General features: G+C 64.8%; 57 protein-coding genes (1 of these 57 cut by a window edge). 35 read left to right on the forward strand and 22 right to left on the reverse strand.

Annotated features, from left to right (window positions below):
• From VL52_RS11435 to VL52_RS11455, 5 genes are all read left to right on the forward strand, one after another.
• A partial coding sequence (locus tag VL52_RS11435; protein WP_046157154.1) for a chemotaxis protein CheA occupies positions 1-1278 on the forward strand: 1278 nt, incomplete at its 5' end.
• A gap of 16 nt (positions 1279-1294) precedes the next feature.
• The gene (locus VL52_RS11440) at positions 1295-2518 is read left to right on the forward strand and encodes an EAL and HDOD domain-containing protein (protein ID WP_046157155.1); all 1224 of its coding nucleotides are present in this window, start codon (positions 1295-1297) and stop codon (positions 2516-2518) included.
• A gap of 31 nt (positions 2519-2549) precedes the next feature.
• On the forward strand, positions 2550-3221 hold the full coding sequence (tsaB, locus tag VL52_RS11445; protein ID WP_046157156.1) for a tRNA (adenosine(37)-N6)-threonylcarbamoyltransferase complex dimerization subunit type 1 TsaB: 672 nt from the start codon (positions 2550-2552) through the stop codon (positions 3219-3221).
• Positions 3218-3661: a ribosomal protein S18-alanine N-acetyltransferase gene (gene rimI, locus VL52_RS11450; protein ID WP_046157157.1), complete on the forward strand. Its 444-nt coding sequence runs from the start codon at positions 3218-3220 to the stop codon at positions 3659-3661. Before tsaB ends, rimI begins: the two co-directional genes overlap by 4 nt.
• The gene (locus VL52_RS11455) at positions 3658-4539 is read left to right on the forward strand and encodes a uracil-DNA glycosylase (RefSeq protein ID WP_046157158.1); all 882 of its coding nucleotides are present in this window, start codon (positions 3658-3660) and stop codon (positions 4537-4539) included. Before rimI ends, VL52_RS11455 begins: the two co-directional genes overlap by 4 nt.
• A 142-nt stretch (positions 4540-4681) precedes the next feature.
• Here the strand turns inward: VL52_RS11455 and rpmG are convergent, their stop codons facing one another.
• Together rpmG and rpmB are read right to left on the reverse strand one after the other, a co-directional pair.
• A complete protein-coding gene (gene rpmG / locus VL52_RS11460) occupies positions 4682-4837 on the reverse strand; it encodes a 50S ribosomal protein L33 (protein ID WP_017506994.1) in 156 nt (51 codons plus the stop codon).
• A 34-nt stretch (positions 4838-4871) separates the two neighbouring features.
• Positions 4872-5105: a 50S ribosomal protein L28 gene (gene rpmB, locus VL52_RS11465; RefSeq protein ID WP_011137003.1), complete on the reverse strand. Its 234-nt coding sequence runs from the start codon at positions 5103-5105 to the stop codon at positions 4872-4874.
• A 282-nt stretch (positions 5106-5387) separates the two neighbouring features.
• Between rpmB and pyrG the strand changes: the two genes are divergently transcribed.
• From pyrG to VL52_RS11485, 4 genes are all read left to right on the forward strand, one after another.
• Entirely contained in the window at positions 5388-7028 is a 1641-nt protein-coding gene (pyrG, locus tag VL52_RS11470) for a CTP synthase (protein WP_046157159.1), read from the forward strand.
• 156 nt (positions 7029-7184) lie between these two features.
• Positions 7185-8468: a phosphopyruvate hydratase gene (gene eno, locus VL52_RS11475; RefSeq protein WP_021477761.1), complete on the forward strand. Its 1284-nt coding sequence runs from the start codon at positions 7185-7187 to the stop codon at positions 8466-8468.
• 4 nt (positions 8469-8472) lie between these two features.
• Positions 8473-8775 carry a cell division protein FtsB gene (gene ftsB / locus VL52_RS11480; protein WP_046157160.1) on the forward strand — a complete coding sequence of 101 codons (303 nt, stop codon included), beginning with the start codon at positions 8473-8475 and terminating at the stop codon, positions 8773-8775.
• A gap of 63 nt (positions 8776-8838) precedes the next feature.
• Positions 8839-10614, forward strand: a complete 1776-nt coding sequence (locus tag VL52_RS11485) for a GGDEF domain-containing protein (RefSeq protein ID WP_046157161.1) — start codon at positions 8839-8841, stop codon at positions 10612-10614.
• Positions 10615-10680: 66 nt separating this feature from the next.
• Here the strand turns inward: VL52_RS11485 and VL52_RS11490 are convergent, their stop codons facing one another.
• Positions 10681-10983 (reverse strand): RnfH family protein, encoded by a 303-nt coding sequence (locus tag VL52_RS11490; RefSeq protein ID WP_046157162.1) that lies wholly within the window; start codon positions 10981-10983, stop codon positions 10681-10683.
• Positions 10976-11413 (reverse strand): type II toxin-antitoxin system RatA family toxin, encoded by a 438-nt coding sequence (locus VL52_RS11495; RefSeq protein WP_046157216.1) that lies wholly within the window; start codon positions 11411-11413, stop codon positions 10976-10978. The genes VL52_RS11490 and VL52_RS11495 overlap by 8 nt, the downstream gene beginning before the upstream one ends.
• 177 nt (positions 11414-11590) lie before the next feature.
• Between VL52_RS11495 and smpB the strand changes: the two genes are divergently transcribed.
• The 6 genes from smpB (at position 11591) to VL52_RS23285 (ending at position 18139) form a co-directional block, all read left to right on the forward strand.
• Complete coding sequence (smpB, locus tag VL52_RS11500; RefSeq protein WP_268750400.1) at positions 11591-12067, forward strand: SsrA-binding protein SmpB; 477 nt, start codon at positions 11591-11593, stop codon at positions 12065-12067.
• The gene (locus tag VL52_RS11505) at positions 12064-12417 is read left to right on the forward strand and encodes a hypothetical protein (protein ID WP_046157163.1); all 354 of its coding nucleotides are present in this window, start codon (positions 12064-12066) and stop codon (positions 12415-12417) included. Before smpB ends, VL52_RS11505 begins: the two co-directional genes overlap by 4 nt.
• Positions 12418-12480: 63 nt before the next feature.
• Positions 12481-14064 carry a glutamine-hydrolyzing GMP synthase gene (gene guaA / locus VL52_RS11510; protein ID WP_144408783.1) on the forward strand — a complete coding sequence of 528 codons (1584 nt, stop codon included), beginning with the start codon at positions 12481-12483 and terminating at the stop codon, positions 14062-14064.
• Between the two features lie 302 nt (positions 14065-14366).
• A complete protein-coding gene (locus VL52_RS11515) occupies positions 14367-15824 on the forward strand; it encodes a 3-hydroxybutyrate oligomer hydrolase family protein (protein WP_046157165.1) in 1458 nt (485 codons plus the stop codon).
• An 87-nt stretch (positions 15825-15911) separates the two neighbouring features.
• Positions 15912-16829, forward strand: a complete 918-nt coding sequence (locus tag VL52_RS11520) for a TIGR02285 family protein (protein WP_046157166.1) — start codon at positions 15912-15914, stop codon at positions 16827-16829.
• A gap of 2 nt (positions 16830-16831) precedes the next feature.
• Entirely contained in the window at positions 16832-18139 is a 1308-nt protein-coding gene (locus tag VL52_RS23285) for a sensor domain-containing diguanylate cyclase (protein ID WP_082113721.1), read from the forward strand.
• 269 nt (positions 18140-18408) lie between these two features.
• Here the strand turns inward: VL52_RS23285 and VL52_RS11530 are convergent, their stop codons facing one another.
• The gene (locus VL52_RS11530) at positions 18409-19908 is read right to left on the reverse strand and encodes an MFS transporter (protein WP_046157167.1); all 1500 of its coding nucleotides are present in this window, start codon (positions 19906-19908) and stop codon (positions 18409-18411) included.
• A gap of 139 nt (positions 19909-20047) precedes the next feature.
• On the opposite strand from VL52_RS11530, the gene VL52_RS11535 reads away from it, so the two are divergent.
• The 5 genes from VL52_RS11535 to VL52_RS11555 all read left to right on the forward strand — a co-directional run bounded on the left by VL52_RS11535 (position 20048) and on the right by VL52_RS11555 (position 23533).
• Positions 20048-20947, forward strand: coding sequence for a LysR family transcriptional regulator (locus VL52_RS11535; protein ID WP_235429281.1), 900 nt, complete (start codon positions 20048-20050; stop codon positions 20945-20947).
• Between the two features lie 175 nt (positions 20948-21122).
• On the forward strand, positions 21123-22427 hold the full coding sequence (locus VL52_RS11540; protein ID WP_046157168.1) for an MFS transporter: 1305 nt from the start codon (positions 21123-21125) through the stop codon (positions 22425-22427).
• A gap of 127 nt (positions 22428-22554) precedes the next feature.
• Positions 22555-22869 (forward strand): ElaB/YgaM/YqjD family protein, encoded by a 315-nt coding sequence (locus tag VL52_RS11545; protein WP_046157169.1) that lies wholly within the window; start codon positions 22555-22557, stop codon positions 22867-22869.
• 5 nt (positions 22870-22874) lie between these two features.
• Complete coding sequence (locus VL52_RS11550) at positions 22875-23267, forward strand: phage holin family protein (RefSeq protein ID WP_046157170.1); 393 nt, start codon at positions 22875-22877, stop codon at positions 23265-23267.
• Positions 23264-23533 carry a hypothetical protein gene (locus VL52_RS11555; RefSeq protein ID WP_046157171.1) on the forward strand — a complete coding sequence of 90 codons (270 nt, stop codon included), beginning with the start codon at positions 23264-23266 and terminating at the stop codon, positions 23531-23533. Before VL52_RS11550 ends, VL52_RS11555 begins: the two co-directional genes overlap by 4 nt.
• Positions 23534-23552: 19 nt before the next feature.
• Here VL52_RS11555 and VL52_RS11560 read toward each other — a convergent pair whose 3' ends face one another.
• Positions 23553-24578: a hypothetical protein gene (locus VL52_RS11560; RefSeq protein WP_144410222.1), complete on the reverse strand. Its 1026-nt coding sequence runs from the start codon at positions 24576-24578 to the stop codon at positions 23553-23555.
• Between the two features lie 200 nt (positions 24579-24778).
• Between VL52_RS11560 and tadA the strand changes: the two genes are divergently transcribed.
• Genes tadA through VL52_RS11575 form a run of 3 tightly spaced genes read left to right on the forward strand, consistent with a single transcriptional unit; the run spans position 24779 to position 26551 of the window.
• Positions 24779-25513, forward strand: a complete 735-nt coding sequence (tadA, locus tag VL52_RS11565; protein ID WP_046157173.1) for a tRNA adenosine(34) deaminase TadA — start codon at positions 24779-24781, stop codon at positions 25511-25513.
• A 1-nt stretch (position 25514) separates the two neighbouring features.
• On the forward strand, positions 25515-26138 hold the full coding sequence (locus tag VL52_RS11570) for a L,D-transpeptidase (RefSeq protein ID WP_046157174.1): 624 nt from the start codon (positions 25515-25517) through the stop codon (positions 26136-26138).
• Positions 26138-26551: a DUF2721 domain-containing protein gene (locus VL52_RS11575; protein WP_046157175.1), complete on the forward strand. Its 414-nt coding sequence runs from the start codon at positions 26138-26140 to the stop codon at positions 26549-26551. Before VL52_RS11570 ends, VL52_RS11575 begins: the two co-directional genes overlap by 1 nt.
• Before the next feature lie 62 nt (positions 26552-26613).
• Here VL52_RS11575 and VL52_RS11580 read toward each other — a convergent pair whose 3' ends face one another.
• From VL52_RS11580 to VL52_RS11600, 5 genes are all read right to left on the reverse strand, one after another.
• Positions 26614-27384, reverse strand: coding sequence for a class I SAM-dependent methyltransferase (locus tag VL52_RS11580; protein WP_046157176.1), 771 nt, complete (start codon positions 27382-27384; stop codon positions 26614-26616).
• Between the two features lie 226 nt (positions 27385-27610).
• Positions 27611-29137, reverse strand: coding sequence for a fumarate hydratase (locus VL52_RS11585; protein WP_046157177.1), 1527 nt, complete (start codon positions 29135-29137; stop codon positions 27611-27613).
• 233 nt (positions 29138-29370) lie between these two features.
• Complete coding sequence (locus VL52_RS11590) at positions 29371-30099, reverse strand: MgtC/SapB family protein (protein ID WP_021477736.1); 729 nt, start codon at positions 30097-30099, stop codon at positions 29371-29373.
• Positions 30100-30236: 137 nt separating this feature from the next.
• Positions 30237-31883 carry an NRAMP family divalent metal transporter gene (locus tag VL52_RS11595; protein WP_144410223.1) on the reverse strand — a complete coding sequence of 549 codons (1647 nt, stop codon included), beginning with the start codon at positions 31881-31883 and terminating at the stop codon, positions 30237-30239.
• A 565-nt stretch (positions 31884-32448) separates the two neighbouring features.
• Positions 32449-33345: a DMT family transporter gene (locus VL52_RS11600; RefSeq protein WP_046157179.1), complete on the reverse strand. Its 897-nt coding sequence runs from the start codon at positions 33343-33345 to the stop codon at positions 32449-32451.
• 96 nt (positions 33346-33441) lie between these two features.
• Here VL52_RS11600 and VL52_RS11605 point away from each other — a divergent pair, with 96 nt between their 5' ends.
• The gene (locus VL52_RS11605) at positions 33442-34266 is read left to right on the forward strand and encodes an AraC family transcriptional regulator (RefSeq protein WP_046157180.1); all 825 of its coding nucleotides are present in this window, start codon (positions 33442-33444) and stop codon (positions 34264-34266) included.
• Here VL52_RS11605 and VL52_RS11610 read toward each other — a convergent pair.
• Both VL52_RS11610 and VL52_RS11615 read right to left on the reverse strand, forming a co-directional pair.
• Positions 34256-35671 (reverse strand): cryptochrome/photolyase family protein, encoded by a 1416-nt coding sequence (locus VL52_RS11610; protein ID WP_046157181.1) that lies wholly within the window; start codon positions 35669-35671, stop codon positions 34256-34258. The two genes, VL52_RS11605 and VL52_RS11610, sit on opposite strands and share 11 nt — an antisense overlap.
• Positions 35668-36615 (reverse strand): LysR family transcriptional regulator, encoded by a 948-nt coding sequence (locus VL52_RS11615; RefSeq protein WP_046157182.1) that lies wholly within the window; start codon positions 36613-36615, stop codon positions 35668-35670. Before VL52_RS11615 ends, VL52_RS11610 begins: the two co-directional genes overlap by 4 nt.
• 121 nt (positions 36616-36736) lie before the next feature.
• Between VL52_RS11615 and VL52_RS11620 the strand changes: the two genes are divergently transcribed.
• Together VL52_RS11620 and VL52_RS11625 are read left to right on the forward strand one after the other, a co-directional pair.
• Positions 36737-37207: a DMT family transporter gene (locus VL52_RS11620; protein ID WP_046157183.1), complete on the forward strand. Its 471-nt coding sequence runs from the start codon at positions 36737-36739 to the stop codon at positions 37205-37207.
• 2 nt (positions 37208-37209) lie between these two features.
• Positions 37210-37662 carry a DMT family transporter gene (locus VL52_RS11625; RefSeq protein WP_046157184.1) on the forward strand — a complete coding sequence of 151 codons (453 nt, stop codon included), beginning with the start codon at positions 37210-37212 and terminating at the stop codon, positions 37660-37662.
• A gap of 11 nt (positions 37663-37673) precedes the next feature.
• Here the strand turns inward: VL52_RS11625 and VL52_RS11630 are convergent, their stop codons facing one another.
• Positions 37674-38015, reverse strand: a complete 342-nt coding sequence (locus tag VL52_RS11630; RefSeq protein ID WP_046157185.1) for a YnfA family protein — start codon at positions 38013-38015, stop codon at positions 37674-37676.
• Positions 38016-38136: 121 nt separating this feature from the next.
• On the opposite strand from VL52_RS11630, the gene VL52_RS11635 reads away from it, so the two are divergent.
• Positions 38137-38517: a VOC family protein gene (locus VL52_RS11635; RefSeq protein WP_046157186.1), complete on the forward strand. Its 381-nt coding sequence runs from the start codon at positions 38137-38139 to the stop codon at positions 38515-38517.
• Between the two features lie 150 nt (positions 38518-38667).
• Here VL52_RS11635 and VL52_RS11640 read toward each other — a convergent pair whose 3' ends face one another.
• From VL52_RS11640 to VL52_RS11650, 3 genes are all read right to left on the reverse strand, one after another.
• A complete protein-coding gene (locus VL52_RS11640; RefSeq protein ID WP_046157187.1) occupies positions 38668-39105 on the reverse strand; it encodes an RrF2 family transcriptional regulator in 438 nt (145 codons plus the stop codon).
• 54 nt (positions 39106-39159) lie between these two features.
• A complete protein-coding gene (gene hmpA / locus VL52_RS11645; protein ID WP_046157188.1) occupies positions 39160-40374 on the reverse strand; it encodes an NO-inducible flavohemoprotein in 1215 nt (404 codons plus the stop codon).
• A 143-nt stretch (positions 40375-40517) separates the two neighbouring features.
• Positions 40518-41150, reverse strand: coding sequence for a lytic polysaccharide monooxygenase auxiliary activity family 9 protein (locus VL52_RS11650; protein WP_046157189.1), 633 nt, complete (start codon positions 41148-41150; stop codon positions 40518-40520).
• 301 nt (positions 41151-41451) lie between these two features.
• On the opposite strand from VL52_RS11650, the gene VL52_RS11655 reads away from it, so the two are divergent.
• The 3 genes from VL52_RS11655 to VL52_RS11665 all read left to right on the forward strand — a co-directional run bounded on the left by VL52_RS11655 (position 41452) and on the right by VL52_RS11665 (position 45037).
• The gene (locus VL52_RS11655) at positions 41452-44076 is read left to right on the forward strand and encodes a glycoside hydrolase family 15 protein (protein WP_046157190.1); all 2625 of its coding nucleotides are present in this window, start codon (positions 41452-41454) and stop codon (positions 44074-44076) included.
• Positions 44073-44399 (forward strand): hypothetical protein, encoded by a 327-nt coding sequence (locus VL52_RS11660; RefSeq protein ID WP_200895997.1) that lies wholly within the window; start codon positions 44073-44075, stop codon positions 44397-44399. The genes VL52_RS11655 and VL52_RS11660 overlap by 4 nt, the downstream gene beginning before the upstream one ends.
• Positions 44400-44509: 110 nt before the next feature.
• A complete protein-coding gene (locus tag VL52_RS11665) occupies positions 44510-45037 on the forward strand; it encodes a GNAT family N-acetyltransferase (protein WP_046157191.1) in 528 nt (175 codons plus the stop codon).
• 380 nt (positions 45038-45417) lie between these two features.
• Here VL52_RS11665 and VL52_RS11670 read toward each other — a convergent pair whose 3' ends face one another.
• Entirely contained in the window at positions 45418-47685 is a 2268-nt protein-coding gene (locus VL52_RS11670; RefSeq protein ID WP_046157192.1) for a nitric-oxide reductase large subunit, read from the reverse strand.
• 185 nt (positions 47686-47870) lie between these two features.
• On the reverse strand, positions 47871-48968 hold the full coding sequence (locus VL52_RS11675; protein ID WP_046157193.1) for a nickel/cobalt efflux transporter: 1098 nt from the start codon (positions 48966-48968) through the stop codon (positions 47871-47873).
• Positions 48969-49084: 116 nt separating this feature from the next.
• Between VL52_RS11675 and VL52_RS11680 the strand changes: the two genes are divergently transcribed.
• Positions 49085-49357 (forward strand): metal/formaldehyde-sensitive transcriptional repressor, encoded by a 273-nt coding sequence (locus VL52_RS11680; protein WP_046157194.1) that lies wholly within the window; start codon positions 49085-49087, stop codon positions 49355-49357.
• A gap of 18 nt (positions 49358-49375) precedes the next feature.
• Here VL52_RS11680 and VL52_RS11685 read toward each other — a convergent pair whose 3' ends face one another.
• Both VL52_RS11685 and VL52_RS11690 read right to left on the reverse strand, forming a co-directional pair.
• Positions 49376-49693, reverse strand: a complete 318-nt coding sequence (locus VL52_RS11685) for a cupredoxin domain-containing protein (protein WP_046157195.1) — start codon at positions 49691-49693, stop codon at positions 49376-49378.
• A gap of 14 nt (positions 49694-49707) precedes the next feature.
• Positions 49708-50664, reverse strand: coding sequence for a metallophosphoesterase family protein (locus VL52_RS11690; protein ID WP_046157196.1), 957 nt, complete (start codon positions 50662-50664; stop codon positions 49708-49710).
• 197 nt (positions 50665-50861) lie between these two features.
• Between VL52_RS11690 and VL52_RS11695 the strand changes: the two genes are divergently transcribed.
• From VL52_RS11695 to VL52_RS11705, 3 genes are all read left to right on the forward strand, one after another.
• The gene (locus VL52_RS11695) at positions 50862-51479 is read left to right on the forward strand and encodes a TetR/AcrR family transcriptional regulator (protein WP_021477715.1); all 618 of its coding nucleotides are present in this window, start codon (positions 50862-50864) and stop codon (positions 51477-51479) included.
• An 85-nt stretch (positions 51480-51564) separates the two neighbouring features.
• Complete coding sequence (locus tag VL52_RS11700) at positions 51565-52305, forward strand: NADPH-dependent oxidoreductase (protein WP_046157197.1); 741 nt, start codon at positions 51565-51567, stop codon at positions 52303-52305.
• Positions 52306-52333: 28 nt separating this feature from the next.
• Positions 52334-53428 (forward strand): alkene reductase, encoded by a 1095-nt coding sequence (locus tag VL52_RS11705; protein ID WP_046157198.1) that lies wholly within the window; start codon positions 52334-52336, stop codon positions 53426-53428.
• A 45-nt stretch (positions 53429-53473) separates the two neighbouring features.
• Here the strand turns inward: VL52_RS11705 and VL52_RS11710 are convergent, their stop codons facing one another.
• Complete coding sequence (locus tag VL52_RS11710; RefSeq protein ID WP_200895998.1) at positions 53474-54121, reverse strand: TetR/AcrR family transcriptional regulator; 648 nt, start codon at positions 54119-54121, stop codon at positions 53474-53476.
• Between the two features lie 71 nt (positions 54122-54192).
• Between VL52_RS11710 and VL52_RS11715 the strand changes: the two genes are divergently transcribed.
• Positions 54193-55408: the 5' portion of an amidase gene (locus VL52_RS11715; protein WP_046157199.1), read on the forward strand. It continues 239 nt past the right edge of the window; 1216 of the gene's 1455 nt are visible here — the first part of the coding sequence; its start codon is at positions 54193-54195; its stop codon lies beyond the right edge, outside the window.

The raw sequence follows: 55408 nt of genomic DNA on the forward strand, positions 1-55408 counted from the left end.
CCGGTCGCAAAGCCCGCGCCCAAGCCTGCACCCGCCAAGTCAGGCGGCGCTCCCGCAGCCAGCGGCCCGCAGGAAAACACCATCCGCATCGACACCGTGCGTCTGGACATGGTGTTGAACCTGTCCGGCGAAATCGGCCTGACCAAAAACCGCCTGACCACGCTGCGCACTGAAATTCTGCAAGGCAACCGCGACACCAACACGCTGCGCTCTCTGGATGAAGCGATAAGTCAGTTGGACCTGCTGGTCGGAGACCTGCAAAACGCGGTGATGAAAACCCGCATGCAGCCGATCGGCCGCTTGTTCCAGAAATACCCGCGCTTGGCGCGCGATCTGGCTCGCCAATTGGGCAAGGAAGTGGAACTGGTATTGTCCGGCGAGGAGACCGAGCTCGACAAGACCATGATCGAAGACCTGAATGATCCGCTGGTCCACTTGGTCCGCAATGCGGTCGATCACGGCATCGAGTCCCCCGAGGAGCGCATCGCCGCCGGCAAAAAGCCTCAGGCCCTGGTTCAGCTGACCGCGGAGCAAGTGGGCGATCACATCCTGATCGAGATCACCGACGACGGCAAGGGCATGAACCCGGACGCATTGCGCCGCAAGGCGATCGAGAAGGGGCTGATCGATCAGGAAACGGCCAACTCCCTCGACGAGAAGCAATGCCTGCAGTTGATCTTCCTGCCCGGCTTCTCCACCAAGGACCAGATTTCCAGCGTGTCCGGCCGCGGCGTCGGCATGGACGTGGTGCGCACCAACATCCAGAAGCTGAACGGCCGGATCGACATCAGCTCGGCGGCGGGCGAAGGCACCCGCATCAGCATCTCGCTGCCGCTGACTTTGGCCATCTTGCCCGTACTGGTGGTCCGCGCTTGCAACCAGCCGTTCGCCGTGCCGCTGGCGATGGTTCGCGAAATCATCACCATCGACGGCAGCGCGATTCAGGAAGTGTCGGGCAAGCCCACCATCGTGGTGCGCGACGAAATCCTGCCGTTGAAAACGCTGGCAAGCCTGCTGAGCTGGGAACCCACCCAGAAACCTTACTTCGGCGTGCTGATGCAGTCCGCGGAAAAATCCTTCATTCTGGCAATCGACTCTTTTGTCGGCCGTGACGACGTGGTGATCAAGCCGTTGCAAAATATCCGCCCGAAAGGCGTGGCCGGCGCCACCCTGTCCGGCGACGGCTCAGTCGTGCTGGTGCTCGACATGGAAGATCTTCTCGCCTCCAGCGAGAGCAACAATACCCAGGCGCGGACGACGGATATGATTGCCACCTAAAACACAGGGTGCAGTGATGACCACCAACACCGCCTTCATCGGAAGGCAGCCGGTACTGAACCGCAACCAGCAGCTCATAGGTTATGAGCTGCTTTTTCGTCCCAACGGGGATGCGGTCGGAGTCGGCCGCCACACAGAGCTTCAGGCCGACACCGACGTGCTGGTCAACACGCTCAACAATATGGGAACCAGCTGGCTGATCGGCAACAAGCTGGCCTTCATCAACGTCGGCGAAACCATGCTCAACAGCGACTTTCTGGAGCTGCTGCCGCCTCGCCGCATCATCCTGGATCTGTCGCCCCGCATCGTGCCCAGCAACGAGCTGCTGTCCCGCGCGCGCCATCTGCGCTCAATGGGTTTCGGCATCGCGCTGGACGACTTCAGCTTCGAGTCCCCAGCCGCGGCCTTTCTGGAACTCGCCAACTACGTCAAGCTGGATATTCAGAGCCAGGACACCACCCGCTTCCAGATGCTGGCTGCGCGATTGCGCAGCTATCCGCTGATCCGCATCGCCGAACGGGTGGAAACCCACGCCCAGTTCCATCTGTGCAAGGAACTGGGCATGGACGGCTTTCAGGGCTATTATTTCGCCCGGCCCGAAACGCTGGCGGCGAAGGTGATTCATCCGGCCTTCAGCAACACGCTGGAGCTGCTGAACCTGCTGCGCATAGACGCCGACATCCGCGACATCGAGCAGGTGCTCAAACGCGACGTCGCCCTATCCTACAAGCTGCTGCGCTACGTCAACTCCGCCGCCGCCGGCCTCAACACCACGATCAGCTCCTTCTCCCATGCCGTGACCGTTCTGGGTTACCAGAAACTCTACCGCTGGCTGACCCTGCTGCTGGTGACCGCATCCGACGACAACAACGCCCCGCCAGCCCTGCAAAAGACCGCCATCACCCGCGGCCGCTTCATGGAGCTGCTGGGCGCGGAGCTGGGCGAGCGCCACGACGTCAACGACAATCTATTCATCGTCGGCCTGTTCAGCCTGCTGGACGTGCTGTTCGACATGCCGATGGACAAGATCATCGAACACCTGCAGCTTCCGCCTCAAGTCATGGACGCCCTGCTTCACGAGCGCGGCGCGATCAGCCTCTACCTGAAGCTGGCCCGCGCCTGCGAGGACGGGGAAATGGACGGGGTGCCGCAATTATGCGACCAATTGGGCCTGTCCAGCGAACAACTGAACCAGGCGCACATCTCCGCGCTCGCCTGGGTCGAGGAACTGGGCTTATAATTCCCAGCCTTGCAAGGTCGCATCAAGCCCAATGAAACTGTTAGCCCTAGACACCTCCACCACCTATCTTTCCTTGGCGCTGAGCCTGGAAACGGAAACGCTGGTCTTCCATGAATGCGTCGCGCAAAAGCACGCCGAGCGCACGCTGCCGGAGGTGTCGCGCCTGCTCGCAGAAGCCGGCATCGCGTTGTCGTCGCTGGACGGCATCGTATTCGGACAGGGTCCGGGCTCGTTCACCGGCCTGCGCATCGCCTGCGGCGTCGCCCAGGGCCTGGCCTACTCCGCCGACCTGCCCGTCACCGCCATCCCCACGCTGGACAACCTGGCCTGGCAGGCCGGCGATGGACTGGTTCAGGTCTGTTTCGACGCCCGCATGCAGCAAGTCTACAGCGCGCTATACCGCGTCGGACCTGACTGGGAAAGGCTTAGCCCGATCGCGGTCGTCTCACCTGAAGAGGTGTCGCTGCCAGAAGCCGCCACCATGCTTGCCGGCGACGGCTTCGACAGCTACCCCCAGCTGCTGGCCGACGCCCGGGAACGCCTGCCGCTGTCGCTCCACCCCCGCCCTCATGCCGCCGCCTATATCCGGCTAGCGGAAAGCGGCCGCTATCCCGCGCGCCATCCGCGCGAGGCGGAGCTGCTCTACGTGCGCAACAAGGTGGCGCTGACCTCGATTGAACAACAGCAGGCGCGCAGCCGATGAGCTCGGTCCGCCTCTTCCACCCCACCGATCCGCAGCAACTGGCCAGCCTGGAACAACAGGCGACGCAACATCCCTGGCGAGTCGGGCAGTACCGTGACAGCCTGGCCGCCGGCTATCCCTGCTACGGCCTGTTCGGCGACGACGGCTCGCTGATGGGCTTCGCGCTGATCATGCGCGTGCTGGACGAGGCGGAAATTCTCAATATCGTCATCGCCAAAGAACATCAAAGCCAAGGTTTCGGGCTGCAGCTGATGCAATCCATGCTGCATAACCTACGCGACGATTGCTGCCACAGACTGTTCCTGGAAGTGCGGGAAAGCAATGCGCCGGCCCGCAAGCTCTACCAGCGCTGCGGCTTCCGCCAGTGCGGGCTGCGCAAGAACTACTACCCCGTCAGCGGCGGCCGCGAGCACGCGATCCTGATGGAGGCGTCGCTATGAGCCGCGCCAGCCTGCGGCAACAGGAAATGGGCCTGGGCCCGGCCTGGCAACCCCGCGCCGGTTGGTTCGAGCAGCACCCGGCGCAACTGCTGCGCCAGTCGCCGCAAACAGACGCAGCATTCACTGAGCTGCCCGCCTTGGCCATCTCACCCCCCCCGTCCGAATCCCTTTTCGTCCATGACGCAAAACTGACCGCGCCGCCGGAAGCGCAACAGATCGCAGCGCAGGCTCCCGAGCCGGCGCCCATCACCCCGGAGCCCGTCGAGCCAACGCCAACGGCAGAGCCGCTGCGCGCCGAGGTTGGCGCCGAGCTCGCCCCGGTAGACTGGCCTCTGCTGCAACGCAAGGTGGCCGATTGCCACGACTGCCGCTTGTGCGAAACCCGCACCCAGACGGTATTCGGCCGCGGCAATCCCCAGGCGCGCTGGATGCTGATAGGCGAAGCGCCGGGTGAAAACGAAGATCGGCAAGGCCAGCCCTTTGTCGGCCGCGCCGGCCAGCTGCTGGACAATATGCTGTCCGCCGCCGGGCTGGAGCGGGATCAGGATGTCTATATCGCCAACGTGCTCAAGTGCCGCCCGCCGGGCAATCGCAATCCGGCCCCGGACGAAATCGCCGCCTGCAACGGCTACCTGCTGCAACAGATTCGCCATATCCAGCCGACCCTGATCATCGCACTGGGCCGCTTCGCCGCCCAGACGCTGCTGGAAACCGAAGACTCCATCGGCCGGCTGCGCGGCAAGGTGCATCGCTACCAGGGCGTGCCGCTGGTGGTCAGCTACCACCCCGCCTACCTGCTCCGCAACCAGCCGGACAAGGCCAAGGCCTGGCAGGACCTGCTGCTGGCGAGGAAAATCTTCCGTCAGGCCGAATCCTGACAAAACCCGCTGCCCAATGAAAAAAGCCAGTCGCATGACTGGCTTTTTTTTTCGCGCACTGCCGGCAAAACCGCCGGCCGGACAAACAAAAAACCCTTCTCCGTGCACCAGAGAAGGGCTCTTTACCAACCAGAAAACCAGCTTATTTCAGCTTGGTTTCCTTGTACAGAACGTGCTTGCGGGCAACGGGATCAAACTTCTTGATCTCCATCTTTTCCGGCATGGTGCGCTTGTTCTTGGTGGTGGTGTAGAAGTGGCCGGTACCAGCAGTGGATTCCAGCTTGATCTTATCGCGCATGATGTATACCTCAGTGCTTTATCTGGTTGACCGCTTAGATCTCGCCGCGAGCGCGCAGATCAGCCAGCACTACATCAATGCCCACCTTGTCGATGGTACGCAGTGCAGCGTTGGATACGCGCAGGCGCACCCAGCGGTTTTCGCTTTCCACCCAGAACTTGCGATATTGCAGGTTCGGCAGGAAACGACGTTTAGTCTTGTTATTGGCGTGGGAAACATTGTTCCCGGTCATCGGACGCTTGCCGGTGACTTTGCAAACACGCGCCATGGTTAAACTCCCAAAACCGGTAAAAGCTGGCTTTATAACATATAAAAAGCCAGTAATTCAAGCGGAACGAGCACCCGACGCTTTGACGGGCGCTCTCTCAATTAATGAAACAGTCGGCGGGCATTGTAACGGATTCGCCACAGCCACGCGAGCTTTATCGCCGGGTGTCTATAGTGAGTGTTGCATTCTGCGCCGGCCAAGGGTGGCAACAAGATGCAGCAAGTGATTCAACTTCGTTCGATTTCAGGGTAAAATCCCGGATTCCCACAGAGCCGTAATCTCATGACCAAGTACATCTTCGTAACCGGTGGCGTGGTGTCCTCCCTGGGCAAGGGCATTGCCGCTGCGTCCATCGCCGCGATCCTCGAATCCCGCGGGCTGAAAGTCACCATGCTGAAGCTCGACCCCTACATCAATGTCGACCCGGGCACCATGAGCCCCTTCCAGCACGGCGAAGTGTTCGTCACCGAAGACGGCGCGGAAACCGACCTCGACCTCGGCCACTACGAACGCTTCATCCACGCCAAGATGAAGAAGAGCAACAACTTCACCACCGGCCAGGTGTACGAATCGGTCATTACCAAGGAACGCCGCGGCGACTACCTGGGCGGCACAGTCCAGGTGATCCCGCACATCACCGACGAAATCAAGCTGAAGATGGGCGAAGGCGCGGCTGACGCCGACGTCGCCATCGTCGAGATCGGCGGCACCGTGGGCGATATCGAATCGCTGCCCTTCCTGGAAGCCATCCGCCAGATGCGCTCCAACCACGGCCGCAAGAACACGCTGTACGTGCACCTGTCCTACGTGCCCTACATCGCCACCGCCGGCGAGATCAAGACCAAACCGACCCAGCACTCGGTGAAGGAGCTGCGCGAGATCGGCATTCAGCCGGACATCCTGCTGTGCCGGATGGACCGCGAGCTGCCGGAAGACGAAAAGCGCAAGATCGCGCTGTTCTGCAACGTCGAAGAGAACGCGGTGATCGGCTGCTACGATTCCGACTCCATCTACAAGGTGCCGGGCATGCTGCATGCCCAGGGCATCGACGACATCATCGCCGAACAGCTGCAACTGGACCTGCCCAAGGCCGACCTGTCCGCCTGGAACGACATCATCGACGCGATCGAGAAGCCGGACCACGCGATCAAGATCGCGATGGTGGGCAAGTACGTCGATCTGACCGAGTCGTACAAGTCGCTGACCGAAGCGCTGAAGCACGCCGGCATCCACACCCGCACCAAGGTCGACATCATCTACGTCGACTCGGAAGAGATCGAGCGCGACGGCGCCGAATCGCTGCGCGACATGGACGCCATCCTGGTGCCGGGAGGCTTCGGCAAGCGCGGCGTGGAAGGCAAGATCAAGGCGGTGAAATTCGCCCGCGAGAACGACATCCCCTACCTCGGCATCTGCCTGGGCATGCAGATCGCGCTGATTGAATACGCGCGCGACGTGGCCGGCATGGCCGGCGCCAACTCCACCGAGTTCGACCTCGACACCAACTTCCCGGTGGTGGCGCTGATCGACGAGTGGGTGAACCACGACGGCAAGATCGAAAAACGCGACGAGAACTCCAATATGGGCGGCACCATGCGCCTGGGCGGCCAGCAATGCGATCTGGTTCCCGGCTCGCTGGCCGCGCGCGTGTACGGCGACGCCGAGATCACCGAGCGCCACCGCCATCGCTACGAAGTCAACAACTACTACATCCAGCGCCTGGAACAGGCTGGCCTGACCATCAGCGGCCGCTCCGCCGGCCATGAAAAGCTGGTCGAGACCATCGAGCTGGCCGGTCACCGCTGGTTCTTCGCCTGTCAGTTCCACCCGGAATTCACCTCCACTCCGCGTGACGGCCACCCGCTGTTCATCGCCTACGTGAAGGCCGCGCTGGCGCACCAGGCCGACAAGCAAGCCAGCTGATCGGCGATTGCTGACCACGCTCAATGCGCAGGGCGAGCGTGCGCGGCACAATCCCAAGCTGAGCGCTCGCTGTAATACACAGCTGGTAATGTCCGCCCGATCCGTCGGGCGGGCCGCCCTCTGCAAGTTCAACTGAAAGCTATGAAGGGAAAGACAATGAGTTCGATCGTTGACGTGGTAGCTCGCGAAATCCTGGACTCCCGCGGCAATCCGACCGTGGAAGCGGACGTGCTGCTGGAATCCGGCGTCATGGGCCGCGCGGCGGTGCCGTCCGGCGCCTCCACCGGCACCCGGGAAGCCCTGGAACTGCGCGATGGCGACAAAAGCCGCTACCTGGGCAAGGGCGTGCTGAAGGCCGTTGACAACATCAACACCGAGATTTGCGAAGCCATCATCGGCCTGGACGCCTCCGACCAGACCTTCATCGACAAAACCCTGATCGAACTCGACGGCACCGAGACCAAGTCCCGCCTCGGCGCAAACGCCATGCTGGCCGTCTCGATGGCCGTGGCCCGCGCCGCCGCCGAAGACGCCGGCCTGCCGCTGTACCGCTACCTGGGCGGCGCCGGCCCGATGGCGCTGCCGGTGCCGATGATGAATGTCATCAACGGCGGCGAACACGCCAACAACACCCTGGATATCCAGGAATTCATGATCATTCCGGTCGGCGCGCAAACCTTCCGCGAAGCGCTGCGCATGGGCGCCGAGATCTTCCATCACCTGAAGAAGATCTGCGACCGCCACGGCTACGCCACCACCGTGGGCGACGAAGGCGGCTTCGCGCCCAACCTGGAAAGCCACGAAGACGCGATCAAGCTGATCCTGGAAGCCGTCGACGCGGCAGGCTACGTGGCCGGCCAGGACGTGATGATCGCGCTGGACTGCGCCGCTTCGGAATTCTTCCGCGACGGCAAGTACCACCTGACCGCCGAAAAACTGTCGCTGAGCTCGGAAGAGTTCGCCGACTACCTGGAAAACCTGGCCGACAAGTACCCGATCATCTCGATCGAAGACGGCATGGCGGAACAGGACTGGGCAGGCTGGAAGCTGCTGACCGAACGCTTGGGCCAGACAGTGCAGATCGTCGGCGACGACGTATTCGTCACCAATCCCAAAATCCTGGCAGACGGCATCGCCAAGGGCGTAGCCAACTCGCTGCTGGTGAAGGTCAACCAGATCGGCACATTGTCGGAAACCCTGAAAGCAGTTGATCTGGCCAAGCGTTCCCGCTATACCTGCGTTATGAGCCACCGCTCCGGCGAAACCGAGGACAGCACCATTGCCGACCTCGCGGTCGCCACCAACTGCATGCAGATCAAGACCGGCTCGCTGTCGCGCTCGGACCGCATGGCCAAGTACAACCAACTGCTGCGCATCGAGGAAGAACTGGGCGACGCCGCCCACTACCCCGGCCGTGCCGCTTTCTACCATTTGAAGTAATTGCATGCGCTGGCTGACCGTGACCCTGGTAACCGTGATCCTCGCCCTGCAATGGCCGCTCTGGTTCGGCAAGGGCAGTTGGCTCAGGGTCTGGCAGCTGGACAAGCAGCTGCAGGAACAGCGGGCGACCACCCAAAAGCTGGTCGCCCGCAACGCCGCCCTGGATGCAGAAGTGCGCGATCTGAAACAAGGCAGTGACGCGATCGAAGAAAGAGCTAGGAACGAACTTGGCATGATTCGCAACGGCGAGGTGTTTTTCCAGTTGCTGGATCCCAGCAAGTCCTCCTCTGCGGCGAACCGTCGATAACGCACACCCACCCACTGACGACCGATGATGGCAGGCCGCCTTAAAAGCACCAAGGTTTGGGCAATGACGACACAGAATCCCATCGAAGTGGCAAGAGAAACCCTGAAGCAGCTGTCCATGCGCAAGCTGCTTCCGACACCTGAAAACTTCGAGCGGGTCTACCATGAGTTGACGCAAACCCCTATCGGGCGCGACAACAAACTGGCGGTGCTGCTGTTGCGGGCCCTGGAAACGCTGCCCCAGGACAATGTCCAGGCCAAGGTCACCATGACCCGCTTGCGCCAGGTGCTGGATGAAAACCGCTGGGAGCAAGCCCCCCAGCTGATCATCGACTTCCTGCGCGGCATTTTCTCGGCCCAGCAACTGACGCAAAGCTGGGGCCAACTGATCCAGACCCTGGTAAAGAGCTGGGATCTGCGCCAGCCCGACCTCCCGCAGCATCACAAACAAAGCACGCTGGAGCGGGTGCTGATCAATTACGGCAACCAGCCCGAAGAGCTCAACCAGAAGCTGGTCGCCCTGCTGCAAAACTGGAACGCGGCGCCGTCCAGCCGCACCCTCCCCCCTCCCGATCCTCTGCCCGCGCTGGACGCCGACGACCAGCAGTCCGCCGAGACGGCAAGCAGCTGGCAGGCATGGCAGCGCACGCTGTCCTTCGCGCTCAAGCATGGCCTGGAGCCGCGGCTGGCCGATTACCCCGACCTGGTGGACGGCCTGGAAGCGCTGCTGCAGGAACTGGACGGCATCGCCGACGATGCCAGCTTGAACGTGTTCATGCCCAAGCTCAGGGCGTTCATGATCAAGCTGGAGCTCCAATCCCAGCAGGAGGGGCGCCTGGCCACCGGCCTCGCCAATCTGCTCAAGCTGATGCTGGACAATGTCGCCGAGCTGAACCGCTCCGACGAGTACCTGCTCGGCCAAGTCAGCTCGCTGCAGGAAATCCTGTCTCACGAGCCGCTGTCGATGCAGCAGATCTACCAGCTGGAAACCAGCTTGAAAGAGGTGATCCGCAAGCAGGGCATGCTGAAGACCTCGCTGGACGAAGCCGCCAGCTCGCTGCGCGCGCTTCTGGACCGCTTCGTCAGCCGGCTGGCGATGATGACCGACAGCACCGACGAATTCCACGGCAAGATCCAGGCGCACAGCGAAAAGTTGAAGCAGATGCCTGGCGTCGACGAGTTGAGCGGCATCATAGGCTCGCTGATGGAAGACACCTCCATCATGCAGCTGGACCTGACCCGCTCCCGCGACGAGCTGGTTTCCGCCAAAGAACAGGTGGAAGCGGCCGAGCAACGCATCAGCGAGCTGGAAACCGCGCTGGAAGCCGCCAGCGCCAAAGTGAAGGAAGACCAGCTGACCGGCGCCTACAACCGCCGAGGCCTGGCCGAATACTTCCAGCGCGAGATCGGCCGCGCCGAACGCACTGCCGCGCCGCTGTCGGTCGCGCTGATCGACGTCGACAACTTCAAGCAGTTGAACGACCGCTACGGCCACCTGGCCGGCGACGACGCGCTGAAATACCTGGTGGACACGATCAAGCTCACCTTGCGCCCGGCCGACATCGTCGCCCGCTTCGGCGGCGAGGAGTTCGTGATCCTGATGCCGGACACACCGGAAACCGAAGCGGTGCAAGCCGTGCAACGGCTGCAGCGCGAGCTGACCAAAACCTTCTTTCTGGCCAACAACGACAAGCTCTTGATCACCTTCAGCGCCGGCGTCGCGCGCTGGCATCTGGGCGAGCAGGAAGCCGACGTGCTGGAGCGCGCCGACCACGCGATGTACCAGGCCAAGATCAACGGCAAGAACCGCGTCTGCTCAGCCGAAGACATGCCAGGCTGAGCCGCGCTTCCTCAATAAAAAAGGATGGCCTCCAGGCCATCCTTTTTTTGCTCCCATCCGCCAGGCTCAACCGCCCTTCTTCATCGTCTTGCCCGCCTCGGCGCGCCGCCTGCGCACTTCCTTGGGATCGGCCTGCAACGGTCGGTAGACCTCCACCCGGTCATGATCGCGCAGAAGCGCGTCCGACTTGACCGCCTTGCCGAACACGCCCAGCTTCAAAGCCGCCTCGTCCAGCTCCGGGCACGACGCCAGAATGCCGGATGCGCGCACCGCGTCCAGCGCGGCAGCTCCGGCCGGCAGGCTCACCTCGACCAGCCACTGCCGATCCGGCCTGGCATAGGCCACCTCCACGCTCAACCCCTCAGTCATCGCCGTATTTCCTGTCCGCTTCCTTGATGAAAGCATCCACCAGCGAGCCGGAAATGTGGCCAAACACCGGCCCGATCAACTTTTCCAGAATGCGGCTGGAGAATTGGTAACGCAGGCTGAATTCTATCTTGCAGCCGAAATCGCCCAGCTGCTTGAAATGCCACAAGCCCTCCAGCAACTCGAACGGCCCCTCCACCAATTCCATCCGGATCGATTCGTTCTCCACGTTGTGGTTGCGAGTGGTGAAATGTTGGCGCACCTTCAGATAATCGATGTGCAGGCTGGCCACCACCTGGCCGCCGTCGCGCGACAGCACCTCGGTCTTGCCGCACCAGGGCAGGAAGCGGCTGTAGTGTTCGATATCGTCCACCAGCGCGTACATCTGCGCCGGCGTATGCGCCACCAGGACGCTCTTTTCGACAAGCTGCATCGGCAAAAACCCGGCGCGGCCGGGGTCTCGAAACTGACAATCAAGCCGCAATTCTAGCAAAAAGCGCCTGCCGCCGCCCGTCCGGGCTTCACGGCGCGCCCGCGGCCAAGTCCTTTCACATCAAGCCACTGAAAAGACACGATTTTGGTTGCGGCCCGGCTTCTGATACAATGCCGGATTCAAAGGAACCCGCCACACATGAGCATCATCCAGAACCGCAAGGCTTTCCACGACTACTTCATCGAGGAAAAACTCGAGGCCGGGCTTGTGCTGGAAGGGTGGGAAGTCAAGGCCATCCGCGCCGGCCGCGTCCAGTTGAAGGAAAGCTACGTCGACTGGAAAAACGGCGCCTTCTGGCTGATCGGCTGCCACATCACTCCGCTGCAATCCGCCTCCACCCACGTCAACCCGGACCCGGTGCGTCCGCGCAAGCTGCTGATGTCGCAAGAACAGATCAACCGCTTCATCGGCAAGGTGGAACGCGCCGGCTACACCATGATGGCGCTGGATCTGCACTACGCCAAAGGCAATGTGAAGGCCGAAGTCGGCCTCGCCAAGGGCAAGAAGCTGCACGACAAGCGCGACACCGAAAAAGACCGCGAATGGCAGCGCGAAAAACAGCGCGTGATGAAGAACCAGCGAGGCGCGGCATGATGAAGCGCGGCGCCGCCCTGCCCATCGCCCTGATCTGCGTCGGCAGCGTATGGCTGCTGAAAAGCACCGCCCTGCTGCCCAACACCTCCACCCTGCTCGCCCTGCTGCTGTTCGCGGCGGGCGTGTTGCTGTTCGCGCTTGACGGCTTCAACAAGTCCACGCTGGTCACCAGCCCGATGCTGGCCTACGCCGGCGCCAGCGTCTACGCGATAGACCAGCTTGGCCTGCGCGCCACCCACTTCGTGGCGCTGGGCATGGTGCTGATGGGCGTGTTGCTGCTGGCCGCCCGCAGCGACCGCGTGCCGGAGCGCTCGGAACCGCCGCGCCGGCTGCCTCCCAGCGAAGACTGAAACCACGGAATTATTTTTAGCATTGACGATAATGGCCTTAACGGCCTGCATTACTTTTCAAGGATAGGCATGGACAAGATCCTCATTCTCGACTTCGGCTCCCAGGTCACCCAGTTGATCGCCCGCCGCGTACGCGAAGCTCACGTTTACTGTGAGCTTCATTCTTTCGACATGCCCATCGAAGAGATCAAGGCCTTCGCGCCCAAGGCCATCATCCTGTCCGGCGGCCCGAACTCGGTGTACGAGTCCGACTACCAGGCCGATCCCAAATTGTTCGAGCTGGGCGTGCCGGTGCTGGGCATCTGTTACGGCATGCAGTTCATGGCCCAGACCCTGGGCGGCAAGGTGGAAAGCGGCGACAAGCGCGAGTTCGGCTACGCCCAGATCAAGGCGCGCCACCACTCCAAGCTGCTGGAAGGCCTGCAGGACCAGATCGACGACGCCGGCAACGGCTTCCTCGACGTGTGGATGAGCCACGGCGACAAGGTGACCGCGCTGCCGGCCGGCTTCCAGGTGATCGCCGAAACCCCGTCCTGCCCGTACGCGGCGATGGCGGATGAGACCCGCGGCTTCTACGGCGTGCAGTTCCACCCGGAAGTCACCCACACCAAGCGCGGCACCGAGATGATCCACCGCTTCGTGCTGCATGTGGCCGGCTGCAAACCCAGCTGGACCATGCCCAACTACATCGATGAAGCGGTGAAGAAGATTCGCGAGCAAGTCGGCGACGAAGAAGTGATCCTCGGCCTGTCCGGCGGCGTGGACTCCTCCGTGGCCGCCGCGCTGATCCACCGCGCCATCGGCGACCAGTTGACCTGCGTCTTCGTCGACCACGGCCTGCTGCGCCTGAACGAAGGCAAGATGGTGATGGAAATGTTCGCCCAGAACCTGGGCGTCAAAGTGGTGCACGTGCAGGCCGAAGCCGACTTCATGGCCAAGCTGGCCGGCGAGTCCGACCCGGAGAAGAAGCGCAAGATCATCGGCGCCGAATTCATCGAAGTCTTCGACCGCGAATCCGGCAAGCTGACCAACGCCAAGTGGCTGGCCCAGGGCACCATCTACCCGGACGTGATCGAATCGGCCGGCGCCAAGACCAAAAAGGCGCACACCATCAAGAGCCACCACAATGTGGGCGGCCTGCCGGAAGACATGAACCTCAAGCTGCTGGAGCCGCTGCGCGAGCTGTTCAAGGACGAAGTTCGCCAGCTGGGCGTGGCGCTCGGCCTGCCGCACGACATGGTCTACCGCCACCCGTTCCCGGGTCCGGGCCTGGGCGTGCGCATCCTTGGCGAAGTGAAGAAGGAATACGCCGACCTGCTGCGCCAGGCCGACGCCATATTCATCGAAGAGCTGCGCAACACCGTGGACGAGAAGACCGGCAAGAACTGGTACGAGCTGACCAGCCAGGCCTTCGCCGTGTTCCTGCCGGTGAAGTCCGTCGGCGTGATGGGCGACGGCCGCACTTACGATTACGTCGTCGCGCTGCGCGCCGTGGTGACCAGCGACTTCATGACCGCCCACTGGGCCGAGCTGCCGTACAGCCTGCTGGGCCGCGCGTCCAACCGCATCATCAACGAAGTGCGCGGCATCAACCGCGTGGTCTACGATGTGAGCGGCAAGCCGCCGGCGACCATTGAGTGGGAATGATCTGACGTCTGGCTCCTACAGGCGCCAAAAAACACACAAGCCCGCATGATTGCGGGCTTTTTTGCTTTTCCGTTTGGCAACATCTGAATCGTCCCCACTTCTCCAGACACGCTTGAGTCGGGGGTGGACTGCGACTTGCTCATGACGGCTCCTTGCAGGGCCTGGCGCAAGGCTCTTGAGGTATCTAGGAAAGGACAAACGATTCAGTTATTCTGCATCACCAATGGCATTGCGTGCCTGTGGGGTTGCCGAGCGATTACGGCCAAGCCGGCTACTGAAACATCAAACCAAGGAAACGAGTCATGTGGAAATCGACGGCCGCCGCCCTTGCCCTGCTGATCCTCGCTGGCGCGGCCACTGCCGGCACGCAGCGTTCCTGCGAACGCCTGCTCCGGAAATTGGACTCGCAACTCGCCGACGCCAGTTGCATCGAAAGCCCCGATCTTACAACCCGCAACCCCAACACCACGCCGGCCGATGACTCGCTGCCTGGCCTGCCCCATTTGGCGTTCATGCCGCAGGCCGACCGCGCCATACTCGTGGCGGATGCCGCCAGCAGGCCGCCAATCAAGAAGGTAGTCCCCGGCCTGCAGATTCAGGCCCGCTTCGCCAAGGATCCGCTGGGGCAGGCGCGCTTCCTGCTGCGCCTGCCCCAGAACTGGAACGGCCGCCTCGTCGTTGCCGGCGCTTCCGGCGCCCGCAGCGAATTCAACGGCGACTTCGTCTGGAGCGATTACGTGCTGCAGAAAGGCTATGCCTATGCGTCGCAAAACAAGGGCGTGCTCAGCGCGCGCGAGAGCACGGCGGCAGATCCGCTGGCCTGCCGAACCGGGTCTCCGGACAAGCCAAGCTATGTCCATTACTACGATGACGATCCTGGCCAGGCTTTCACCCGCTGGCGCGACTTCATGGTGATGGCCTCTGACCTGGCGCGCCGCGGCGTAGAGGCGCAGTATGGCCGCAAGCCGCGCTATACCTATGCAGTCGGCACCTCGAACGGCGGCTATCAGGTGCGCCGCGCGATCGAAACCGCGCCGGAATACTTCGACGGCGGCGTGGATTGGGCAGGCACTTTCGCCGATTCCCGCGGGCCGAACCTGCTGACTGGCTTGCCCCCAGCGATCCTCAACTACCCCGACTATCTCGCCTCCGGCCGCTCGCCGACGAGCACCGCCGCGTTGAACATCATGGCGGCCGGCTATCCGCCCGATCTCCTCGCCGACACAGAAAACGGCCCGGTCTCGCTATGGGGCATGCACGCTGACTCATTCTGGGAGCCCACGCAGTGCCAATGGCAAAAGCGCTTGGATCCTAGCTACAACACCTATGGCGCCGGGCCCGGCCGGTACAACTACTTGGCGCGACTGTCCGCCTCTACAGTTGGCTCCAATGTGGCGGCCATCGCCACCAACGGCAAGATCAAGCGCCCGCTGATCACGGTCGCCGGCACGATGGATGCGCTGCTGCCCATCGACCACCATGCGCGAGCCTATGCGCGGCAGGTTGCCGCGGAAAGCGGCGAGCACGCCCAAGCCTATCGTCTCTACGAGATCCAGAACGGCAATCACGTCGAGCGCTACGCCAACATATTCCCACAGCTTGAACTGATCGAGCCGCACGCGCAGCGCGCTTTCGACCTGCTTGTCCGCTTTGTCGAACAGAAAGCGCCGCTACCGCCCGACCAATGCGTCGCTCGCGGCGGCACGATCAGCGCTGCGCCAGCGCAGCTGGGGCACTGCCCAAATTTGCTGGCGCCTTGAGGAACTCCTCATCAGAACTTACGGTGGATATCGCGGCTGGCCAGGGACAATAGGCGCGATCGCTAGTGTATTTAAAGGGATATGGAAATGTTGAAAGCCATCGCCGGGAAGATGCGAGCCGCTTCTTTCTGGACGTTCATTGGCGCAGGAATGGCCTTGGGCCACCTGATGATGAGCGCCAACGCTCGGGCCGACGACAACACCATCAGATGGCAAATGCCGGGCAATCCACCCGTCACCATAACCGACGGCCCCGACAAGGGCCAAGGGTACGCTGACGTGTTTCTGCGATATTTCATTGAGCGCACGCCCGAGTACAACAGCGTGATCGAACGCGCCAGCCTGGCGCGCGTCTCCGGCCTGATGAAACAGGGCCAGCACGTTTGCCAGCCTAGCCTGCTCAAGACGAGCGAGCGCGAAGCCTATATGGAATTCAGCAACCCGGTCGAATTCGTGCTGCCGTATTACATCGTCGTGCGATCCGATCGGGCCGCCCGCCTGACAGCCTACCGCAATGCTGACGGCGCCATGGACATCGCCCGGCTGATGCATGACCTGTCGCTGACCACCGTCCGCCAAGAGATGCGGGGATACCCGCCCATCATTCTTTCGGCTTTCACGACGGCGGCTGGACAAAAGAACATCCTCCGGACAAGTGCCGACGACGTGGCGCCTTTCAGCCAGTTGGCCAGCGGGTGGGTGGACTACATCATCGCCTATCCGGACGAGGTCTATTGGTTCGCCAGGCATTTGAAGCTGCCTAACTCAATCAATTTTATTTACCTTCCCATCGCCGGCCACCCCCAATACACGCTCGGGTATGCGGCTTGCACCAAGGGGCCGTGGGGACGAAAGATCGTCAAGCGGGTCAATGAGATCGTTGCCAAGGCTGGCAGGCGTCCACCGTGGATCGAAGCGGAAGCCCGCTTGCTTGATCCGGAAGCCGCCAAACGCTACGAGGAAGTCTACGCCCGCTATTCGCCGTTCCGCAGGCAGGCCAAGTAAACATGGATGCGAATCGCCAGGCAAGGGATAGCGCCCGATTGCGCGATTTCCTGTTGATTTTCCTTGCGCCGCGTGGACTTGCGCGACGCATGCTGGTCTGGATCATCGGCATCAGCACGACCGCGGCGCTGATCGCGACCTCGGTACAGTTGTTCTTCGATTACCGACACGATGTGTCCGAACTCGAGCAGGGCATGCGCTACATCGAACAGAGCCAGTTGCCAGGCCTTGCCGATGCGGCCTGGAACTTCAACCTCGCCGGCATGCAGGTGCAGCTCGATGGCATCGGTCATTCCCCTTGGGTCGCTGGCGCCACGATCCACTACGGCCCCAGCCAGTCGGCCACGCTGACAACCGGGCAGGTTGATGCTGACGCGGAGAGGCGCTTCGAGTACGTCTTGCAGCGCAACGGGGTGGTCGTTGGCAAGATCTTCATTGCGCCCAATCTGCACACCCTCTATAGCCGCACCCTTGATCGCATTGGCATCGTGCTGGCGACACAGAGCGGCAAGTCGCTGGTGACTTCGATCAGCATCCTCTTGCTGATTTCATGGATGATCACGCGACATTTGACGCAGATGGCGGAGTTCGCCAAGTCCTTCGAGCCGGGGAAGCGCTTCACGCCCTTTGTGCTGCGCCGGGGCCCGCGGGGGCCGCACGATGAACTGAGCGTGCTGGTCGACAGGCTCAACGATGCCTATGGCCGGCTCCAAGCGGCGCACGAATTCCAGGTTCGCCACAACGAGATCCTGAGCCAGGAGGTCGCGCAGCGAACGGCCGAGCTGCTCGAAGCTCATCGGCAGTTAGCCCAGCTGGCCATAACCGACAAGCTGACCGGCGCGGTCAACCGACGAGGCCTGGACGAGGCTTTCAAGAGCGCCATCGCGCTGGCCTATCCTGACAGCCGCCCGCTTGCGGTGATCCTGACCGACATCGACAAATTCAAGTCCGTCAACGACAGCCGCGGACATCTGGTTGGAGACATCCTGCTTCGGGAATTCACCAGCATCTTGAGACGCGCGGCGCGGGCGACCGACACCGTCGGTCGTTGGGGTGGCGAAGAGTTCCTGATACTTTGTCCTCAGACCACTCTGGAACAGGCGTTGCGCCTGGCCGAGCACTTGCGCGCCAGCGTGCAAGCGCATGCCTTTGCCGAGATTGGCAGCAAGACCAGCAGCTTCGGCGTTGCGGTTCTGCGCAAGGGAGAAACAGCAGACGATCTGGTGAAGCGGGCAGATGAAGCCCTGTATCAGGCCAAGGAAGGGGGACGCAACAAAGTCTGCCCGGAAGCGCCGGATATCGTGAGCTGAGCTTGAAGGAAATTCGGATTCGCATGCAAGCAAGAGCGTCGCGCTCCTCGCTCCCAAGCAGCCCTCACTTGAGATGCGTCTCAATAGACATGCACGGCGCCGAAGCCGCAACCTCATGCATGCGATCTTCATGGCGCCGCCTGAATTCAAATAAATAATCCAAATTAAAATCAAATCGTTGCACGCAAAGCTGGCCATCAAGCGGAGCAAGCCTCTTCGGCCCACCATCTCGACGCCCCACTCATGCGGGGCGTTTTTCATTGCCCCCGTCAGGCCAAGCCTGCCTCACCCTTGCTGCGCCCCAGCAAAACCAGCGCCATCAACGCCGACGACAGCGTCAAGGCGATCAACAGATACAGCAATCGCTGAAAAGCCCAGTCATAGGCGTGAATCAACCGCCCGATGTCCGCCATCGGCAATAGCGCATGGGCCTGGGACAAATTGCCCGACGCCAGCCGCTGTACTGCGGCGGCCGGCGCGTTCAGGCCGGCATCGGCCAGCGCTCTGCCGGTGAGGCCTGCCATCAAGGCGCCTACTACGGCCAGCGCCATGCCCTCGCCCGCCACCCGGGTGGTGCTGAAGATGCCGCTGGCCATGCCGGCGCGTTCCTTCGGCACCACGCTGACCGACAAGCCGTCCATCAGCCCCCAAGGCAATCCGCTGCCGCCGCCGATCAATAGCAGCGCCAGCGCCATGGCGGGCGAGCCCGCCTGAGCCTGGCTGAGGCCGGCCAGCCCCAGCGCAGCCGTCAGCAAGCCCGCCGCGGAAATGAAGCCGGCGGAACGCCAGCGCGTCAGCCATACCGCCAGCGACGGCATCGCCAGCATCGGCGCCGACAGCGCCAGCATCCACAGTCCCGCCTCGGCCTCTCCCCGCCCATCGACGCCGATGAAGCGCAAGGGCAGCAGCACCAGCAAGGCGACATAGCAATAGCTGGTGGCCAGCGGCAGGCATTGCACGCCGACAAAGGCCGGGTAGCGGAACAAGGACAAATCCAGCATCGGCCGCGCCGCCCGCCGCTCCAGCCAGATGAAGGCCAGCAGCAAGGCCAGCGATCCCGCCAGCAGCGCCAGCACCGGCAGGCTGCGCCATCCCTGCTGCGGCCCCTGCAGCAGCGCGGTCGTGAACAAGGCCAGCATCGAGGTGAAACTGAGCGCGCCCGGCCAATCCAGCCCCACTGCGTCCGGATCGCGCGATTCGCGCATGCGCGGCAGCGCCAGCAGCAACGCAACCACGCCGATCGCCGCGCCGCAGGCGAAGATGGCGCGCCAGCCCAGCCATTGGATCAGGCCGCCGGACAACAGCGGGCCAAAGGCTAACCCCAGGCCGAAAGTCGTGCCCAACAGACTGAAGGCGCGCGTCCTCGCCTCTCCTTCATATTCCTGCGCCAACGCGGCCGAACCGCCGGCCATCGCGGCGGCGGCGGCCAGCCCCTGCGCGGCCCGCAAGCCATTCAGCCACCACAAATCCGGCGCCAGGCTGATGGCCAGCGACGACGCCGCGAACAAGCCGATGCCGACGCCGAACAGGCGTTTGCGGCCATACTGATCGGCCAGCGCGCCGGCGGCCATCAGGCAGCTGCCGAAACTCAGCATGAAGGCGCTGGTCACCCAACCCAGCGCCTGCGGGCTGCCGCCCAGTTCCCGCCCAATGGCCGGCGTCGCCACCGCGCCGCCGACAAAGCTCCACGGCAGCGCCAGCGCGGCCAGGCAGACCGCCGCCAGCACCGACCATTTCTCGCCATGCCGTTCCATTTGCATCCTTTGCATTCGCCTCTCCTTTCATCCAGCGCGTGGCCATCGCCAAGCGCGGTTTTTGATGCGGCAAATGATAGGCAGGGCAATTGCAGGGAAAAACAGGCACAATGTCATCTAATTAATGAAATTTTGTCAGCAAAGGAGACGCGGCATGAACGGCATGGACAGCTTGAGCGGCCTGCTCGCCTTTGTCCGCGCGGCGGAGCTGGGCAGCTTCGTCGCCGCCGGCGAGCGCTTGGGAATATCGGCCTCGGCCGTCAGCAAGAGCGTCAGCCGGCTGGAGGACAAACTCGCGGCGCGGCTGTTTCACCGCAGCACCCGCCGCATCCACCTGACCCAGGAAGGGCTGCTGCTGTTCGAACGCAGCCGCCGCATCCTGGCGGAACTGGACGAGGCCTCGGCGGAACTGGCGCACAGCGCCGCCGCGCCGCGCGGCCGCCTGAAAGTCAGCTTGCCGCTGATCGGCCACCGTATGCTGTCGCCGCTGCTGCCCGAATTCCACGCCCATTACCCGGAAATCTCGCTGGAACTGGACTTCAGCGACCGCATGGTGGATCTGGTGGCGGAAGGCGTCGACGTGGCGGTACGCAGCGGCGAACTGGGCGACTCCAGGCTGCAGGCGCGGCTGCTGGGGCCGTTCCGCTTCGCGTTGGTCGGCTCGCCCGACTATTTCCGCCGCCGCGGCGAACCGCAGCGGCCCGATGATTTGCAGGCCCATGCCTGCCTGCGCTACCGCTTTCCCTACAACGGCCAATTGCAGCCATGGGCGCTGCGCATCCCGGCCGGCTCGCCGCCGCAACCGAACGCCTTTCTCAGCTGCAACAGCATAGAAGCGCTGGCCGCCGCCGCCAGCGACGGCCTGGGCATCGCCTGGCTGCCGGACTTCGCGGTCCGCCGCGAGCTGGCCGACGGCCGCCTGCGGCCGGTGCTGGAGGATTGCGCGGCCGAACCCGGAAAGTTCTCCGCCGTCTGGCCCGCCAGCCGCCATCTGCCGCCCAAACAGCGGGTGTTCATCGACTTTCTCGCGGAACACTTGCTGCCCACCCGATAAGGCGGACCTGATTTCATTCGGACGGAAAATGCAAACAGAATATGATTATTCCCGCAGGATGCGATTCCCGCGCTAAACTGGCGGCCATGCGCGAACGAGCCTCCGGCCACGGCCTGGCTCGCTCTTTACCATAGCGATGCCGCAGACAGGCATCCCAGCACTCCGTGATTGATCCATGACTGACTCCCGCTCCACCCCGCTCACCCGCGCCGACTACCAGACCCTGGGCCTGGCCGCGCTGGGCGGCGCGCTGGAAATCTACGATTTCATCATCTTCGCCTTCTTCGCCACCACGCTGAGCAAGCTGTTCTTCCCGCCCGACATGCCCGAGTGGCTGCGCCTGCTGCAAACCTTCGGCATCTTCGCCACCGGTTATCTGGCTCGGCCGCTGGGCGGCATCCTCATGGCCCACTTCGCCGACCGCCTGGGCCGCAAGCGCGTGTTCAGCCTCACCATCCTGATGATGGCCGGCCCCTGTCTGCTGATCGGCCTGATGCCCACTTACGCCGACATCGGCATCCTGGCGCCGCTGCTGTTGCTGTCGCTGCGCATCCTGCAGGGCGCGGCGGTGGGCGGCGAGGTGCCCAGCGCCTGGTCCTTCGTCGCAGAGCACGCGCCGCGAGGCCGCCGCGGCTACGCGCTGGGCGTGTTGCAGGCCGGCCTGACCTTCGGCTATCTCTTGGGCGCGCTGACCGCCACGCTGCTGGCGCGCGTGTTCACGCCGCAGGAGATGCTGGACTACGGCTGGCGCATTCCCTTCCTGCTGGGCGGGCCGTTCGGCCTGCTCGGCGTCTGGCTGCGGCGCTGGCTGAGCGAGACGCCGGTGTTCCTGGCGATGCGCGAACGCCAGGACGAGCGCGCCACGTATCCGCTGGTCGACGTGCTGCGCCGGCACAAACACACGCTGCTGCCGGCGGCGGCGCTGACCTGCGTGCTGACCTCGGCGGTGGTGGTGCTGGTGGTGGTGACGCCCACTTTGCTGCAGCAACGCTTCGGCATACACGCCGACCGCGCGTTCGCGCTCAGCAGCGTGGGCATCGTGTTTCTCAACATCGGCTGCGTGATCGCCGGCCACGTCTGCGACCGCATCGGCCAGCGTCGCAGCCTGATCCTCTACAGCCTGCTGCTGCCGGTCGGCATCGCCGCGCTGTACGCCGACCTGATCGCCGGCTGGGGCTGGCCCGGCCTCGCCTACGCCTTCGCCGGCCTGTGCTGCGGCATCGTCGGCGTGGTGCCGTCCATCATGGTGGCCATGTTCCCGGCCGATGTGCGGGTATCCGGCATCTCCTTCACCTATAACATCGCATACTCGGCGTGGGCCAGCGTCACTCCGCTGCTATTGATCGCCGCCATGCCCTGGAGCCCCTGGGTCTGCGTGCTCTATTGCGCGCTGATGGCGCTGGTCGGATTTTTCTGCGCCAACAGCGCGCACCCGGCCAGGGAACCTTTGCTGGACGAGGCGCTCTACCAACGCGGATGAAACGTTTGACCGCATGGTTTGACGCGGCCGCGCCAGGCTGTTAGCGTGAATTGGCGCAGGCTATGCTTTGCGCCGTGCCATGTCTGCGTTTCGAGTCGGTTTCGTTCACCACTGCCAGGAGGTTGCCATGTCCAATGCCACCATCGCCAAGGAAAAAGAACAGCTGCTGGATGACGTCCGCCAAGTTTTGGCCAGCACCGAAGAGTTGATTAACGCGACCGTCGACGACGGCAGCGCGAACAGCAAAGAGCTGCGCAAGCGTCTGGCCGAGAAACTCGGCGCGGCCAAAACCAAGCTGCGCGACGCCGAGCAGATCGTCGTGGGCAAGGCCAAGGAAGCGGTCAAAGTCACAGACGATTACGTGCACGAAAACCCATGGAAGTCCGTCGGCATCGCTGCCGGCGTTGCCTTCCTGCTGGGCATGCTGGTCTCCCGTCGCTGAGCCCCATGTCCGATACCGCCCAAGCCCCCCGCCCCGGCACCCTGCGCTCGTTCGCGGGCGGCTTGGGGTCGCTGTTCCTGACCCGCGCCGAGCTGCTGACGCTGGAAGCCCAGGAATTGAAGGACGAGATCGTCGGCAATCTGCTGCAGGGCATGCTGGGCCTGGTTCTGCTGGGCTGCGGCCTGATCGCCGCCGTGCTCGCCCTATGGGCGCTGACGCCGCAGGAGTGGCGGATCGCCGTCATGGCCGGCCTCGCCCTGCTGCTGTGTGGCGGCGGCATTGCGCTGCTGCTGGGCCTGCGCAGGCGCCTGAGGCGACAACCCGCGCCATTCTCAACCACCCTCGAGGAAATCCGGAAAGACTGGACAGCCTTGGGCCCTGGCGGGGAGCGCGTGTGACGCAACAGGACCGGGAACTGAAGAAACAACTGTTGGTGATGAAGGGCGAAGCCCTGCGCATCAAACTGAAGCTGGAGAAGGAAAGACTGCTCCAGCCGATGCGGCTGGCCAGCTCAGGCTTCTCGCTGTGGCGCGAAGGCTGGTTCGGTTCGGCGCTGGAAACGCTGGGCAAATTGTTGCCGAATCCGCGCCTGCGCCGCTGGCTTCAGGGCGGCGCCCGGCTATGGGTAGTCTGGCGGCTTGTCCGGCGAGCCTTCGCGCGCTGAAGTCCGCCGCGTCCGAGGCTCAGGCGGTCACATTGATGTTGCTTGCGACATCGCTGATGTTGACGTTCATCTGTTCCCCCATCGCCTCCTCCGCCTCAGCCCCACCCTTGAGTATCTTGTCGACATCGCCCAGCGCCTTTTCCGCGCTCTGCAAATCATCCTGCGCTTCCCGTTTGTCCTTCATCTGCTGCATCTGCTGCTTGATGAACTCCTTGACCATTTTCAGCGTCATTTGCATTTCCAGAATGTCAGAATCCCCCGCCACCGGATTGCCCTTGCCGCTGGACAACATGCCATGCAACGCGGCGCGCGGATCGACGGGCTGCGCCTGGCTATCCCCAACCGGTTGAGCGCTTCCGCTCTGCTCCTTGACGCCCTCGCTTGCCTGGCTGTCGCTCGCGGCGCCCTGCCCAGCGCCGGCTTGCTGCGCCGCCGCAGTCGCGCCGCCAGCCTCCGACGCTGCCGCCGCGGCCTCAGCCCCGGATCCGGCTCCGCTCCCAGCCTCCGGCGACGATGCCGCATCAGCAGAGGCTGACGCTGCGCTACCCGCGCCGCCTTGCTGCGACGCCGCGTCTCCCGCTCCCTGATCGCCGCCGACATTCACCGCCATCTGGCTATCGGCCGCATTCTGAGTCATGCTCGTCACCAAGTCCTTCAGCTCCCTGGCCAGCCTGGCAAGCTCGGAAGCCAGCGCGCGCAAGCTGCCCTTGTCGTGCGACATCATCATCATCCGGCGCAGCCCCTCCACCCGCTGCTTGAGGACGGCTTTCTGCATGGCGTCGGCCTCGCTGCTCTGACGCTTCGCCGGGCGGTTCAGATCCACTTTCAGCTTCTGCATATAGTCCTGCAAACCCTGGCTCAGCGATTTTTGCAGCTCGCTGCGCGGATCCGGCAGCTTGGGCTGCAATGGACTCTGCGCATCGGCGTCGCCATTGACGGCGGAAGACGCGGGGGAAGAAGGCTGGCTCGCTCCATTGGGCAGCGCTGACGGGAAAAGGCTTTGCCGCCAGATGCTGGGGCCTGACGGAGATGAGATCACGGACATGGGCGGACTTTCTGGTGTTTTCCAATCATATCGTCAACATCCGCGATTTCTTTATGCCAATATCAGGCTCAGACGCATAAAAAATTCTTCACGGCATGATTGGCATAGAATCACCCTCAGCGTCATTCCCCGGGTTTGGTTCGCGGCGGGAAACACGCGATAATGACGGTATCGCCGCAACCCTCGCTTCGCCCGACTCCGTGACGCTCACCTCCCCTCCGCTGCCTCCCGCCGCCATCGCCTGGCTGGCCGAGCTGGACATCCACACCCGTCAGCAACTGCTCGCTCGCGGCGTCGTTACCGCCTTCCTGCTGCTGAAAGCGGCCGGCCACACCGCGACCCGCCGCTTGCTGTTCGCGCTGGAAGCCGCGGCGCGCGGCATCCACTGGCAGCAACTTGGTGACGCCGACAAGGAGGCGCTGCTGCGGCGGCTGTCCGACCACCCCCCGGTGGCCCTGCCCCCGAACGAGGAAGAACGCCGGCGTTACATGGGCGTGGCCAGAACGCTGGCCGAACAAGCATCCGCAGAAGGCGAGGTGCCGGTGGGGGCGCTGGTGGTAAAAGACGGAGAGATCATAGGCCGCGGCTACAATCAGCCGATAGGCCGACACGATCCGTCGGCGCATGCCGAAATGCAGGCGCTGCGCGACGCCGCCGCGCGCCTGGGCAACTACCGGCTGGACGGCTGCGACCTGTACGTGACGCTGGAGCCCTGCCCAATGTGCAGCGGCGCCATCCTGCACGCGCGCATCGCGCGCGTGATCTACGGCGCCGCCGATGCCAAAACCGGCGCGGCCGGCAGCACGGTCGACCTGTTCGCCGACGCGCGGCTCAACCACCATGCGGCGGTGTTCGGCGGCGTGGAGGCGGAAACCTGCGCGGAACAGTTGTCCTCCTTCTTCCGCCAGCGGCGCCGATCCGCCGGGGAGGAGTGAAATGCGCGCGAGACTCGCCATCCTGCTGGCTTGCCTGGCACAGCCCTGTTTGGCAGCCGACGACGCGGCGCTCATCCTGCAGGCGCAAACCGATGGCCCGCTGCATGCCACCTATCCCAACGCCCGCCATTACGGCTCGCCCTGGATCTGGGTGGGCGTCAAGTCGCAGACGCTGCGCCTGCTCGACGATTGGGGACGGGTCCAGAAGGAATACGTGGTATCGACGGCGAAGAACGGCGTCGGCGAAACCAGCGGCAGCTACCAGACCCCGCGCGGCTGGCACGCCGTGTGCGAAAAGCTGGGCGACGGCGCGGAAGCGAACACCATCATCTTCCGCCGCCAGGTCACGCCGTGGAAATACACCCCCGAGCTGCACGCGCAATACCCGAACAAGGACTGGATCCTCACCCGCATCCTGTGGCTGTGCGGCCAGGAGCCAGGCCTCAACCAGGGCGGCAATGTCGACAGCTACGAGCGCGCCATCTACATCCACGGCGCCGGCGATCATGTACCATGGGGCCGGCCCAGCTCGCTGGGCTGCGTCCGCATGAAAAACCGCGATGTGATTGAACTGTTCGATGCCGCGCCCAACGGCACCGACGTATGGATAGACGAGAACTCCTGATGCACTCCGCTCTGAACCTGGCCACCCCGGCCCTGCTGTTCCCCGCCGTCTCGCTGCTGCTGCTGGCCTATACCAACCGCTTTCTCGGCCTGGCAGGCATCATCCGCAACCTGTACGAGGAATACCGCGACAGCCAGGACCCGAAAATCCTGCGCCAGATCGGCAACCTTCGCACCCGGATCACGCTGATCAAGTGGATGCAGTTCATGGGCATCGCCAGCCTGTTCCTGTGCACGGTGGCGATGTTCCAGATCTATACCGGCTGGCAGGCGACCGGAGAAGTCACCTTCGGCGCCAGCCTGCTGTGCATGATCGCCTCGCTGGCGGTGTCGCTGCTGGAGCTGGTGCGCTCGTCGGACGCGCTCAACATCCTGCTGTCCGACCTGCAGGCGGAATACGACCGCCGCCACTGACCCCCAGCCGCAAACGACAAAGCGCCCGCGATCGGGCGCTTTTTTACGTCCATTGAACTCTCTCAGCCGATGAGGCCAGCCGCGCCATCCTTGCGCGCCACCATCAAGTGCAGCGGCAGATCGACGCGCCGCACCTGGCTCCGCGGCCCCCAGGCCCGGGTGATGCGCTGACAGGAATCGTCCAGGATGCTCTCACCCAGGGCCTGCTTGCACAACTTGCTGGCCGAGGTGGTGTTGAGGAAGCCCAGGAAATGATCCAGGGTCCAGTCGCTGCTGATGGTGAAGCTGGGCGCTTTCAGCAACGGCAACGGGCAGCCGCTGCCGCGGAAGTCGTCCCACAGCAGTTGACAGCGGCTGGACCAGAACGGCTCGACGATGGACCACAGCACGCTGCAGGCGCGGTCGATCTCCGGCGACACCACGCAATGGTGGTAGCCCCATGCGGCGAAAACGCCGCCCGGCTTCAGCACCCTCTGCATCTCCGGCCAGAACGACGGCAGATGGAACCAGTGCAGCGCCTGCGACACGCAGATCAGGTCGAAACAGTCGTCGTCGAACGGCGTGACCTCGGCCGGGCACTCGCGGTAATACACCTGATTGTGCGGCTCGGCCGCCGACAGCTGCGACGAGCTGATGTCGGTGGCGTCGACGCGCGCGAAACTCTCCCCCAGCCTCACCGCGGTCTGGCCGCTGCCAGTCGCGCAGTCCCAGGCGCGTCCGCGTCCCGGACACAGTTGCAGCAGCCAATCGTACAGCTCCTCCGGATACGATGGGCGAAAGCGCGCATACAGGTCCGGGTACAGATTGAAGGTGGCGACGGAACCGAGTTCCATATTCATTACTCGCTAGGTAGAAACACTAAAACAATGCCGTGAACATTTTCAGTATTTATGCCGTAAGTCAAAGATTTGCAAGATAAAAAACGAAAATATGCTGCAGATTACCGGTCTGTGCCGCTAGTCTGCAACAGACCATTGCTTCGAAACCCCCAGCGCAGCGGATGCGCCATAAAAAATGCCGCTCCTATCGGAACGGCATTCCTCGCTCAAAGGGACAGGCTCAGCCCGCACTCACCGGAATCTTGCCGATCTTCACCCGCCATTCCGCCGGGCCGGTGTTGTGCACCGAGGTGCCACAGGAATCCACCGCCACCGTCACCGGCATGTCCTTGACCTCGAATTCGTAGATCGCTTCCATGCCCAGGTCGGCGAAGCCCACCACCTTGGACGCCTTGATCGCCTTGGATACCAGATAAGCCGAACCGCCGACGGCCATCAGGTAAACGGCCTTGTTGTCCCGGATCGCCTCGATCGCCGCCGGGCCGCGCTCGGCCTTGCCTATCATGCCCAGAAGGCCGGTCTGCTCCAGCATCTGTCGGGTGAATTTGTCCATCCGCGTGGCCGTTGTCGGGCCGGCCGGGCCGACGACTTCCTCGCGCACCGGGTCGACCGGGCCGACGTAATAGATGAAGCGGTTGGTGAAGTCCACCGGCAGCGTCTCGCCCTTGTTCAGCATGTCCACCATGCGCTTGTGGGCGGCGTCGCGGCCGGTCAGTATCTTGCCGTTCAGCAGCAGCACATCGCCCGGCTGCCAGCTGGCCACTTCTTCCTTGGTGATCTTGTCCAGATCCACACGCTTGCCGTTGGACGGGTCATAGGTGATGTCCGGCCAGTCTTCCAGGCTAGGCGTTTCCAGATGCGCCGGGCCGTTGCCGTCCAGGTGGAAATGGATGTGGCGGGTGGCGGCGCAGTTCGGGATCATCGCCACCGGCAAGGATGCCGCGTGAGTCGGGTAATCCAGAATCTTGACGTCCAGCACCGTGGTCAGGCCGCCCAGGCCCTGCGCGCCGATGCCCAGCGCGTTGACCTTGTCGAACAACTCCAGGCGCAGCGCCTCGACGCGGGACAGCTCGGCGCCGGCCGCGGCCTTGGCCTTCAGTTCGTGGATGTCGACATGATCCATCAGCGACTCTTTCGCCAGCAGCATCGCTTTCTCCGGCGTGCCGCCGATGCCCAGGCCCAGAATGCCCGGCGGACACCAGCCGGCGCCCATGGTCGGAACAGTTTTCAGCACCCAGTCGACGATGGAGTCGGACGGATTCAGCATCACCATCTTGGACTTGTTCTCAGAACCGCCGCCCTTGGCCGCGCAGATCACGTCCACCTGGTCGCCTTCGACGATCTCGAAGTGCACCACGGCCGGGGTATTGTCCTTGGAGTTCTGGCGCTTGCCGGCCGGATCCAGCAGCACCGAGGCGCGCAGCTTGTTGTCCGGATGGTTGTAAGCGCGGCGCACGCCTTCGTTGACCATCTCCTGCACGCTGAGCTGGGCGTCCCACTGCACTTTCATGCCCACTTTCAGGAACACCACGGCGATGCCGGTATCCTGGCAGATCGGGCGCTGTCCTTCGGCGCACATGCGGCTGTTGACCAGGATCTGCGCCATCGCGTCCTTGGCGGCGGCGCTCTCCTCGTTCAGGTAGGCCTGGTACAGCGCGTCGATATAATCTTTAGGGTGGTAGCAACTGATGTACTGGAAGGCATCGGCAATGCTCTGAATGAAGTCTTCCTGGCGGATGATGGTCATAAGGCTGTCTCGAGAAACCGGGCGCCGGTGGGGCCGCCCGTGGATTACCCCGCCGCCGGCGCCTGATTCTGGCTACGCCCTGCGGCAACTAAAAACCTAATGTTGATTGTAACACCGTCTGTCATGAACTTTGACCCCGGACAAGGCGCGCGGCCGGCTATCCCGCCCGGCATCGGATAGGAAAAGCCGCCGGGCTCTCGCCGCGGCGGCTTCAGGTTCGAGCAAGCAGACGCTCACTCGCTGGTGCTGGTGTTCCAGTAAGCCTGGCTGATGTACGGCTTGGCCGCCAACTCGGCAGCGATGCGGTCCAGCTCGTCCGAATCCACCGAGGTGGCCAGCAGCGTGGCGGTCATCTCCACCTCGTCGTCGCCGAAGGCTTCGACATCCAGATCCCCCACCGGGTAATTGGCCTTTTCCAGCAGTTGGCCCACCTGGGCCAGCGCCTGCTTCTGCTCCTCGCGGGTGGCGATCACGCATAGCTGGTAAGTGACTTCGCTGGCATCGTCGTCTATCGGGCGGCGGTTGATGGAATTGACCACCGGCCGCAGCAGCGTGTTCACCGCCAGCACGAACACCGTGGTCAGGATGGCCTGGCCCAGCATGCCGGCGCCGGCGCAAGCGCCGGTGGCGGCCGAGCCCCACAGCGTGGCGGCGGTGTTCAGGCCGCGCACGTTCAAGCCCTCTTTCATGATGGTCCCGGCGCCGAGGAAACCGACGCCCGAAACCACATAAGCCACCACCCGCGACGCGCTGCCCGAGCCATCCAGTTGCAAGGCCATATTGACGAAGGCCGCGGCGCTGACCGCCACCAGCGCGTTGGTGCGCAAGCCGGCGGTGCGCTGGCGGTATTGACGCTCCAGGCCGATCACGGTGCCGCAGACGAAGGCCATCGCCAGGCAGATCAGCGAGTGCAGCAGGCCGAACCAGTCCAGCTCGAACATATTGTGCAGGTTGTAATGCATGCGTCCTCCTTGTTATCCGGTTTCTTATAAGGAACATGCATGGTGGTTTTCCGTGAAAGCCACCATGCACCGCTCCCTAACATGACAAAAAGCCGGCGCCGCTTTTACGCGGCACCGGCCCCACCTTAACCCGCCGCTTACTGGCCGAGCAAGGCGACCTGCGTCACCTTGTACACCACCATGATGACAGCCACCACCAGATAGCCGCGCAACACGGCCATCCACATGCGGTTGCTGCGGGACAGCGCCATCGGCTTCAGCTGGGCCAGCGGCGGCATGCGCCAGGTTTGCATGTACAGCTTGCTCGGCTTGGCCTCTTCCGCCAGATCGGCGCCGGTTTCGGCATCGCGGCGCAGCTTGACGACATGCGCGGCGATCACCACGATGCCGCCGACGATGCCGCCGCCGACCAGCACGTTGACGATGGTCTGGCTGGAGATGTCCGGCCACAGCACCGAGGCGGTCAGGATCACCGACAAAAGCACCAGCACCGCCGCCACCAGGCCGGTGAACAGGTTGGTCCAACGGCCATTCACCCACGGACCCAGCACGTCCTTGTCATTGCACAGCAGCAGCAGGAATACCGAGGCGGACGGCAGCAGCACGCCGGCCAGCGTCTGCACCGCGTTGGTCAGCAGGCCCAGCGGCACGCCTGGAATCAGCACCAGCGCGGCGGCGCCGGCGATCAGCAGGAAATACACCAGGTAGAAGGCGCGGGCGTCGGACGGCTTGCGGTGCAGCGAGTGCTTCATGTTCAGCACGTCGGCCAGCGCGTAAGCGGTGGACAGCGACACCGCGCTGGCGCCGATCAGGCTGGCGTCGATCAGCGCGACCGCGAACAGCACGCCTGCCAGGTGGCTGTGGTATTTGGAGAGGCCGGCGGCGACGGCGCCGGCGTCCTGGAAATTGCCGAATTCCGGCTTGCCGGCGAACAGCGCGGCCGACATGCCGATGATGGCGACGGCGCCGATCAGCACCAGCACGATGCCCAGCCACAGGTCGGCGCGCTCGTACTTGATGAAGCGCGGCGTGATGCGCTTGTCGATGACATAGCTCTGCTGGAAGAACAGCTGCCACGGCGCCACCGTGGTGCCGACGATGCCGATGATCAGCAGCATCACGTCGGACAGCTTGCCGCCGGCCGGCATGCCCGGCACGAACAGGTCATGGCCGATCTGCTCCATCGGCGGGTGCACCATCATGAACACCGGCACCAAGAGCAGGCTGAACACCACCAGAATCATCGAGAAGCGCTCAAAGCGGCGGAAGTCGCCGGTACTGGCGGCCGCCATCACCAACAAGGCGGCGGCGACCACGCCCCACTCCTTGGGCAGGCCAAGATACTGCAGGCCCAGCGTGATGCCGATGAATTCGGTGACGATGGTCAGCGCGTTCAGCAGGAACAGGTCGATGGCGCTGAAGGCGCCCCAGAATTTGCCGAAGCGCTCCAGGATCAGACGGGCATGGCCGACGCCGGTGACGGCGCCCAGGCGCAGCACCATTTCCTGGTTCACGTACAGCACCGGGATCAGCAGGATCAGCGTCCACAGCAGCGAGGTGCCGTAGTTCTGGCCAGCCTGGGCGTAGGTGCTGAAGGCGCCGGCGTCGTTGTCGCCGACCATCACGATCAGGCCGGGGCCCAGAATGGCCAGCAGCGTGCGCAGCCGCTGCCAGATGCCGTTGCGGGCCGCCACATCGCCGTGGCGAATGGTGCCGAAAGCGCCGCGGATGTCTCCGACGTGGGCGCTGTCGAGTACAGCTTCGTTCTTGACGTTATTCGTCATTGTCATCGTCTCCGAACGGGCGGCGCAAGCGGGGACCGCCCGTCGTTTTTCAAGCAAACGAAGGCATGCGGGCATGAGCGCGGCTGCGCCGGCCGGGCGGACAAACGCCGGGCGCACGCAAACGCGAAGATGCGCAAACCTGATTTAGGCGTCCGACAGGGTTCGGTACGCGGTCATCAGCAGTAACGGTATGGGGTAAGCGCGCGGCCGCGGCGGAGTGGCCGAGCCTGGGATGCGCACTGTCTAGCCTCGCGGCAGGACAGCGGCCAATGAAATGGTGACGATGCCTTTGCCGGTCAGCACGACCCGGTGGATAACCAACTACTACTGCAACTTTCCAAGGCATCAGCCCCCAGTTATGAAAACGCCGCGATGGTAATCCTGGCGCGAAATAAACGTCAACACCCCTATGACAATGCGGTTTTGCACCGCAACGCGGCCATCCGCAGCAATCTGCCACGACATGGCCGCGCATCGATTCCACGCGCGGCTTTACCTTCGCTCTCGCACTATAAGCGCAATAAAACGCCATAACGCTCAGGTAAATTTTTGTTAATGGATTGTGTTATTTATTTACAAAAGCCATCTTTTTGGCGCTGCCCAGCTTCAGCAGACCCTGCCCCAGCGCCACGCCCAGCAGGATCAAGCCGCCGCCCAGCCAGTGGTAGTGATGGATGGTTTCCCCCAGCAAGGCGCTGGCCAGCACCGCGGTGAACAGCGGCAACAGGTTCATGAAAATGGCGGTGCGCTCGCTGCCCAGCTTCTGGATGCCGCGCATCCACAGATAAGCCGCCAGCAGCGAAGAGCCGATGCCGGCGAACAGCACCAGGCCGATGCCCTTGGCCGGAATGGCCATGCTCTGCGCGGTCAGCGTCAGCGGCAACAGCAGCAATACCGCCAGGCTGGCCTGCAGATACAGATTGAGCCAGGCGCCGAACGGCGGCGCCCAGCGCCGCAGCAGAATGCCGTACAGCGCATAGGACGCGGCGCCGGCCAGGATCAACGCGTCGCCGGTATTCACGCCGTTGGCCAGCAGGCTCATCGGATCGCCCTTGCCCAGCAGGTAGACCACGCCTGACAACGACACCGCCACGCCCAGCCAGGCCAGGCCGCCCACCTTCTGGCGGAATACCGCGGCGTTCAGCAACAGGCCCAGCAAGGGCACCAGCGCGGTGATCACGCCCATATTGGTGGCGCTGGTGCTGTGCGCCGCGTAATAAGCCAGGCACTGGAACATCACCATGCCCAGCATCGCCAGCGCCAGCAGCTTGCCCAGCCAGGGCTTCAGCTCGCCGGCGCGGCGGCGCAAGACCGGCAGGCAGAACGGCGTCAGCACCAGCGCCGCCAACAGCCAGCGGTAAATGGAAATCGCAGCCGGGTCCAGCACCTGGGCGGCGGCCTTGGAAACAATGGTATTGGCGGCCCAGATCAGCACCGCCAGCAGGGGAAACAGCATGGCCATCACAGCCTCCTTCGACTTTACCCCATCCATTTTAGGTTCGTCCGTTATGGAGCATATAATTCAAAACGGACAAATCACTGGGGCAAACCGGACAATATGGACGTCGACAACCACGACGGCTACTTCGCCAGCGATCAGAGCCTGCTGGAGCCGGCGCCGCTGATATTCCGCTACCACCGTTTCACGCCGAAGAGCGAGTTCGCCCGCCATCGCCACCGCTGGGGCCAGCTCAGCCGCATCAATCTGGGCATGATGGAACTGCTGCTGGACGACAGGCGCGTGGTGGCCACCGCGCAATACTTGCTATGGACGCCGCCAGCCGAGCCGCACGCCGCCTACATCCACCAGGCGATGCACTACACCTCGATCTACGTCGAAGACGGGGTGGCCGCGCAGTTGCCGCCCTCCACCTGCCTGCTGGAGCAGACGCCGCTGGTGCGGGCGCTGCTAGACGATTTCAGCCAGCGCCAGATCACCGTGCCGGCCGAGCCATGGGACATCCGCCAGGCCGAGCTGCTGTGCCAGCGCATCCTGCGATCCGGCCGCGAAGCCAGCTACTTGCCCGACAGCCGGCAGCGCCTGCTGCAACCGATACTGGACGCGATCCGCCAGGATCCGGCCGACGCCACGCCGTTGAAGGCTTGGGCGGAACGCGTGTTCAGCACCGAGCGCACGCTGGCGCGGCTGTTCCAGCGCGAGCTGGGCATGAGCTTCGGCCAATGGCGCGGCCGGGCGCGCCTGCTGGAAGCGCTGTCGCGGCTGAAGCAGGGCGACAGCGTGCAGGACATCTCGGCGCGGCTGGGCTACGCCACGCCGTCGGCCTTCATCGCGATGTTCCAGAAACAACTGGGCGACTCGCCGGAGCGCTACCGCCGCCAGTTGCTGGAAAGCGGCGGCTGGCCGGACGAATTCAACGCTTGAACAAGGCCAGCGCCAATTCGCGCTGAACCGCGTGGTCGACCGCCGGCCGCGGGTAGTCGCGCCCCAGCCGCACGCCGGCGTCCATCAACTGCTCCGGCCTGGCCAGCCACGGCGCGTGGATCAGCTTGTCCGGCAGCCGCGCCAGCTCCGGCACGTAGCGGCGGATGAAGCGGCCGTCCGGATCGAACTTCTCGCTCTGGCTGACCGGATTGAAAATGCGGAAGTAAGGCTGGGCGTCGCAGCCGGTGCTGGCCGCCCACTGCCAGCCGCCGTTGTTGGCCGCCAGATCGAAATCCAGCAGTTTCTCGGCGAAGTACTGCTCTCCCCAGCGCCAGTCGATCAGCAGATCCTTGACCAGGAAGCTGGCCGCCACCATCCGCAAGCGGTTGTGCATGTAGCCGCTGCGGTTCAGCTGGCGCATCGCCGCGTCCACCAGCGGATAGCCGGTGCGGCCCTCGCGCCAGGCATCGAACCATTCAGAGTCATTGGGGAAAGGCAGCGCGTCGTACTCCGGCTTGAACGCGTGCGCCACCACGTCCGGCCGGTGCCACAGCACTTGCTGGTAGAAATCGCGCCAGATCAGCTCGCTCAGCCAGGTCATCGCTCCCTCGCCGCCGTCGTGCCAGGCATAGGCGGCCAACTGGCGGATGGAAATGGTGCCGAAGCGCAGATGGACGCTGAGATAGGACACGCCCTTGACGCCGGGAAAGTCGCGCTGCGTCTTGTAGCGCTCGATGCGGCCGGCGAAATCGGCGAACAGCGCCTCGGCCCCGGCCGCGCCGGCCTTGACCGGCAACGAAGCCAGATCGCTGGGCATAAAACCGATATCGGCCAGGCTGGGCATGGGTTCCGCTTCGCGCGGCATCAGCGCGTCCAGATAGCGCCGCACGGGATAGGCCTGCAGGTGGAACGGCGTCAGTTTCTTCAGCCAGGCGTTCTTGTACGGCGTGAACACCGCGAACGGCTTGCCGGCGCCGGTCAGGACTTCGTCGGTCTCGAAAATCACCTGATCTTTGCTGTCATGGAAGGCGATGCCGCGCTCGGCCAGCCGCCGCGCCACCTCGGCGTCGCGCTCGCGGGCGGCCGGTTCGTAATCGCGGTTGCAGAACACCGCGTCGGCGCCCAGTTCCGCCGCCAGCTGCGGAATCTCGTCGACAGGTAGCCCATGGCGGACCAGCAGATCGCCGCCCAACGCGTTCAAATCCGCCTTCAAGGCCGCGACGCTTTGATGGATGAAATCGACGCGGCGGTCATCGCGCGGCAGCGCGTCCAGAATGGCGGCGTCGAACACGAACACAGGCAGCACCGCCTCGCCATGCTTCAACGCGTGGTAGAAGGCGGCGTGGTCGTCCAGCCGCAGATCGCGGCGCAGCCAGACCAGCGCCGTCCGGTAGCGTTTGCTCATTGTCGCTCCCAATTCTTGGTCGACAGCACCGATGGGGGCAGGCCGCTATCCCACAACGGCGTCTCGCCGCCCAGTTTTTCTTCGAGGAAATCGATGAAGGCGCGCGCCTTGGCCGGCAGCCGCCGCTGCGGCGACACCGCGTGGACGGCATGCGGCGGCAGCGGGTAGTCGGTCAGCACCGCCGCCAAACGGCCGGCGGCCAGGTCCGGCCCGACGATGAAGGTGGGCATCTCGCAAATGCCCAGGCCGGCCAGCAGCGCGTCGCGCCGCGCCTCGCTGTTGTTGACCTGGTAATTGCCGCGCGGCTGCACGCGGATTTCGCCATCCGGCCCCAGAAAGGTCCAGTAGGCGCCGCCGCGGTAATAGGAGTAATGGATGCAGTTGTGCCGCGCCAGCTCGGCCGGATGCGCCGGCTCGCCGTGCGCGGCCAGATAGCCCGGCGACGCGCACACCACCACCCGGCAAGGCGCGAGGCGGCGCGCCACCATGCGGTTGTCCGGCAGATTGCCGATGCGCACCGCCAGGTCGTAGCCGCCCTCCACCAAGTCCACCATCCGGTCGTCCATCGCCATGTCCAGCTGGATGTCCGGATAGCGGCGCAGGAATTCCGCCGCCAGCGGCGACAGGTGCAGCCGGCCGAAAGCCATCGGCGCCGCCACCCGGAGCAGGCCCTGCGGCCTGCCCTGCAAACCGGCGGCCACCTCCTCCGCCTCGCTGGCCAGCGCCAGCGCGCCGCGGGCGCGGTCGTAATAACGCTCGCCGGCCTCGGTCAGGCTCAGGCTGCGCGTGGTCCGTTGCAGAAGGCGCACGTTCAGCCCGGCCTCCAGTTGCTGCACGCGCTTGCTGACCGCGGATTTGGTCAGCCCCAGCCGTTCGGCGGCGGCGGAGAAACTGCCGGCCTCGACCACGGCGACAAAGATCGGTATCGCGGCGAAATGCTCCATTTTATTGTCCACTTTTCATCCGCAATAAGTTTCCAAAAATATGGATTATCAGTCAATAAGACACAATGTACAGTTCCGGCATCCGGCCTCGCCGCGTTCGTTCAAGACCTGAAGGATTTCCATGCATACCCATCATTCCGCCGCCCAGCCGCTCACGGAGTACGGACTGAGCGCGCTGGCGCTGCTGGCCGGCGCGCTGCTCGCGCTGATGATCCATTGCAACAGCCGGCTCGCCGCTTACGGCAACCCGCTGACCGCGTCGTGGCTGGCTCACGCGATAGGCATGCTGGCCGCCCTGCTGCTGTGGAAGGCGCTGCGCCAGACAAGGCCCCATGCCGGCCGGCCGCCCCGCTGGGCCTACTTGGGCGGCGTGCCCGGCGCCTTGACGGTGGCGCTGGCCGCCATCGCCGTCAACAGCCCGCTGGCGCTGTCCGGCACCCTGGCGCTGGGCATGGTCGGACAAGTGCTGTTCGGCCTGCTGTCCGACCGCTTCGGCCTGTTCGGCATGCCGCGCCGTCCGCTTCGCCTGAACGACGCCCTGGCGCTGCCGCTGGTGCTGTCCGGCTGCGCGATCCTGATTTTCGGAGCTTGAACATGTTGCTGTTCATGACCTTGGCCATCGTCAACGGGCTGTGCATAGGCGGCAGCCGCTCCCTCAACGGCAAGCTGGCGCAACACGACGGCGCCCTGGCCGCGTCGTTCTGGAACCATCTGGGCGGCTTTCTGTTTTTGAGCCTGTTGCTGGCCTGCGGCGCCGCGGCGCTACGTCTGCCGCTGAACGCGCCCTGGACCGCCTGGTGCGGCGGCCTCATCGGCGCGGCATTCGTCGCCCTCAATGGCTTCGCGCTGCCGCGGCTGGGCACGATGAAAACCGCGCTGCTGGTGATCGCCGGCCAAATGGTGGCCGGCGTGCTGATCGACCGCCTGGCGGGAGGCGGCGGCAAGTCCGCGCTGGCTCAAGCGGCCGGCGTCGCGCTGATCACCGCCGGCCTCTATGTGTCCAGACGCGACCATGCCAAACCGGCGGCGGCGCGTGCGATGCCTTGATCCTTTGCCCCCTACCCGCGCGGCGCCAGCATGATCACCGCCATGCCGGTCAGCGCCAACGCGCAGCCGATCGCGTCCCAGCGGTCCGGCCGCACGCCGTCCACCAGCCACAGCCAGCCTATCGCCACCGTCACGTAGACGCCGCCGTAAGCGGCGTAAGTGCGGCCGGCCGCCGCCGGATGCAAGGTCAGCAGCCAGGCGAACAGCGCCAGCGACAACGCGGCCGGAACCAGCAGCCACCAGGATTTCCCCTCGCGCAACACCAGCCACGGCAGATAACAGCCGACGATCTCGGCCAACGCGGTCAACACGAACAGGCCCGCCATGCGCGACAGGCCGGACAACCATTCCATACACCCTCTCCTGCATCCCGCGCCAGTCCTGGCGCTATGGATGTCATCTAAAATAACAATTTAACAATCAAATATAATTTAAATATCATATAGAAATCAGCACCGCCTACAGGAGAAAACCATGGCCCCATTCGCTATCTTAGGGCTCGATCACATCGTGTTGCGCGTCGCAGATCCCGCCCGCTCCGAGCGTTTCTATCTGGAAGCGCTGGGCTGCCGGGTGGTGAAGAGACAGGAAAAACTGGGATTGGTGCATCTGGACGCGGGCAGCGCGCTGATCGACCTGCTGCCCGGCGGCGAACCCGCCGGAAACAATGTCGACCACTTCTGCCTGCGGGTGGAGCCATTCGATGAAGACGCGATCCGCGCCCATCTGATCCAGCAGGGCATCGCCGTCGAGCCGGCCAAGCAGCGCTTCGGCGCCGAAGGCACCGGCCCGTCGATCTACCTGCGCGACCCGGACGGCAACGGCGTCGAGCTGAAAGGCCCGGCGGCGGCCTAAGCGCCAAGGCCGCCGACGGGGGGCCTCGCAGAGCACGGCAAGGAAGCAACTCAAACACTAGAGCCGCTGATAACGCCCTGAGTCAAGGCGCGCCGACGCAGACAGTACACATGGTACGGCAAGAAGGCGCAACGCAGGATCAGGGCGCTATCAGCTGCTCAGACGATGCAGACGGATGATGGCTTCGCCGGTTGGACTGGCCACGATGTCGCGCAGCGTATAGCCGTCCAGCGTCAGGAAAAAGGCCGCCAGCGCCTCGTCCAGCGCGCCTTTCAGCAAACAGCCGCGGCTCAGCGCGCACGGAGGTTCGGCGCAGTCTATCAACTGAGGCTTGCCTTCCAGCGTGCGCACCACCTCGCCCAACCGGTAGTGTTCGGGCTGCCGCGCCAACGCCATGCCCCCGCCCTTGCCCCGGGTGGTGGCCAGCCAGCCCTGCTGCGCCATGAAGTGCACCACCTTGACCAGGTGGTTGCGCGACACCTCGAACCGCTCGGCGATCTCCGGAATGGTGGCCAGCTGGCCGGGCTGCTGCCCGGTCAGGTACATCAGCACGCGCAGTCCTAGGTCGGTGAATCGGGTCAGTTGCATGTCTATCTTCGGTGCGGGGAGTCGGCGGCAGCATACCGCGTCTGGCCGATGGCCTCAATCGTCGCCGGGGTGGGAGCCGAACACTTCGTAATGGATGCGGTCGGCCGCCACACCCAGGCCGCGCAGGCTGTCGCGCTGCGCGCGCATGAAGCCCAGCGGGCCGCACAGGTAATAGTCGGCATCCGGCAGCAGCGCCAGGCTCTTGATCTCGTGCAGGCTCAGGCGGCCGGCCGCGTGGTAATCGGCGCCGATCACATCCTGCGCGCGCGGCGTCTCGTAACAAACATGAATCCGCAACTGCGGATGGCGTTCGGCCAACTGTCGCACTTTCGCGCCCATCGCGTGCGCGCCGCCGTGCCGGGCCGCATGCAGGAAACGCACCTCGCGGTCGCCGCGTTTGAGCAACTGGCCCAGCATCGCCTGCATCGGCGTCTGGCCGACGCCGGCGCTGATCAGCACCGCCGGGCCGCTCCGTTCCTCATGCAGGAAGAAGTCGCCCTGCGGCGCGCTCAGCTCCAGCACGTCGCCGACCTGGACCTCGCGATGCAGCAGATTGGACATGCGGCCGGCCGGCTTGCCTTCTCCCGCGTCTTCGCGCTTGACCGAGATGCGCAGGTGCTCGCCGTTGGGCGCGTCGGACAGGCTGTACTGGCGCGGCTGGCTCAGCCCCCACTCGGCGACGAAGCGCTTCACCGACACGTACTGGCCGGGCTTGAACGGCGGCAGCGCGCCGCCGTCGCAGGGCTCCAGATAGAACGACGCGATCTCCTCGCTCTCCGTTTCCCTTTTCGCCACCCGGAACGGCCGCCAGCCGCTCCAGCCGCCATCGGCGTTGGTGGTTTCGCGGTACATGCCGTTTTCGATGCCGATCAGCGTGTCCGCCAGCAAGCCGTAGGCCTCGGCCCAGGCCTGGATCAGATCGTCGCCGGCCGCCTCGCCCAGCACCTCGCGGATGGAGGCCAGCAGATGCTTGCCGACGATGGGATAGTGCTCAGCGCGTATGCCCAGGCTGACATGCTTGTGCGCGACGCGGGTCAACACCGGCAGCAGCGGCGACGGATCGTCGATATGCTGGGCGTAGGCCAGCACCGCCATCGCCAGCGCCTGCTGCTGCTGGCCGGAGTGCTGGTGTCCCTGATTGAACACGTTCTTCAGTTCCGGATTGTGTTCGAACATGCGGCGGTAGAAATGGCTGGTCAGCGCCACGCCGTGCTGCTGCAGCACCGGCACGGTGGCTTTGACCAGGGATCGGGTTTGTTCGCTCAGCATGTCAGTTCCTTAAGATATTCAAAAAATACATCTTCATTGCCGAAAAAAATCCCCTGACCGCCGGGGACCTTTAAAAGATGTTTAAATAATACATGTTTATTTGATCTGTGTCACAAAACTACAGCGGCAACGCCGCTCGCGCGTCACGAGAAATTGAAATCGATCACCTGGTAGAAGGCGTTGCCGGTGTCCGCCACTTCCCATACCGCCAGCACCACGTGATAACCGCGGCGCTCCGGCAGATGGACTTGATGGATGGTCGGCTGCGGCGGGGTCAGCTCCGCCTGGTGCTCCCAGAACGGCTGGGCGGTCAGCTCTGCCTTGTAGAACGGCTCCGCTTCGAACTGGGCGCGCGTCAGCGGCCGGTTCGGGTCCCAATCCGCCTTGGTGATGAAGTAGTTCCAACGCCGCGTCGGATGGACGGCGTGGTAGCTCCACTTGAACTCCTGAATCTGGCCGGATTTCACCGGATGCTTGTGCCAGCGGTCGGCGCTCTGCTCGTCCAGCACCGCCGAGTGCTCCTGCCCGGCGCTGGCTATCCTGCCATCGACCGGCGGCTTGGCGTTGACGGCGTCGGACGGCGCCAGCGGATCATGCAGGCTGGCCTCCATGGCCGGGAAGAATTTGCCGCTCTCCAGGCCGTTGACATGCCAGCTCTGCAGCGGACATTGCGCGTTGACGCCGTCGACGCACAGCTGGCCGCGCGAGGCAGGCGCGAAAACTTGGCCGTGGCGAGGCTGGGCGACGGATTGGGACTCCACCTTGGTCTGGCTCATTGCATCCCCTTGTATCGGTATGGGTTGGAAAGCCGGACAGTTTGCCCGGCTGTTGGCAGCGTAAGCTCCACCCTACCCGTCTTGCCCCATCCTTTGTACCGGCTGACTGGCTCGGCGCATGACCCCCCATCCAAATGGCCTGGCGGCGCTTGCGTTTCGCCGCGGCCTGTACTCCCGAGCACCCGCGTGGGCGCGCGCCGCCGCCATCTGATTTATTTGGTATATTGCGTAACAAAATTACAATGACATTGAGCCGCAAGGCTTCGTCAACGCCAGCAAAACACAAGAGGAGACAATAACCATGCCCCATCCGTCCCTGACCCGCCCCGCGCTTTTGGGCGTCCTGATCGCCGCCCTGTTCTCACCCGCCATCCAGGCCGCGGAGGCTTTCGGCGCGCCCGGCGCCGCGCCGGTCCGCGGTCCGGCTTCCAAGTCCTTCGTGGGCACCGCGGTCAACAGCCCTTCCCGCGTCTACTTCACCGGCTATCGCGGCATCGTGTCCGAGGTCTACTACCCTGCGCTGGACACGCCGGAATCGGTGGATCTGCAGTTTCTGGTCGGCGACGCCGGCAAGACCTTCGTCGACGAGGAGAAACGCCAAGCCTACTCCGCCGGCCAGAGCGACAAACGCACGATGAGCTGGATCGCCAGCACCGGCAATGATGGCCACAATTGGCGGATCAGCAAACGCATCTTCGCCGACCCCAACCGCGACGCGCTGGTGCAGCGCGTGACCTTCACCGCGCTGAACGGCCATACAGTCGGCGACTTCAATCTATACGTGCTGTTCAAGCCCTATCTCGACAACTCCGGCAGCGGCAACAGCGCCCAGACCGTGGCCGCCGTCGGCGGCTACGCGCTGGCGGCCAGCCGCAACAGCCGCGCCTCGGCGCTGATGGCCAGCCTGCCATGGAAGACCGTCAACGGCCAGGCCATGCTGTCCAACGGCTTCGTCGGCCAGAGCGACGGCTGGACCGATCTGATAGGCAGCGGCGACAACACGATGAACTGGACCTACGGCTCGGCCACCAACGGCAACATCGCCCAGACCTGCTGGCTGGACCTGGGCGATCCGGCCGCGGCCAGCGTGTCTTTCGACATGGTGCTGGCCTTCGGCAAAAGCCAGGGCGACGCCGTCAACGCCGCCGCCGCGTCCTTGGGCAGCGATCTTTCAGCCGCGCAGCAGCAGTACGACAATGCCTGGCACGCCTACGCCGCCGGCCTGTCCACCCAGGGCGGCCTGGCCGACGACCGCTACTACCTGGCGGCGATGACGCTGAAGACGATGCAGGACAAGAGCAACGGCGCGATGATCGCCGGCATCGGCACGCCATGGGGCGAGACCCAGGGCGACGCCAATCAGGGCGGCTACCACCTGGTATGGCCGCGCGACCTGTTCAAGTTCGCCAACGCCCTCTATACCGCCGGCGACGCCGCCACGGCGTCCACGGTGGTGGGCTACCTTTTCAACACGCTGCAGCAGGGCAGCGACTGCGGCGCGGCGGAATACAACGCGCCAGGCTGCGCCGCCGGCTTCAGCCGTGTCGGCCGCTTCCCGCAGAACGCCTGGATCAGCGGCTGGCCGTACTGGCAGGGCACGCAGATGGACGAGCAGGCGATGCCCATCCTGCTGGCCTGGCGGCTGGGGCCGTCCGTTTCCAATCCGCTGTGGCCCAAGATCAAGCTGACCGCCGACTACATCGTCGCCACCGGCCCGTGGAGCTACCAGGAGCGCTGGGAGGAGAACTCCGGCTACTCGCCGTCGACCCTCGCCGCCGAGATCGCCGGCCTGGTGGCCGCCGCCGACATCGCCCGCGCCAACGGCGACGACGCCAGCGCCAGCCGCTACCTGTCCGCCGCCGACTACTGGCAGCAGAACGTCGCCGCCTGGACCTATACCACCAGCGGCGGCTTCGGCAACGGCAGCTACTACATCCGGATCAATCCGGCCAATCGCGCGGGAAGCGGCGCCGACCGCGCCAGCTTCAATCCGTCCGCCGGGCCGGATACGCCGCAGACGCTGACGGTGAAGAACGGCGGCGGCAGCCATGACGCGCGCCGCGTGGTGGACGGCGGCTTCCTGGAGTTGGTGCGGATGGGCGTCAAACGCGCCGACGACCCCACCATCGTCAACACCATGTCGGTATTCGACAGCGTGCTCGGCCAATACCTGGCGCTGCCCGGCGCGCCCAAGCTGCCGGCCAACGCCTGGTTCCGCTACAACTTCGACGGCTACGGCGAGCACAACGACGGCGGCGACTTCGATGGCGCGGGCGTCGGCCGGCTGTGGCCGATCTTCACCGCCGAGCGCGGCATGTACGAAATCGCCCGCCAGGGGGCGGGCAGCGCCGGCCAACCGTACTTCTCCACGCTGAAGCTGCTGGCCACGCCGGAAGGCATGCTGCCGGAGCAGGTATGGTCGAACAGCGCCACGCTGCCGGACGGCTGGGCGGTGACCACGCCGGCCGGCTACCAGCCGGGCAGCGCCACCAAGTCGATGGGGCCGCTGAACTGGGCGATGGGCGAATACATCAGCCTGCTGGCCTCGATCAACGCCGGCCGCATCGTCGATGTTCCGCAAGCGGTCTGCGCCCGCTACAACAACTGCCGCGCCGCGCCCAAGGCCGGCGAGGTGGCGGTGGCCATCAACGCCAGCGCCGGCACGCAGTGGGGCCAGCAGGTCTACATCACCGGCAATGCCCGCGCGCTGGGCAACTGGAACACCGACCTCGGCATCCCGCTGGACGCGGCCGCCTATCCTTCATGGCGAAACGGCGTCAACTTGCCGGCCGGCCAGCAGATCGCCTACAAGTATTACCGCAAGAACGCCGACGGCAGCGTGAGCTGGGAAAACCTGGCCGGCAACCGCAGCCTGCAGACGCCCGCCAACGGCAACCTCGCCCTGAACGATCAGGTGAACTGGTGACCTACCGCCGCGTCTGGCTTGCCGTCCTGACGCTGGCGGCCGCCGCCGGCGGCGCGGCCTGGCGGCTGCAGCCGATGGAGGCACCCCCTGCTCCGCCAGCCACAGCCCAACCGGCCGCCGCGCCGCCGGTCCAACCCATCGTCCATCAGGCCACGCCCGCCACGCAGTGGCGGCCGCCAGCCCGTCCGGCGCTGCCGCCGATGAAAAAGGGCGGCGACAGCTGGCGGCCGGATGCCGCGCCGGTGGCGGCCAAAGTGGAAATCCAGCGCGGCGCGCCGAACATCGCGGGCGCGCAGCCGCTGCCCAGGCCGCCCGATCCCTGATCCGGCCGCGGCGTCGTGCGGCGGCGATGGTGAAGGCCCGGTCTGCCGGGCCTTTTTCTTGCTTGGCCATCAACCTTGCAAATCCAGAAACAGAAAACAGGAGACTCAAGATGGCGCAGCTGGAAATCATCGCGCTCGACGCCGCGCAAACCCAAGCCCGCTTGCCGCAACTGGCCGAACTCTTGCACGCCTGCGTGCATGACGGCGCCAGCATCCATTTCGTGCAACCCTTCCCCATAGAACAAGCCGCCGCGTTCTGGCGCGACAAGACCTTGCCCGGCATCGCAGGCGGCAGCCGCGTGCTGCTGGCGGCGCTGGCGGACGGCGAACTGGCAGGCAGCGCGCAATTGGACTGCGACACCCCGCCCAACCAGCCGCACCGGGCCGAGGTATGCAAGCTGATGGTGCATCCGCGCCACCGCCGCCTGGGGCTGGCCCGCGCGCTGATGGCGGAATTGGAGCGCCAGGCGCGGCAACGCGGCCGCAGCCTGTTGACACTGGACACCGCCAGCGGCGACAAGGCCGAGCCGCTGTACCTGTCGCTGGGCTATCTGGCAGCCGGCCGGATCCCCGGCTACGCCTGGGACGGCCGCGGCGAAAAACTGCAAGCCACCACGCTGATGTACAAGGTGTTGTAGGCGCGGAAAAGCCGGGCAAGCCCGGCCTCATCCGATTTTGGTATTCCTGCGTGGAAGATGGGCCAACAAGAAGCATCCACGCTTCCGCAGCGCCCGCTCCCTTCAAGCCTGCCGCCGGGCGGCAGGCCCGAGGTTTTAAGCGGCTGCCTGTCCGAGCCCCGCGACGTTAGCGCGGGGCGAGTTCAGCCGCGCCTCGGGCCTGACTCTGCTCGGCGGGAAGCCGCAGGCCAGGCTTGCAGGGTGGCTTTTAGGGGTGGAGGGGATATTTGGCCACACAAATATCCCTTCCCTGCTCGCCGGGCAGCCCCGGCATTCAAAACCATCATCCGCGCAGCGGATTCAATATAAAGGGAGCCCAAAACGGGCTCCCAGACAATGGCTCACGCCCGCTGCGCAGCCGCAGCCTTCCTGCCGCCCCAGCCCAGCAGCCGCAAGGCGAAGCGGCCCAGATACAGCACGCCCAGCGCGAACACGATGTCGCCCGGCACCCGCAGCCACACCAGATTCTGCATCAGCGCCGAGTGCACCACCTCCGGCGAGCGCGCATACCACAAACCATGCTCGATGCTGGCCCAGGCCTGGTAGATGCCGGAGGGCAGGATGGACATGAACACCATCATGAACAGGCCGATGTTGAGCATCCAGAAGGTCGGCTTCAACAGGCCGTCATCCCATTGCTCCGCCTCCGACACGCCGCGCAGGCAGAACAGCATCAAGCCTATGCCCAGCATGCCGTAGACGCCGAACAGCGCCGCGTGGCCGTGGGCCGGCGTCATGTTCAGCCCCTGCACGTAGTACAGCGAGATCGGCGGGTTGATGGCGAAGCCCAGCAGGCCGGCTCCCACGGTATTCCACAAGCCGACCGCGACAAAGCACAGGATGGCCCACTTGTAGCGCGCCACCCACGGCGCGGCGCCGCCGCGGCGGTAAGTCTGCCAGCCCTCGAAGCCCACCAGCGCCAGCGGCACCACTTCGAACGCCGAGAACACCGCGCCGATCGAGATCACCGCGGTGGACGCGCCGGTGAAGTACAGATGGTGCAGCGTGCCCAGGATGCCGCCGAACAGGAAGACAATGGTTTCCAGCACGATGGCGCGGTTGGCGCTGGCCATGCGGATCAGGCCCAGCCGCGCGAAGATCAGCGCGATCACCGCGGTGGCGAACACTTCGAAGAAGCCTTCCACCCACAGGTGCACCAGCCACCAGCGCCAGTACTCGATCATCGAGTAATGGGTATGCTGGCCCCAGGCCAGCGAGGTGGCGTAGAACAGTCCGATGCAGGCCGCGGACAGCAGCAGCATCGCGATCAGGCTGCGGCCCTCGGTCTCCGGATTGCGCAGCGCCGGCAGCAACGCGCGCGCCACCAGGAACAGCCAGAACAACAGGCCGATGAACAGCAGTATCTGCCACACCCGGCCCATGCTGGTGTAGGCGAGGCCCTGGTTGCCGATCCAGAAGCTGAAGTCGGTGCCCAGCCGCTGCAGCGTGCCCAGCCAGCCGCAGACGGTGGAGCCGACCACGATGAAGATCAGCGCCCAGAACAACACGTCCACGCCCAGTTTCTGATGCTTGGGCTCATGGCCGGACAGCAACGGCGCGATATACAGGCCGGTGGCCAGCCAGGCGGTGGCGATCCACAACACGCCGAACTGGGTGTGAATGGTGCGGCTCACCACCCAGGGCAGCACCTCGGCCAGCGGCAGGCCGAAGAAGCTGTGGCCCTCCACCGCGTAGTGGGCGGTGATGGCGCCCATGCCCACCTGGGTCAGCAACAAGCCGATCACCACATAGAAATACTTGCGGGTGGCGCGCATCGACGGCGTGGCCTTGAGCCGGCCCAGCGGGTCGGCATCCGGCACCTGAGCGGGCTCCTCGCCTTCGCCGGCGGCCATGTGATACCACACCATGGCGGCGATGCCGGCCAGCATCAGGATCACGCTGGCGATAGACCACATGCCGTTGGCCGCGGTGGGCGCGTTGCCGACCAGCGGCTCGTGCGGCCAGTTGTTGGTGTAGGACACGCCGGTCTCGCCCGGCCGGTCGGCGGCTGCGGACCAGGCCGACCAGAAGAAGAACGCCGACACCGCCAGACGATCTTCGGCCGACGGCAGCGCGTTGGCGGTCATCGCGTACTGCTCGCGCAATTTGTCGAAAGCCGTATCTGCGCCGTACAGGCCCTGATAATGAGCGGCCACCTCGCGCGCGGCGGCGGCGCGGGCCGCGCTCAGCGTCAGCGTGTCGCTGGCCGCGTCATAGCCGTTGGCGCGCATCTCGCGGCGCAGCTCGGCGTCCAGCATGCCCTGATGGCCGACATCCAGCTGCGCGTAAAGCTTGCCGAAGCGCTGCTTGGCCCACTCCTCGCGCAGCGCCAGCGCCTCGCGGTGCAGCCAGTCGGCCGACCAGTCCGGCGCCACGTAGCTGCCGTGCCCCCACACCGTGCCCAGCTGCTGGCCGCCGGACGCCAGCCAGGCCTGCTGGCCGCGGCGTATCTGCTCGCCAGTGAACAGCGTCTTGCCGTCGGCGCCCTGCACCGCCGTCGGTATCGGCGGCGCCGCCTGATAGATTTCCTTGCCCATATAGAGCAGGACCGAGAATGACAGCAGGCAGATCACCGCCAGCCATCCCCATAGTCTTCGCGTGTTTTTCATATGCGCTCCCTTCGCGGGCCTCCCAAGTAACTGACTCAATCCGCAGCCTACATGCCGGAATTAAAGATGTATATATTGCACATCTTTAAGCATGATGCAGATCAAGTCCGCGGAATCCATCCCTTGAAAACGCATGAAAAAAGGCGGCCCCGCATGGGAGCCGCCTGGCAGGAACAAGCAGCCGTTCAGGCCAGGTGCGACCAGCCGGACCAGCCCAGATACAGCCCCACCAGCATGATCAGCGCGCCGGAGACATACGGCGCTCTCCTCACCCATGCGCCGAAACCGCTCCAGCGGCGCGACACATGCTTGACGCTCAACGCCGCCAGCACGCCGGACGCCATCATGGTCAAGGCCAGGCCTATGCTGAAGCACAATACCAGCGTCGCGCCCAGCGCCACCTGCTTCAGTTGCAGGCACAGCAGCAGCACGGTGATGGAGGCCGGGCACGGCACCAGGCCGCCGGTCAGGCCGAACAGCACGATCTGGCCGGTGGTGACGTCGCGGCCGGCGAAGCGGCAGCGGATGTCGTTGGCGTGCGCCCTCTCGTGCGGGTCCTGATAGCCGGACGCGGACACATCCAGGCCCTCGTCCCGAGCCGCCGCATGATGACCATGCTCGGCGAATTCGATGTCGTAGTCATGGCTGTGATGGCCGTGCCCCAGCTTCAGGCGCGCGACGAAGGCGTGCGGCTCGGGAATGTCTTCCACCGACTCCAGGAAAGCGCCGACGTCGCGGAAAGCGAAAACCTGGCGGCCGCCGTCGGCGCGCTCCGTTTCCAGCACAACTTGATCGGCCCGCCACGCCAGCCGATGGCCATCCGCCGCGGCCAGGCGGAAGCGCGGCGGCATGCCGGCCTCGGCAATCTCCAGCGCCACCACGCCGTGGCCGGTGTCGATCTCCCTGGCCTCGCCATCATGGTGATGGTGATCGTGGCCATGCCGGCTATGGCGCCAGGTGCGCCACATCATCCACGCGGCCACCATGATCACCAGCGCCGCCGATGCGATCTGAAAATACGGCTCCGCGGTTTCGGCATTCCAGCTGCGGCCGAAATGCAAACCTGCCAGCGCCACCAGCCACACCACCGCGGTGTGGGACACGGTGGCGGCCAGGCCAAGCAGCACGGCCTGGCGCACCGTGCCGCGGATGGCGACGATGAAGGCGGCCATCATGGTCTTGGAGTGGCCCGGCTCCAGGCCGTGCAAGGCGCCCAGCGCGATGGCGCTGGGCATGAACAGCCAGGCGTTGCCCTGCTGCAGCAGGGCGGAGAACGAAGTCATGGCGATTTCCGGGTAGGAGGTAGGTGCGCCGCATTATACTCACCCCCAGTATCAATATACTAGCCCCCAGTATATGCCATGCTAAGATCAGGTGATCGAGAACGGAGAACCACACGATGTCGCACACGGTACGGGACAAGGCCAAACTGCTGGCGCGGGTGCGCCGCCTGAAGGGCCAGGCCGCCGCGCTGGAAAAACAACTGGAGAGCGATGGCGACTGTTCGGCCATCCTGCAGCAGATCGCCGCGATACGCGGCGCGGTCAACGGGCTGATGCTGGCGGTGATGGAAGGCCATCTGACCGACCACGTGGTCAAGGAGCCGGAGCTGGAGCAGCGCCAGCACGACCTGGACGCCGTGCTGCAAGTGCTCCGCTCCTATCTGAAATAGCCGGAAACCGCCACCGGTTCAGGGCTTGCGCACATGCACCACGCCGGTCATGTACGGGTGCACCGCGCAGAAGTAGGCATAGTCGCCTTCCTTGTCGAACACATGCTCGTAGCGATCGTCGGTGTCCAGCGCCTTGGAGACGAAGGACTTGTCGCGGCCCGACACCGTATGCGGGACTTCATCATGGTTGACCCACGTCACCTTGGCGCCCGGCGCCACCGTGACCTCCTTCGGCGTGAACGCGAACTTGCTGATGTCCACCTGCTGCGGTCCGGCCCAGGCCATGCCGGCGGCCAGCCAGGCGCCCAGCGCCGCTCCCGTTTTCCAAGCGCTCATGCCATCCCCCTCTCTCAATGATCCAGCGGCGTGTCGACCATCGCCAGCTGGCCGCTGCCCGGAACGATGGTCAGCTGCCGGGTGCCCAGCAGCTTGCCCAACTCCCCGGCCGGCACCTTGACCGGCGCCGGCTCGCCGAAACCAGCCTGGCCCGGCGTCGGCAGCGGATAGGCCAGCGAGCGCGCGGTGTGGAAGGCGACATGCCCCTCCACTTTCTGCATCACCTGATGAATATGGCCGTTCAACACCGTCACCGAGCCGAACGGCCGCAGCAACGCCATCACCCGGTCGGCGTCGGCGGTGCCCCAGCCCCACGGCTCGTACACCGTCCACAAGGGAATATGGGCCAGCACGATGATGGGCGTAGAACGGGACAGCCCGGCCAGATCGCGCTTCAGCCAGGCCAGTTGCTCGTCGCCCAGCGCCGCCAGCCGGCCGGTGGAGAAGTTCAGCACATTGTTGAGCGCGACGAAGTGGACGCCGCCCTGGTCGAAGCTGTACCAGGCCTTGCCCTTGCCGTCGTGGTCGAAGAACTTCAGATAGCCGGACACGCCGTCGTCCAGCGCGTCATGCTCGCCGGGAATGGTGTGGACGCGGTCGACGCGGATCTCCTTGAACATCTGCCGCCCCAGATCGAACTCCTCCGGCTTGGACAGGTGGCTGACGTCGCCGGTGTGCACGGCGAAGGCCGGCGCCCGCTGCAAGGCGTTGATGTCGGCGATCGCGCGGCGCAGGCTGCCCTGCACGTCGGGATTGGCCTCGCGGTGGAAGCCCAGATGGGTGTCGCTGATCTGCACGAAACTCAAGCCGCTCTCGCCGGCGCCCATCTCTTCGGCGGCCTGCGCCCGCGGCACGCCGCCCGCCATGGTCCACACCAGCGCCGCGCCGGACCAGGCGGCCAGACAGCCCAAGGCCTCGCGGCGGCCTGCATCCGGCGCGCCTTCTTGATCCGTTGCATTCTTTTCGTCCATCGCCCGCTCCTTTCGCAATGCGCCTCCGCCCGGTCGTCCGACCGGATCGGCCGCTTGGCGGCGACGCGCTGAGCTGGTTGTAGGATGGGCATCCGGCTCAGTCAAGCCGCGCCGCTGTGGAATGAAAACGACAACGGTTTGAGAGTTGGCGGATAATTTTCTTGAAACTAGACGACTGGTCTAGTAGTATTCAGCGCATGTCACGAGCCAATCATTCAGCCGATACCCGCGAGCACCTGCTGGCCACCGGCGAGGAAATCATCCTCGGCAAAGGCTTCGCAGCCGTCGGGCTGGCGGAGATTCTCTCCACCGCCGGCGTGCCCAAGGGGTCGTTCTACCATTACTTTCCGTCCAAGGAAGGCTACGGCGTGGAAATGCTGCGCCGCTACTTCCTGAGTTACGACGAAAGACTGGTAGTGCTGCTGCGGCCCGAGTCCGGCAACGCCCGCGACTGTCTGATCCGCTATTTCCAGGGCTGGCTGGACACCCACCGCTGCACCGAACAGAGCCATACCTGCCTGGCGGTGAAACTGGCGGCGGAAGTGTCCGACCTGTCCGAGCCGATGCGCGAAATGCTGGCCGAAGGCATGGGCCGGCTGATTTCCCGCCTGGCCGACGCCATACGCCGCGGCCAGGCCGAAGGCAGCCTGTGCACCTATCTGGAAGCCGACGAGTTGGCCGCCAGCCTGTACAGCCTGTGGGTGGGCAGCGCGCTGCTGTACAAGGTGCAGCGCTCCGACCAGCCCATGCACAACGCCTACCGCTTGACGGAAACCATGCTGCCGCAGCCTGACAACGCCAGCTGTAAACGATAAAGAGAGCCCCCGCCGCAGCCGGCGGGTTTTCTTGAAACCAATACTAGACGACTGGTCTACTCATTTAATTGAAATGGAGCGAATCATGAACGAAACCTTGCAACTGATGCACAGTCATCGCAGCGTGCGCAGCTATCAGGACAAGCCCGTCGCCCCGGAACTGCTGGACGCCGTGCTGGACGCCGCCTGGAAAGGCCCCACCTCGATCAACGGCCAGCAGGTCTCGCTGGTGGTGGTGCAGGACGCCGAACGCCGCCGGCGCATCGCCGAAATCGCTGGCGGACAACCGTGGATCGCCCAGGCGCCGGTGTTCGTCGCTGTGGTGATGGACTTCCACAAAACCCATCTCGGCGTGGAGATGGCCGGCGAAAAGCAGGTGATACACGACAGCGTGGAAGCCTTCGCCGTCGGCTCGGTGGATGCCGGCATCGCGCTGGGCAACATGATCACCGCCGCGCACGCCGCCGGTCTGGGCGTGGTGCCGATCGGCGGCATCCGCCGCGATCCGCAGGCGATGATAGACCTGCTGGATCTGCCGGAACTGACCTTCCCGCTGGTTGGCCTGGTGATAGGCCACGTTCAGGATGACGCCGAACAGAAACCCCGCCTGCCGCGCTCGAGCTTCGTCCATCGCGAAAGCTACCAGGCCGCTGAGCTGGCCGGCCACATCGCCGCCTACGACGACACCCTGCGCCGCCACTGGCAGGACATCGGCCGCGCCGACGGCGAGCCCTGGACCGCCAACACCGCGCGCTACTACCGCCAGGTTTACTTCCCCAAGGTCGCGCCCGTCGCGCGCGCCCAGGGTTTTGGCTTCGAGCAGTAACTCCGACCACTCCTCCAAGGAAACCGATATGCACGCCGACAAACTGCTGACCCCGCTGCAAATGGGCGCCGTCGCCCTGGCCAACCGCGTGGCGATGGCCCCGCTGACCCGCCTGCGCAACATCGAACCGGGCGACGTGCCCGGCCCGCTGGCCAAGGAATACTATCGCCAGCGCGCCAGCGCCGGCCTGATCGTGGCCGAGGGCACCCACATCTCGCCCACCGCCAAGGGCTATGCCGGCGCGCCCGGCATCTACAGCGAGGAACAGGTCCGCGCCTGGAGCGAAGTGACCGACGCCGTGCATCAGGACGGCGGCAAGATCGCGCTGCAGCTGTGGCACACCGGCCGCATCTCGCACCGCTCGCTGCAGCCTAACGGCGACGCGCCGGTCGGGCCGTCCGCCATCCAGGCCGACAGCCGCACCAATATCCGCGCCGCCGACGGCAGCTTGGTGCGCGAGCAATGCGACACCCCGCGCGCGCTGGAAATCGAGGAAATCGAGGACATCATCGAGGACTACCGCCGCGCCACAGACAACGCGCGCCGCGCCGGCTTCGACCTGGTGGAAATCCACGGCGCCCACGGCTATCTGATCGACCAGTTCCTGTCGCCGCAAGCCAACGTCCGCACCGACCAGTACGGCAGCAGCGTGGAAAACCGCGCCCGCTTACTGCTGGAAGTGGTGGACGCGGTGGTGGCCGAGTGGGACGCCGATCACGTCGGCATCCGCATCTCGCCGCTGGGCATCTTCAACGGCGTCACCAACACCGACCAGCTGGAGATGGCGCTGTACCTGGCCGAGCAGCTGGCCAAGCGCAAGCTGGCTTTCCTGCACATCTCCGAGCCCGACTGGGCCGGCGGCCCGGTGTTGGACGACGGCTTCCGCGCCGAGCTGCGCCAGCGCTATCCCGGGGTGATAATCGGCGCCGGCGGCTACACCGCGGAAAAGGCCGAAACGCTGCTGAGGAAAGGCTATATCGACGCCGCCGCCTTCGGCCGCAGCTATATCGCCAACCCGGACCTGGTGGAGCGGCTGAAGCGCAACGCCCCGCTGAATCCGCCCAAGCCGGACAGCTTCTACGGCGGCGGCGCGGAAGGCTATACCGACTACCCGGCGCTGTAAGCTCCCGGCCAAGCCCCGCCCGCCGCGGGGCTTTTTCACGGCGGCTCAGCCGGTCGACGCCTTCGCCTGCCGTTCGACAATGGCGCTGGCGATCCGTAGCGCGAGCGTGCCGGCATCAACGATGGACTGGTTCTGCGCGGCGACCTGCGCGCCTTCGAACACCAGCATCAGTTCGCTCGCCGTATCCTCGGGCGACGCGAGGCCGGCGGCCCGGCACAAGCCCGCCAGCCGCCGCCACTGGCCTTGCTTGTATTCCGCTATCAGTTTGCGGCCGACGTGTTCTCTGTCCGGCAGCTCCGCGATCGAATTGATGAACGGACAGCCGCGGTGCGACCAGGCGCCGGCGTCGTCGGCGAAGAAAGCCGCCCATCCCAGAATCTGCGCGCGCGGATCCCCGGCGTGCTCGGCCGCTATGGCGTCGAACGTGCGCCAGTAGCCGGCGATCACCTGGCGCAGCCATTCCGCCAACAGCGCGTCTTTCGACTGGAAATGGCGGTACAGCGCCATCTTGGTGGTATTCGCCCGGGCGGCGATCGCCTCGACGCCGGTCGCCCGGATGCCATCGTTGTAAAACAGTTCGCCTGCCGCCTCGAGGAGGCGCTCCCGCGGCGCGGCCGAAGACTCGCCCGCTTTTCGCTTGTTCATTTTTCCATCCGTCTTGACGACGATACCGATCGGTATCATCATGCCCATGCAATGATACCGAACGGTATCACCAATCTCCGGCTCATGTCGAGCCGGGGCATCCTCCATGGGAATCAGCGATGAAGCTTTCGGAATATGCGCAATATGACGCGGTGGGACTGGGCAATCTGGTCGCGCGGGGCGAAGTCAGCCCGCAGGAGCTCGCCGATGCGGCGCTGCGGGCGTGCGCGGCGGTCAACCCTCAAATCAACGCGGTCATCGAAACCTGGCAGCCCGAACTGTCGGGCATCGCCTCGGCGCTGGAGCGCGGCTCGCCGCTCGCCGGCGTGCCCTTCCTGATCAAGGATGTCGGCGTGACCATGGCTGGCAGGAAGATAGAATTCGGCAGCCGGCTGGCGCAAGGCTTCACCGCCGCGGCCGACTCCATCCTGATGCGGCGCTTCCGCGAAGCGGGACTGGCGACGCTGGGACGAACCACCACACCCGAGTTCGCCTGGAGCGGCACCACCGAATCCGCGCTCTGCGGCCCGACCCGCAATCCCTGGAATCCGGCTCGCGGCGCGGGCGGCTCCAGCGGCGGCGCGGCGGCAGCGGTAGCCGCCGGCATCGTGCCGATGGCCCATGCGACCGACGCGGCCGGCTCCATCCGCATCCCGTCCGCCGCCTCCGGCGCATTCGGACTGAAGCCGACGCGCGGCCGCGTATCCAACGGCCCGATTCTCGACGAGGCCATCCACGGCCTGGCCGCGCAACTGGGCGTCAGCCGTTCGGTGCGCGACAGCGCCGCGCTGCTCGACGCCGCGCGCGGCGCGGACGCCGGCCAGCCCTTTTGCATAGAGGAACCAGACGGCAGCTATCTTGCGCAGGTCGGCATAGAACCCGGCAGGCTGAAGATAGGCGTGATGCCGCAGGCCTGGGGCGGCCAGCGCACGGCGACGGCCATCGTCGGGCATCTGGAAGCCGCCATGCGGCTATGCGAGTCGCTAGGCCATGTCGTGGAAGAGGCGGAACTTCCCTTGGGCTGCAGCTGGGACGCCTTCGTCCGCGCCAGCTCGGTGCTGTGGGCCGCCAACATCGCCGCCTGGATCGACGACATGGCGGCAGCCACCGGGCGCAAGATCGATCTGTCCACGCTGGAGCCGCAGACGCTCGCCGTCTACCGGACCGGACACGGGATACGCGGCATCGAGATCGTGCGGGCGCTGGATCTGCGCAACGTCGTCACCCGCAGCGTCGCCGCCTTCTTCTCGCGCTACGATCTGCTGCTGACGCCGACCCTGCCCGATCTGGCGCCGCCCATCGGCAGCTATGCGGCCGGCGCGGAAACGATGGACG

Origin of the sequence: Chromobacterium vaccinii (assembly GCF_000971335.1) — a bacterium.
Classification (GTDB): domain Bacteria; phylum Pseudomonadota; class Gammaproteobacteria; order Burkholderiales; family Chromobacteriaceae; genus Chromobacterium; species Chromobacterium vaccinii.

Bases quoted from the DNA above. Each gene is read 5' to 3' on its own strand.
- VL52_RS11440 (WP_046157155.1), top strand. From the start codon at position 1,295: ATGACCACCAACACCGCCTTCATCGGAAGGCAGCCGGTACTGAACCGC.
- tsaB (WP_046157156.1), top strand. From the start codon at position 2,550: ATGAAACTGTTAGCCCTAGACACCTCCACCACCTATCTTTCCTTGGCG.
- rimI (WP_046157157.1), top strand. From the start codon at position 3,218: ATGAGCTCGGTCCGCCTCTTCCACCCCACCGATCCGCAGCAACTGGCC.
- VL52_RS11455 (WP_046157158.1), top strand. From the start codon at position 3,658: ATGAGCCGCGCCAGCCTGCGGCAACAGGAAATGGGCCTGGGCCCGGCC.
- rpmG (WP_017506994.1), bottom strand. From the start codon at position 4,837: ATGCGCGATAAGATCAAGCTGGAATCCACTGCTGGTACCGGCCACTTC.
- rpmB (WP_011137003.1), bottom strand. From the start codon at position 5,105: ATGGCGCGTGTTTGCAAAGTCACCGGCAAGCGTCCGATGACCGGGAAC.
- pyrG (WP_046157159.1), top strand. From the start codon at position 5,388: ATGACCAAGTACATCTTCGTAACCGGTGGCGTGGTGTCCTCCCTGGGC.
- eno (WP_021477761.1), top strand. From the start codon at position 7,185: ATGAGTTCGATCGTTGACGTGGTAGCTCGCGAAATCCTGGACTCCCGC.
- ftsB (WP_046157160.1), top strand. From the start codon at position 8,473: ATGCGCTGGCTGACCGTGACCCTGGTAACCGTGATCCTCGCCCTGCAA.
- VL52_RS11485 (WP_046157161.1), top strand. From the start codon at position 8,839: ATGACGACACAGAATCCCATCGAAGTGGCAAGAGAAACCCTGAAGCAG.
- VL52_RS11490 (WP_046157162.1), bottom strand. From the start codon at position 10,983: ATGACTGAGGGGTTGAGCGTGGAGGTGGCCTATGCCAGGCCGGATCGG.
- VL52_RS11495 (WP_046157216.1), bottom strand. From the start codon at position 11,413: ATGCAGCTTGTCGAAAAGAGCGTCCTGGTGGCGCATACGCCGGCGCAG.
- VL52_RS11505 (WP_046157163.1), top strand. From the start codon at position 12,064: ATGATGAAGCGCGGCGCCGCCCTGCCCATCGCCCTGATCTGCGTCGGC.
- VL52_RS11515 (WP_046157165.1), top strand. From the start codon at position 14,367: ATGTGGAAATCGACGGCCGCCGCCCTTGCCCTGCTGATCCTCGCTGGC.
- VL52_RS11520 (WP_046157166.1), top strand. From the start codon at position 15,912: ATGTTGAAAGCCATCGCCGGGAAGATGCGAGCCGCTTCTTTCTGGACG.
- VL52_RS23285 (WP_082113721.1), top strand. From the start codon at position 16,832: ATGGATGCGAATCGCCAGGCAAGGGATAGCGCCCGATTGCGCGATTTC.
- VL52_RS11530 (WP_046157167.1), bottom strand. From the start codon at position 19,908: ATGCAAAGGATGCAAATGGAACGGCATGGCGAGAAATGGTCGGTGCTG.
- VL52_RS11535 (WP_235429281.1), top strand. From the start codon at position 20,048: ATGAACGGCATGGACAGCTTGAGCGGCCTGCTCGCCTTTGTCCGCGCG.
- VL52_RS11540 (WP_046157168.1), top strand. From the start codon at position 21,123: ATGACTGACTCCCGCTCCACCCCGCTCACCCGCGCCGACTACCAGACC.
- VL52_RS11545 (WP_046157169.1), top strand. From the start codon at position 22,555: ATGTCCAATGCCACCATCGCCAAGGAAAAAGAACAGCTGCTGGATGAC.
- VL52_RS11550 (WP_046157170.1), top strand. From the start codon at position 22,875: ATGTCCGATACCGCCCAAGCCCCCCGCCCCGGCACCCTGCGCTCGTTC.
- VL52_RS11560 (WP_144410222.1), bottom strand. From the start codon at position 24,578: ATGTCCGTGATCTCATCTCCGTCAGGCCCCAGCATCTGGCGGCAAAGC.
- VL52_RS11570 (WP_046157174.1), top strand. From the start codon at position 25,515: ATGCGCGCGAGACTCGCCATCCTGCTGGCTTGCCTGGCACAGCCCTGT.
- VL52_RS11575 (WP_046157175.1), top strand. From the start codon at position 26,138: ATGCACTCCGCTCTGAACCTGGCCACCCCGGCCCTGCTGTTCCCCGCC.
- VL52_RS11580 (WP_046157176.1), bottom strand. From the start codon at position 27,384: ATGGAACTCGGTTCCGTCGCCACCTTCAATCTGTACCCGGACCTGTAT.
- VL52_RS11585 (WP_046157177.1), bottom strand. From the start codon at position 29,137: ATGACCATCATCCGCCAGGAAGACTTCATTCAGAGCATTGCCGATGCC.
- VL52_RS11590 (WP_021477736.1), bottom strand. From the start codon at position 30,099: ATGCATTACAACCTGCACAATATGTTCGAGCTGGACTGGTTCGGCCTG.
- VL52_RS11595 (WP_144410223.1), bottom strand. From the start codon at position 31,883: ATGACGAATAACGTCAAGAACGAAGCTGTACTCGACAGCGCCCACGTC.
- VL52_RS11600 (WP_046157179.1), bottom strand. From the start codon at position 33,345: ATGGCCATGCTGTTTCCCCTGCTGGCGGTGCTGATCTGGGCCGCCAAT.
- VL52_RS11605 (WP_046157180.1), top strand. From the start codon at position 33,442: ATGGACGTCGACAACCACGACGGCTACTTCGCCAGCGATCAGAGCCTG.
- VL52_RS11610 (WP_046157181.1), bottom strand. From the start codon at position 35,671: ATGAGCAAACGCTACCGGACGGCGCTGGTCTGGCTGCGCCGCGATCTG.
- VL52_RS11615 (WP_046157182.1), bottom strand. From the start codon at position 36,615: ATGGAGCATTTCGCCGCGATACCGATCTTTGTCGCCGTGGTCGAGGCC.
- VL52_RS11620 (WP_046157183.1), top strand. From the start codon at position 36,737: ATGCATACCCATCATTCCGCCGCCCAGCCGCTCACGGAGTACGGACTG.
- VL52_RS11625 (WP_046157184.1), top strand. From the start codon at position 37,210: ATGTTGCTGTTCATGACCTTGGCCATCGTCAACGGGCTGTGCATAGGC.
- VL52_RS11630 (WP_046157185.1), bottom strand. From the start codon at position 38,015: ATGGAATGGTTGTCCGGCCTGTCGCGCATGGCGGGCCTGTTCGTGTTG.
- VL52_RS11635 (WP_046157186.1), top strand. From the start codon at position 38,137: ATGGCCCCATTCGCTATCTTAGGGCTCGATCACATCGTGTTGCGCGTC.
- VL52_RS11640 (WP_046157187.1), bottom strand. From the start codon at position 39,105: ATGCAACTGACCCGATTCACCGACCTAGGACTGCGCGTGCTGATGTAC.
- hmpA (WP_046157188.1), bottom strand. From the start codon at position 40,374: ATGCTGAGCGAACAAACCCGATCCCTGGTCAAAGCCACCGTGCCGGTG.
- VL52_RS11650 (WP_046157189.1), bottom strand. From the start codon at position 41,150: ATGAGCCAGACCAAGGTGGAGTCCCAATCCGTCGCCCAGCCTCGCCAC.
- VL52_RS11655 (WP_046157190.1), top strand. From the start codon at position 41,452: ATGCCCCATCCGTCCCTGACCCGCCCCGCGCTTTTGGGCGTCCTGATC.
- VL52_RS11665 (WP_046157191.1), top strand. From the start codon at position 44,510: ATGGCGCAGCTGGAAATCATCGCGCTCGACGCCGCGCAAACCCAAGCC.
- VL52_RS11670 (WP_046157192.1), bottom strand. From the start codon at position 47,685: ATGAAAAACACGCGAAGACTATGGGGATGGCTGGCGGTGATCTGCCTG.
- VL52_RS11675 (WP_046157193.1), bottom strand. From the start codon at position 48,968: ATGACTTCGTTCTCCGCCCTGCTGCAGCAGGGCAACGCCTGGCTGTTC.
- VL52_RS11680 (WP_046157194.1), top strand. From the start codon at position 49,085: ATGTCGCACACGGTACGGGACAAGGCCAAACTGCTGGCGCGGGTGCGC.
- VL52_RS11685 (WP_046157195.1), bottom strand. From the start codon at position 49,693: ATGAGCGCTTGGAAAACGGGAGCGGCGCTGGGCGCCTGGCTGGCCGCC.
- VL52_RS11690 (WP_046157196.1), bottom strand. From the start codon at position 50,664: ATGGACGAAAAGAATGCAACGGATCAAGAAGGCGCGCCGGATGCAGGC.
- VL52_RS11695 (WP_021477715.1), top strand. From the start codon at position 50,862: ATGTCACGAGCCAATCATTCAGCCGATACCCGCGAGCACCTGCTGGCC.
- VL52_RS11700 (WP_046157197.1), top strand. From the start codon at position 51,565: ATGAACGAAACCTTGCAACTGATGCACAGTCATCGCAGCGTGCGCAGC.
- VL52_RS11705 (WP_046157198.1), top strand. From the start codon at position 52,334: ATGCACGCCGACAAACTGCTGACCCCGCTGCAAATGGGCGCCGTCGCC.
- VL52_RS11710 (WP_200895998.1), bottom strand. From the start codon at position 54,121: ATGGGCATGATGATACCGATCGGTATCGTCGTCAAGACGGATGGAAAA.